Annotated in this window: 49 protein-coding genes, 5 tRNA genes and 1 riboswitch (1 of these 55 running past the window's edge); of the genes, 42 read left to right on the forward strand and 12 right to left on the reverse strand. The window is 64.7% G+C overall.

What is annotated here, in order from left to right; genetic code table 11:
• Positions 1-41 precede the first annotated feature (41 nt).
• Both F0A17_RS00295 and F0A17_RS00300 read right to left on the reverse strand, forming a co-directional pair.
• Positions 42-115, reverse strand: a tRNA-Gly gene (locus F0A17_RS00295).
• Between the two features lie 456 nt (positions 116-571).
• Entirely contained in the window at positions 572-982 is a 411-nt protein-coding gene (locus F0A17_RS00300) for a CBS domain-containing protein (RefSeq protein ID WP_149326366.1), read from the reverse strand.
• 200 nt (positions 983-1,182) lie between these two features.
• Here F0A17_RS00300 and F0A17_RS00305 point away from each other — a divergent pair, with 200 nt between their 5' ends.
• The 15 genes from F0A17_RS00305 (at position 1,183) to F0A17_RS00375 (ending at position 16,044) form a co-directional block, all read left to right on the forward strand.
• Entirely contained in the window at positions 1,183-1,722 is a 540-nt protein-coding gene (locus tag F0A17_RS00305) for a YqaE/Pmp3 family membrane protein (RefSeq protein ID WP_149326367.1), read from the forward strand.
• Positions 1,723-2,234: 512 nt separating this feature from the next.
• Entirely contained in the window at positions 2,235-3,323 is a 1,089-nt protein-coding gene (locus F0A17_RS00310; protein ID WP_149326368.1) for an ABC transporter ATP-binding protein, read from the forward strand.
• Complete coding sequence (locus F0A17_RS00315; RefSeq protein WP_149326369.1) at positions 3,323-4,420, forward strand: ABC transporter ATP-binding protein; 1,098 nt, start codon at positions 3,323-3,325, stop codon at positions 4,418-4,420. The genes F0A17_RS00310 and F0A17_RS00315 overlap by 1 nt, the downstream gene beginning before the upstream one ends.
• Positions 4,417-5,301: a carbohydrate ABC transporter permease gene (locus tag F0A17_RS00320; protein WP_149326370.1), complete on the forward strand. Its 885-nt coding sequence runs from the start codon at positions 4,417-4,419 to the stop codon at positions 5,299-5,301. Before F0A17_RS00315 ends, F0A17_RS00320 begins: the two co-directional genes overlap by 4 nt.
• A gap of 1 nt (position 5,302) precedes the next feature.
• Positions 5,303-6,196 carry a carbohydrate ABC transporter permease gene (locus tag F0A17_RS00325; protein ID WP_223111481.1) on the forward strand — a complete coding sequence of 298 codons (894 nt, stop codon included), beginning with the start codon at positions 5,303-5,305 and terminating at the stop codon, positions 6,194-6,196.
• A 16-nt stretch (positions 6,197-6,212) separates the two neighbouring features.
• Entirely contained in the window at positions 6,213-6,485 is a 273-nt protein-coding gene (locus F0A17_RS00330; protein WP_149326371.1) for a DUF2160 domain-containing protein, read from the forward strand.
• Between the two features lie 62 nt (positions 6,486-6,547).
• Positions 6,548-8,290: an ABC transporter substrate-binding protein gene (locus F0A17_RS00335; protein WP_149326372.1), complete on the forward strand. Its 1,743-nt coding sequence runs from the start codon at positions 6,548-6,550 to the stop codon at positions 8,288-8,290.
• 153 nt (positions 8,291-8,443) lie between these two features.
• Positions 8,444-10,117: a glycerol-3-phosphate dehydrogenase/oxidase gene (locus tag F0A17_RS00340; protein ID WP_149326373.1), complete on the forward strand. Its 1,674-nt coding sequence runs from the start codon at positions 8,444-8,446 to the stop codon at positions 10,115-10,117.
• A gap of 85 nt (positions 10,118-10,202) precedes the next feature.
• Positions 10,203-11,072 (forward strand): carboxylate/amino acid/amine transporter, encoded by an 870-nt coding sequence (locus tag F0A17_RS00345; RefSeq protein WP_149326374.1) that lies wholly within the window; start codon positions 10,203-10,205, stop codon positions 11,070-11,072.
• A 63-nt stretch (positions 11,073-11,135) separates the two neighbouring features.
• A complete protein-coding gene (locus F0A17_RS00350; protein ID WP_149326375.1) occupies positions 11,136-12,029 on the forward strand; it encodes an NAD(+) kinase in 894 nt (297 codons plus the stop codon).
• 16 nt (positions 12,030-12,045) lie between these two features.
• Entirely contained in the window at positions 12,046-13,032 is a 987-nt protein-coding gene (locus tag F0A17_RS00355; RefSeq protein WP_149326935.1) for a metallophosphoesterase, read from the forward strand.
• A 232-nt stretch (positions 13,033-13,264) separates the two neighbouring features.
• A complete protein-coding gene (locus F0A17_RS00360) occupies positions 13,265-14,113 on the forward strand; it encodes a rhomboid family intramembrane serine protease (RefSeq protein WP_149326376.1) in 849 nt (282 codons plus the stop codon).
• Positions 14,114-14,136: 23 nt separating this feature from the next.
• Complete coding sequence (locus tag F0A17_RS00365) at positions 14,137-14,421, forward strand: YeaC family protein (RefSeq protein WP_149326377.1); 285 nt, start codon at positions 14,137-14,139, stop codon at positions 14,419-14,421.
• Positions 14,405-15,283 carry a DUF2797 domain-containing protein gene (locus F0A17_RS00370; protein ID WP_149326378.1) on the forward strand — a complete coding sequence of 293 codons (879 nt, stop codon included), beginning with the start codon at positions 14,405-14,407 and terminating at the stop codon, positions 15,281-15,283. The genes F0A17_RS00365 and F0A17_RS00370 overlap by 17 nt, the downstream gene beginning before the upstream one ends.
• A gap of 74 nt (positions 15,284-15,357) precedes the next feature.
• The gene (locus F0A17_RS00375; protein WP_149326379.1) at positions 15,358-16,044 is read left to right on the forward strand and encodes a glutathione S-transferase family protein; all 687 of its coding nucleotides are present in this window, start codon (positions 15,358-15,360) and stop codon (positions 16,042-16,044) included.
• A gap of 43 nt (positions 16,045-16,087) precedes the next feature.
• Here the strand turns inward: F0A17_RS00375 and F0A17_RS00380 are convergent, their stop codons facing one another.
• Positions 16,088-17,170, reverse strand: a complete 1,083-nt coding sequence (locus F0A17_RS00380; RefSeq protein ID WP_149326380.1) for a PA0069 family radical SAM protein — start codon at positions 17,168-17,170, stop codon at positions 16,088-16,090.
• A 96-nt stretch (positions 17,171-17,266) separates the two neighbouring features.
• Here F0A17_RS00380 and F0A17_RS00385 point away from each other — a divergent pair, with 96 nt between their 5' ends.
• The 14 genes from F0A17_RS00385 to cobO all read left to right on the forward strand — a co-directional run bounded on the left by F0A17_RS00385 (position 17,267) and on the right by cobO (position 31,726).
• Positions 17,267-19,507: a heavy metal translocating P-type ATPase gene (locus tag F0A17_RS00385; protein WP_149326381.1), complete on the forward strand. Its 2,241-nt coding sequence runs from the start codon at positions 17,267-17,269 to the stop codon at positions 19,505-19,507.
• Positions 19,508-19,564: 57 nt separating this feature from the next.
• Positions 19,565-20,620: a nicotinate-nucleotide--dimethylbenzimidazole phosphoribosyltransferase gene (cobT, locus tag F0A17_RS00390; protein WP_149326382.1), complete on the forward strand. Its 1,056-nt coding sequence runs from the start codon at positions 19,565-19,567 to the stop codon at positions 20,618-20,620.
• Complete coding sequence (gene cbiB / locus F0A17_RS00395; RefSeq protein WP_149326383.1) at positions 20,617-21,597, forward strand: adenosylcobinamide-phosphate synthase CbiB; 981 nt, start codon at positions 20,617-20,619, stop codon at positions 21,595-21,597. The genes cobT and cbiB overlap by 4 nt, the downstream gene beginning before the upstream one ends.
• Positions 21,598-21,641: 44 nt before the next feature.
• A complete protein-coding gene (gene cobD, locus F0A17_RS00400) occupies positions 21,642-22,748 on the forward strand; it encodes a threonine-phosphate decarboxylase CobD (protein ID WP_228716764.1) in 1,107 nt (368 codons plus the stop codon).
• On the forward strand, positions 22,745-23,293 hold the full coding sequence (locus F0A17_RS00405; protein ID WP_149326384.1) for a bifunctional adenosylcobinamide kinase/adenosylcobinamide-phosphate guanylyltransferase: 549 nt from the start codon (positions 22,745-22,747) through the stop codon (positions 23,291-23,293). The genes cobD and F0A17_RS00405 overlap by 4 nt, the downstream gene beginning before the upstream one ends.
• The gene (gene cobS, locus F0A17_RS00410) at positions 23,290-24,045 is read left to right on the forward strand and encodes an adenosylcobinamide-GDP ribazoletransferase (RefSeq protein WP_149326385.1); all 756 of its coding nucleotides are present in this window, start codon (positions 23,290-23,292) and stop codon (positions 24,043-24,045) included. Before F0A17_RS00405 ends, cobS begins: the two co-directional genes overlap by 4 nt.
• Positions 24,000-24,638 carry a histidine phosphatase family protein gene (locus F0A17_RS00415; RefSeq protein WP_149326386.1) on the forward strand — a complete coding sequence of 213 codons (639 nt, stop codon included), beginning with the start codon at positions 24,000-24,002 and terminating at the stop codon, positions 24,636-24,638. The genes cobS and F0A17_RS00415 overlap by 46 nt, the downstream gene beginning before the upstream one ends.
• Positions 24,590-25,021: a bifunctional adenosylcobinamide kinase/adenosylcobinamide-phosphate guanylyltransferase gene (locus tag F0A17_RS00420; RefSeq protein ID WP_149326387.1), complete on the forward strand. Its 432-nt coding sequence runs from the start codon at positions 24,590-24,592 to the stop codon at positions 25,019-25,021. The genes F0A17_RS00415 and F0A17_RS00420 overlap by 49 nt, the downstream gene beginning before the upstream one ends.
• 103 nt (positions 25,022-25,124) lie before the next feature.
• Positions 25,125-25,337: riboswitch (cobalamin riboswitch) on the forward strand.
• 123 nt (positions 25,338-25,460) lie between these two features.
• On the forward strand, positions 25,461-27,314 hold the full coding sequence (locus F0A17_RS00425; protein WP_149326388.1) for a TonB-dependent receptor domain-containing protein: 1,854 nt from the start codon (positions 25,461-25,463) through the stop codon (positions 27,312-27,314).
• Between the two features lie 46 nt (positions 27,315-27,360).
• Entirely contained in the window at positions 27,361-28,230 is an 870-nt protein-coding gene (locus tag F0A17_RS00430; protein ID WP_149326938.1) for a cobalamin-binding protein, read from the forward strand.
• On the forward strand, positions 28,211-29,218 hold the full coding sequence (locus F0A17_RS00435; protein ID WP_422670307.1) for a FecCD family ABC transporter permease: 1,008 nt from the start codon (positions 28,211-28,213) through the stop codon (positions 29,216-29,218). Before F0A17_RS00430 ends, F0A17_RS00435 begins: the two co-directional genes overlap by 20 nt.
• Entirely contained in the window at positions 29,218-29,985 is a 768-nt protein-coding gene (locus F0A17_RS00440; RefSeq protein WP_149326389.1) for an ABC transporter ATP-binding protein, read from the forward strand. The genes F0A17_RS00435 and F0A17_RS00440 overlap by 1 nt, the downstream gene beginning before the upstream one ends.
• A gap of 244 nt (positions 29,986-30,229) precedes the next feature.
• Positions 30,230-31,090 carry an MBL fold metallo-hydrolase gene (locus tag F0A17_RS00445; RefSeq protein WP_149326390.1) on the forward strand — a complete coding sequence of 287 codons (861 nt, stop codon included), beginning with the start codon at positions 30,230-30,232 and terminating at the stop codon, positions 31,088-31,090.
• 24 nt (positions 31,091-31,114) lie between these two features.
• Positions 31,115-31,726 (forward strand): cob(I)yrinic acid a,c-diamide adenosyltransferase, encoded by a 612-nt coding sequence (gene cobO, locus F0A17_RS00450; protein ID WP_149326391.1) that lies wholly within the window; start codon positions 31,115-31,117, stop codon positions 31,724-31,726.
• Positions 31,727-31,750: 24 nt separating this feature from the next.
• On the opposite strand, the gene F0A17_RS00455 is transcribed toward cobO, so the two are convergent.
• Complete coding sequence (locus F0A17_RS00455) at positions 31,751-31,969, reverse strand: hypothetical protein (RefSeq protein ID WP_223111482.1); 219 nt, start codon at positions 31,967-31,969, stop codon at positions 31,751-31,753.
• 148 nt (positions 31,970-32,117) lie between these two features.
• Here F0A17_RS00455 and F0A17_RS00460 point away from each other — a divergent pair, with 148 nt between their 5' ends.
• On the forward strand, positions 32,118-33,569 hold the full coding sequence (locus F0A17_RS00460) for a cobyric acid synthase (protein ID WP_149326392.1): 1,452 nt from the start codon (positions 32,118-32,120) through the stop codon (positions 33,567-33,569).
• 26 nt (positions 33,570-33,595) lie between these two features.
• Here F0A17_RS00460 and nadE read toward each other — a convergent pair whose 3' ends face one another.
• Both nadE and F0A17_RS00470 read right to left on the reverse strand, forming a co-directional pair.
• Complete coding sequence (gene nadE / locus F0A17_RS20980; protein WP_149326393.1) at positions 33,596-34,945, reverse strand: ammonia-dependent NAD(+) synthetase; 1,350 nt, start codon at positions 34,943-34,945, stop codon at positions 33,596-33,598.
• 82 nt (positions 34,946-35,027) lie between these two features.
• Entirely contained in the window at positions 35,028-35,798 is a 771-nt protein-coding gene (locus tag F0A17_RS00470) for a glycerophosphodiester phosphodiesterase family protein (RefSeq protein WP_149326394.1), read from the reverse strand.
• A gap of 137 nt (positions 35,799-35,935) precedes the next feature.
• Between F0A17_RS00470 and F0A17_RS00475 the strand changes: the two genes are divergently transcribed.
• Both F0A17_RS00475 and F0A17_RS00480 read left to right on the forward strand, forming a co-directional pair.
• Positions 35,936-36,496 (forward strand): hypothetical protein, encoded by a 561-nt coding sequence (locus F0A17_RS00475; protein WP_149326395.1) that lies wholly within the window; start codon positions 35,936-35,938, stop codon positions 36,494-36,496.
• Between the two features lie 83 nt (positions 36,497-36,579).
• Positions 36,580-37,557 (forward strand): NADPH:quinone reductase, encoded by a 978-nt coding sequence (locus F0A17_RS00480; RefSeq protein ID WP_149326396.1) that lies wholly within the window; start codon positions 36,580-36,582, stop codon positions 37,555-37,557.
• 199 nt (positions 37,558-37,756) lie between these two features.
• On the opposite strand, the gene F0A17_RS00485 is transcribed toward F0A17_RS00480, so the two are convergent.
• Positions 37,757-38,662, reverse strand: a complete 906-nt coding sequence (locus tag F0A17_RS00485; RefSeq protein ID WP_149326397.1) for a MurR/RpiR family transcriptional regulator — start codon at positions 38,660-38,662, stop codon at positions 37,757-37,759.
• Between the two features lie 149 nt (positions 38,663-38,811).
• Here F0A17_RS00485 and F0A17_RS00490 point away from each other — a divergent pair, with 149 nt between their 5' ends.
• The 3 genes from F0A17_RS00490 (at position 38,812) to F0A17_RS00500 (ending at position 42,890) form a co-directional block, all read left to right on the forward strand.
• Positions 38,812-40,140: an aspartate aminotransferase family protein gene (locus F0A17_RS00490; RefSeq protein WP_149326398.1), complete on the forward strand. Its 1,329-nt coding sequence runs from the start codon at positions 38,812-38,814 to the stop codon at positions 40,138-40,140.
• Between the two features lie 10 nt (positions 40,141-40,150).
• Positions 40,151-40,714, forward strand: a complete 564-nt coding sequence (locus tag F0A17_RS00495) for a carboxymuconolactone decarboxylase family protein (protein ID WP_149326399.1) — start codon at positions 40,151-40,153, stop codon at positions 40,712-40,714.
• A gap of 208 nt (positions 40,715-40,922) precedes the next feature.
• Positions 40,923-42,890 (forward strand): SLC13 family permease, encoded by a 1,968-nt coding sequence (locus tag F0A17_RS00500; RefSeq protein WP_149326400.1) that lies wholly within the window; start codon positions 40,923-40,925, stop codon positions 42,888-42,890.
• Positions 42,891-42,956: 66 nt separating this feature from the next.
• On the opposite strand, the gene F0A17_RS00505 is transcribed toward F0A17_RS00500, so the two are convergent.
• From F0A17_RS00505 to betI, 4 genes are all read right to left on the reverse strand, one after another.
• Positions 42,957-45,404 (reverse strand): acyl-CoA dehydrogenase, encoded by a 2,448-nt coding sequence (locus tag F0A17_RS00505; protein WP_149326401.1) that lies wholly within the window; start codon positions 45,402-45,404, stop codon positions 42,957-42,959.
• A gap of 169 nt (positions 45,405-45,573) precedes the next feature.
• Positions 45,574-47,244: a choline dehydrogenase gene (betA, locus tag F0A17_RS00510; protein ID WP_149326402.1), complete on the reverse strand. Its 1,671-nt coding sequence runs from the start codon at positions 47,242-47,244 to the stop codon at positions 45,574-45,576.
• A 219-nt stretch (positions 47,245-47,463) separates the two neighbouring features.
• Entirely contained in the window at positions 47,464-48,933 is a 1,470-nt protein-coding gene (betB, locus tag F0A17_RS00515) for a betaine-aldehyde dehydrogenase (RefSeq protein WP_149326403.1), read from the reverse strand.
• A complete protein-coding gene (gene betI, locus F0A17_RS00520) occupies positions 48,930-49,550 on the reverse strand; it encodes a transcriptional regulator BetI (RefSeq protein WP_187774578.1) in 621 nt (206 codons plus the stop codon). The genes betB and betI overlap by 4 nt, the downstream gene beginning before the upstream one ends.
• A gap of 188 nt (positions 49,551-49,738) precedes the next feature.
• Between betI and F0A17_RS00525 the strand changes: the two genes are divergently transcribed.
• From F0A17_RS00525 to F0A17_RS00550, 6 genes are all read left to right on the forward strand, one after another.
• A tRNA-Met gene (locus tag F0A17_RS00525) sits at positions 49,739-49,815 on the forward strand.
• A 119-nt stretch (positions 49,816-49,934) separates the two neighbouring features.
• Positions 49,935-50,010: transfer RNA gene (locus tag F0A17_RS00530), tRNA-Asn, on the forward strand.
• 31 nt (positions 50,011-50,041) lie between these two features.
• A tRNA-Asn gene (locus tag F0A17_RS00535) sits at positions 50,042-50,117 on the forward strand.
• A gap of 21 nt (positions 50,118-50,138) precedes the next feature.
• Positions 50,139-50,214, forward strand: a tRNA-Asn gene (locus tag F0A17_RS00540).
• 259 nt (positions 50,215-50,473) lie between these two features.
• Complete coding sequence (locus F0A17_RS00545) at positions 50,474-51,532, forward strand: calcium/sodium antiporter (RefSeq protein WP_149326404.1); 1,059 nt, start codon at positions 50,474-50,476, stop codon at positions 51,530-51,532.
• A gap of 11 nt (positions 51,533-51,543) precedes the next feature.
• On the forward strand, positions 51,544-53,487 hold the full coding sequence (locus F0A17_RS00550) for a metallophosphoesterase family protein (RefSeq protein WP_149326405.1): 1,944 nt from the start codon (positions 51,544-51,546) through the stop codon (positions 53,485-53,487).
• Between the two features lie 2 nt (positions 53,488-53,489).
• On the opposite strand, the gene F0A17_RS00555 is transcribed toward F0A17_RS00550, so the two are convergent.
• Positions 53,490-55,565: a carboxy terminal-processing peptidase gene (locus F0A17_RS00555; RefSeq protein WP_149326406.1), complete on the reverse strand. Its 2,076-nt coding sequence runs from the start codon at positions 55,563-55,565 to the stop codon at positions 53,490-53,492.
• 127 nt (positions 55,566-55,692) lie between these two features.
• On the opposite strand from F0A17_RS00555, the gene F0A17_RS00560 reads away from it, so the two are divergent.
• Positions 55,693-56,590, forward strand: partial view of a M18 family aminopeptidase gene (locus F0A17_RS00560; RefSeq protein ID WP_149326407.1) — the 5' portion only. The gene runs 401 nt beyond the window's last position; 898 of the gene's 1,299 nt are visible here — the first part of the coding sequence; the start codon lies at positions 55,693-55,695; its stop codon lies beyond the right edge, outside the window.

Consider the following 56,590-nt stretch of genomic DNA (forward strand, 5'->3'; position numbering starts at 1 on the left):
GCGCGAAGGCCTTGCCAATGCCGGATCGTGCCGATCACGAATGGAGCGGGTGAAGGGAATCGAACCCTCGTCTTAAGCTTGGGAAGCTTCTGCTCTACCATTGAGCTACACCCGCAAGGCGGTTTCGATAGTAGAACCAAGGGCTTGAGCTTTGCAAGCCGGCTCGCGCTTTTTCCTTTCGACTAGGGATAACGCCTTGTTTTTCGGATTTCACTATCCTTTTCTGGCGTGCCGTCAAGCCTTGCGCGAGGGCGGCGTCCGCTGTGTCCAAGGGTGAGCGGCACGCCGCCGTAGCGGCGTGAAAAAAATTCTGAAGGACTGGCGAACTTTTTTGCTTGATGCTGTCTTATCTGATACAGGCAACAGCGCGATGGCAGTCGCTAACACTGTTGTTCTGGCTCGCAGTTTCGATCTTGCCGCCCATGCCCTGCATGTGGCGGCTTCTTTTCGTTTGTCGTAGGGCTGCGGCAGGTCGGCGTTAGGGCGGCGTGCGCCGTTGACGAGAGGGGGACGGTGCTGCACCCGGCACGGCCGGGTGCTATCGGTCGGTATGTCCTAGCCTAGGAGAGACTCATAGATAACGCATGCGCAAAATGGCGGTCAGCACATCCCGTCGTGTGACGATGCCGCAAAGGCGACCCTGTTCGGTAACCGGATAGACCTTGGGCTTGTTGCCACTGAGCATCTCCTGGGCCAGGTCGGTGATGCTCTTGGTCGGAGAAACCGAAAGCACTTCATTGCGCATGAGCTCCCTGACCAGAGGCGCTTCGTCATTGAGATAGGCACTCTGCAGAAGCTTGCCCATCACGTCCTGTTCGGAAATGAAGCCGATCAGCTGATCGTGATGGTCGACGACCGGGACGCCGGGCAGGCGATGCAGTGCCAACCCCTCGGCCAGGGTGATGATTGAGGTGGTGCCGGTCACTCGGTAACAATCGCGGGACATGATCTCTCGAACGATGGTCGGGGCCCTATTGAGCATGGCGCATCTCCTTGTTCGATCGCCTTGGCGGGACAACTCCAGCATAGCCGAGCCGTCAGCGATTCTATGAATGACACTAAACTGGCAGCTAACGCTATGGACTGGCGCCGCCAGTCGGAACCTGATCCAGGCTTGCTGGCTCCAAAGGCAAGGTATGGCATTGTCAGGGTGGCGTTTCGTCTTGAAGCAAAGGAGAACGTATGGATGCGCGCGAGTACTTGGCGAGGAAAGGGCTCGATGGCAAGCGCGATGAAGAGCGCCCCAACACGCTCGAGGAAAAAGCCTGGGAACGCGCTCGCCAGTCGGGCGAACACCGTCCGCATGCCGGCACGCCCTACGATTGGGAGGATTGGGAGCGTTACCACGACGAACTGGCCGAAGATGCCGGGACCATCGAACAAAAAATCGATCGCCAGGCGCATCGCCGCGAATCGGAAAGCGACGAGAATGGGCGGATAGCGGACACGTCGGTTCAGCACTACGAGCCGAGTGCCGACCCCGCTGCCGCCCAGCCGATTGAAGCGCTCCCCACCTCGGAGGTGCCGGCCCATAGGGCGTGGGCAGCGTCGCCGGTGTTGCGTTTCTCTCTCAGAGGGTTGGCTATCCTGATGCCGCCCCTGGCCGTGGGGCTTTCAGGGGGCGCTGGGCGTAACGTCGCCATCAATCTGCTTCTCACTCTGCTGGGTTGGATTCCCGGAATCGTGCATGCCTGGCGATGGCTCGGGCGCGTCCTACGCTGAGCGCCCGGGGCATAACCTCTCTACCTGTCGTGGCCGGCTACCTCGCGATCGGCCACACCGAGCCAAGTCCTCGCTCGTTTCGGAGCGAAACCTATTCGCAAACGAAATCATGCGCGAAGCGAAAGCGCAGCCTGACCAACGAGTCGCTATGCTGAAGCTCGCAGCGGCGATTTGTATGGCGGCGCCCGGCTTATACCAAGGTATAAAACCGAATCCGAACATTGGCGTTGCCCACCGGCGCAGCCTTGGACTAGTCTCGCTATCGAAAACGAACATTTTCTGTATCAAATGATTGCAAACGAACATTGAGGTGTTCCTGTTCGTTGAATCGGTACCGTTATCCTCAGCCACCGATAACAATAATCAGGACGAGGCACATGTCTTACCCACCGTTCGATCCCCTCCAACGTTCGGTCCATTCTGCTCGGCGGCCTGTCGCTGGCCGATTTGGCGGTTCGCCATCGCTGCATGGCGGTCTGCGATGACTCAATAACGATGACAAAGAGTTCAGCATGTCACTGAGACTTGAAAACATCGACCACGTGATCAATGGCACCAGCCATATCGAGGGAATCAACCTCGAGCTGGAGCCCGGCTCCTTCAACGTCCTGCTTGGCCGGACATTGGCCGGCAAGACGACGCTGATGCGTATCATGGCCGGCCTCGAGACGCCGACCCGTGGCCGGGTGCTGATGCATGGCGAGGACGTGACGCGCAAATCGGTACGCAAGCGCAACGTCTCGATGGTGTATCAGCAGTTCATCAACTATCCGAGCCTTACGGTCTACGACAATATCGCATCGCCGCTCAAGCTGGCGGGGGTGCCACGCGAGGAGATTCGCCAGCGAGTCCACGAGACGGCCAGCATGCTGCACATAGAGCCTCTACTCGAACGCTATCCCGCGGAACTCTCCGGTGGGCAGCAGCAGCGTACCGCCATGGGGCGGGCGCTGGTCAAGGATGCCGATCTGATTCTGTTCGACGAGCCGCTGGTCAACCTCGATTACAAGCTGCGCGAGGAATTTCGTGAAGAGCTGCGCGAACTTTTCAAGGCGCGCAATTGCATCGCCGTCTACGCCACCACGGAACCCAACGAGGCGCTAGCGCTGGGGGGGTATACCGCGGTGCTGCACGAAGGGCGGTTGCTGCAGTACGGCCCCACCGAGGACGTCTATCACCGGCCGCGCGACGTCCTCACCGCCGAAATGTTCTCCGAACCGCCGATCAACGTGGTGCCGGCGATGGTATCGGGCTCGGAGGTCACCTTCGACCACGACGTTCATTTTCCGCTCAATCGGGATCTGGCGAGCCTGACGCCGGGCCAGTACCAGTTTGGCGTGCGTGCCTCGCACATCGGGCTAGCGCCTCAGGCACAGGACGACCTGGAACTGAAGATGAAGGTCGATATTGCCGAGATCAGTGGGTCGGAAACCTTTTTGCACGTCCATAACGAACGCTTCCATCTGGTGCTGCACCTGGCCGGTATCCATCCGTTTTCCGTCGATCAGGAGATCAAGGTCTATTTTCCGACCCACAAGATCTATGCCTTCGATCGACATGGTGACGTCGTGCACATTCCCGCACGCCCAGGAGCGCGCTGATGGCCCAGATCACACTCAAGTCGCTGGCCCACAGTTACGCATCCCATCCCGTCGGCCCCGAGGATTACGCCATTCGGGAGATGGATCATGTCTGGCAGCAGGGCGGCGCCTATGCGTTGCTGGGGCCGTCCGGTTGCGGCAAGTCGACGCTGCTCAACATCATCTCGGGCCTGCTCACGCCTTCCGATGGCCAGGTGATGTTCGATGACCAGGTGGTCAACGAGTTGCCACCCGAAGCGCGCAATATCGCCCAGGTGTTCCAGTTCCCGGTGGTCTACGACACCATGACCGTGTACGACAATCTGGCCTTCCCGCTGCGCAACGTGGGGACCCCCGAAACCAAGGTGCGCGAGCGCGTCAGCGAAGTGGCCGCTATCCTCGATCTCGCCTCGCTGCTCAAGCGCAAGGCCCGCAACCTCACCGCCGATGAAAAGCAGAAGGTCTCCATGGGGCGTGGCCTGGTGCGGGACGACGTCTCGGCGATTCTCTTCGACGAACCGCTCACGGTGATCGATCCACAGCTCAAGTGGAAGCTGCGGCGCAAGCTCAAGGAGATCCACGAGCGCTTCAATATCACCATGATTTACGTAACCCATGATCAGCTCGAGGCCTCGACCTTCGCCGACAAGATCGCCGTGATGTACGAGGGCCAGGTGGTGCAGTTCGGCACTCCGCGCGAGCTGTTCGAGACTCCCGCCCATACCTTCGTCGGCTACTTCATCGGCAGCCCCGGCATGAACTTCATCGAGATTGCGCGCACCGACGGGGGCGCGCGAGCCGGTACCGTCGACCTATCTCTACCGCCGGCCATGCTGGATGTTCTCCATCAGACCCGTTCGCGCAATCTCAAGCTGGGCATCCGCCCCGAGTTCGTAGAAATCACGGACGCGCCCGGAGGCGACACCTACGAGGTGAAGATCGAGATGACGCAGGATCTCGGTACCTATCGAATCGTGTCGTTCACCTTTGCCGGCGAGACGCTTCGCGCCCGGGTGGCGGAGGGGCAGCCTCAGCCGGAGCGCATCGCCCACGTCCGTTTTCCCGAAACCCAACTGAACCTGTACATCGATGAGTTCCGCGTGGAGGTGGGGAAATGAACAAGGTCCAGAACAACCGGGCGTGGCTTCTGATCCTCCCCATGCTCCTGCTGGTGGCTTTCTCGGCCATCATTCCACTGATGACGGTGGTCAACTACTCGGTACAGGACGTGTTCGACGCCCATACGCGCTTTTTCACCGGCACCGAGTGGTTCGAGGCCATTCTCAACGATCGTTCTCTGCAGGCGGCGCTGCTGCGCCAGTTCGCTTTCTCCTTCACCATCCTGGCGATCGAGGTGCCGCTGGGCATCGGCATCGCGCTGTTGATGCCCAAGCGTGGCTGGCAAGCCTCCACGGTGTTGATACTGATTACGCTACCGCTGCTGATTCCCTGGAACGTGGTGGGCAGCATCTGGCAGCTCTTCACCCGAGGCGACATCGGGCTGATGGGCGTAGGTATCCGCGAATTGGGTTACGCCTACAACATTACCCGCAACCCCACGGACGCCTGGGCCACGATCATCCTCATGGACGTGTGGCACTGGACGCCGCTGATCGCCCTGTTGTGCTACAGCGGCCTGCGCGCGATTCCTGACGCCTACTATCAGGCGGCGCGCATCGACCGCGCTTCGCGCTGGGCCGTTTTCCGCTACATCCAGTTGCCCAAGCTCACCAACGTACTGGTGATCGGGGTGCTGTTGCGTTTCATGCACTCTTTCATGATCTATGCCGAACCGTTCGTGCTCACCGGCGGCGGGCCAGGCAGCTCCACGACCTTCCTCAGCCAGACGCTGACCACCATGGCCATTGGCCAGCGTGATCTTGGGCCCTCGGCGGCGTTCTCGCTGATCTACTTCCTCGTCATCCTGCTGGTCTGCTGGGTGTTCTACACCGCGATCATGAATAGCCAGAAAGATGCAACGCCCCAGGGAGAGGCCTGACATGACCGGTTCCTTGCCTACCACACCCGCGAGCGTACGCCAGCAGGCGGCCGCGGCAGCCGCCAAGCGTCGCCAGCGGGCGCGTTCGAGCACTACCCGCTGGCGTCGTCGGATACTGTTGGGTCTGTACCTGACTTTCGTGCTGCTGCCGATCTACTGGCTGCTTAACATTTCGTTCCAGACCAACAGCGAGATTCTCGGCAGCTTCTCGTTCTGGCCCCAACAATTCACCCTGGGCAACTACATCGGCATATTCACCGATGCCAACTGGTACATGGGATACGCGAATTCGCTGGCCTACGTGCTCATGAACATGCTGATCAGCATCTCGGTAGCATTGCCCGCCGCCTACGCCTTCAGCCGCTTCACATTCATCGGCGACAAGCACTTGTTCTTCTGGTTGCTCACCAACCTGATGGCGCCCCCGGCGGTGTTTCTGCTGCCCTATTTTCAGCTCTATTACTCGGTGGGGTTGTTCGATACCCACGTTGCCGTGGCGCTGGCCCATTGCCTTTTCAACATTCCGCTGGCGGTATGGATTCTCGAAGGCTTCATGAGCAGCGTGCCCAAGGAGGTCGACGAGACCGCCTACATCGATGGTTACAGCTTCCCGGCTTTCTTCGTGAAGATATTCCTGCCGATGATCCGTTCGGGGATCGGGGTCACGCTGTTCTTCCTGTTCATGTTCTCCTGGGTCGAGTTGCTGCTCTCCCGGACCCTGACCGCGACCAATGCGCAGCCGATTGCCTCGATCATGACGCGAACCTCGACCGCCTCGGGGATCGACTGGGGCACGCTGGCCGCCGCCGGTGTACTGACCATCATCCCGGGCATCGTGGTGGTTTACTTCGTGCGCAACCATATCGCCAAGGGCTTTGCCCTGGGTCGCACCTGAAGGGGAGAAAACCGAAATGGAATGGATGGTCTGGACCGTGCCTACGGCAATTTTCTTCGCCGTTATTGCTGCCATGCTGCTCGGCATGACGGCCTGGGAGCTGGTCTCCCCGACAGTGGAGCGGCGCGGCTTTCTGCCGATCGCCACGACCCGTGGCGATCGGCTCTTCATCGGTTTGCTTTCGGCCGCCTATATCCACCTGGTGACAGTCGGCTTTACCGAGCTCTCGATTTGGTTTGCCCTGGGGATTTCCCTCCTCTGGCTGCTGGTGCTGATGCGCTGGGGCTGAACCAAGGCTGTACGGACGATAACCGTGTCAAGGATGACGACCACACGCAGAACGAGGTCAACATGAAGAACAATAGGATCCAACTGACGGCGCTGGCGGGCAGTCTCCTGCTCACCTCCGGCGCCCTGCATGCCCAGTCAGACGATGCTCGAGCGATCGCCGAACGGTTGATCGACGAGCATTTCCAGAACTCGACGCTCTCCCGCGAGGAGCAGATCGAGGAATTGCTGTGGTTCGCCCAGGCCGCCGAGCCGTTCCGAGGCATGGAGATCAACACCGTCGCCGAGGGGCTCACCACCCACGTCTGGGAGCGTGACGTGCTGGCACCGGCCTTCGAGGAACTGACCGGCATCCGGGTTACCCACAACATCATCGGCGAAGGTGACGTGGTGGATAACATGCAGACCCAGATGCAGACCGGACGCAACATCTACGACGGCTACGTCAACGACTCGGACGCCATCGGCACGCATATCCGCTACGGCACCACCATCAACCTGACCGAGGCGATGGAGAACGAGTGGGCCGACTATACACTGCCGACGCTCGACCTCGACGACTTCATCGGGCTGCAGTACGGCACCGGGCCGGATGGGAACATCTATCAGCTGCCCGACCAGCAGTTCGCCAACCTCTACTGGTTCCGCTACGACTGGTTCCAGCGTGAGGACCTGCAGGAGCAGTTCCGCGAGATCTACGGCTATGATCTCGGCGTCCCTACCAACTGGACCGCCTACGAAGAGATTGCCGAGTTCTTCACCGAGCATGTCGGCGAGATCGACGGCGAACGGATCTATGGCCATATGGACTACGGACGCCGCGATCCGTCGCTGGGCTGGCGCTTCCATGACTCCTGGCTCTCCATGGCCGGGATGGGCAGCCCCGGCGTACCGTTCGGCAACCCGGTGGACGATTGGGGCATTCGCGTCGACGAACAGAGCCGTCCGGTCGGCGCTAGCGTCAGCCGCGGTGGGGCGACCAACTCGCCGGCCTCGGTGTTCGCCGTGACCAAGATGGTCGAGTGGCTGGACAAGTACGCACCGCCCGAGGCGCAGGGCATGACCTTCGGCGAAGCCGGTCCGGTACCCGCCCAGGGCAACATCGCCCAGCAAATTTTCTGGTACACCACCTTCACCGCCGACATGACGGATCCGACCCTGCCCGTCAACCACGAGGATGGTTCGCCCAAGTGGCGCATGGCGCCTTCGCCCACCGGGCCGTACTGGGAGGAGGGCATGAAGGTCGGTTACCAGGACGTGGGTTCCTGGACCTTCTTCGACTCCACTCCCGAGGATCGGCGCACCGCGGCGTGGCTGTTCGCCCAGTTCGCCACCGCCAAGACGGTCTCGCTGGAGAAGCTGATGGCCGGCCTCACGCCGATACGCGAATCCGATATCTTCTCCGACCAGATGACCGAACTGGCGCCCAGGCTGGGCGGACTGGTGGAGTTCTATCGCAGCCCCAACGAGTCCAACTGGACGCCTTCTTCCACCAACGTGCCCGATTATCCGCGCATGGCGCCGCTGTGGTGGCAGAATCTGGCGCCGGCCGTCAGCGGTGAGGTCACGCCCCAGGAGGCACTCGACAATCTGGCCGGTGAACTCGATAACCTCATGGCGCGGCTGGCACGGGCCAACGTGTTCGAATCCTATCCGCCCATGTTGAACGAGGAGCGCGACCCCGAGGAGTGGTTGTCGCAAGAGGGCTCGCCCAAGGCGAAGCTGGATGAGGAGATGCCGCAGGGGACCACCGTTCCTTATGACCAGATGATGGAGGCGTGGATGGCTGCCGGTACACGTCAGTAAGAAGCTGGCGTCGAGCAAGACGTCCGACTCGGTCCAGGCCCGGCACACGTGTGCCGGGCCCATGAAGCGCGTGTCTCCGGTAGCCCTTTCGGGTCAATCCAGACCCCGTGCGGCGCTCGCCGAGCGGGGCTTCTGTCTGCCAAAGGTCCGCACATGGAACTGCGCAGCAGCAACATCGACAGACTCGACAACGAAGCGTTCGACGTCCTCATCGTGGGCGGCGGCATCAATGGCGCGGCCTCGGCGGCCGCGCTGGCCGGGAAGGGCGTACGGGTCGCCCTGATCGAACGAGGTGACTTCGCCGGCAGCACCAGCATGCACTCTTCCAACCTGGTGTGGGGCGGTATCAAATACATGGAGAGCCGCGACTTCGCGCTGGTGCGCAAGCTATGCATGAGCCGCAACCACTTGATCAGGAGTTATCCCGCCACGGTACAGGAGATCCGTTTCCTTACCACTATACCCCGGGGGTTTCGCTATCATCCGCGCTACCTGTGGGCCGGTGCCTGGCTCTACTGGCTAATCGGCAATGGCTTTACCCGCATACCGCGCTTCCTCTCGCCCCAAGCGATCCGTGACAGCGAAGCGATCGTCGATGTCCGCGATGCCATCGGAGGCTTCGAGTATTCCGATGCCTACCTTCACGACAACGATGCCCGCTTCGTCTTCAACTTCGTGCGCGGGGCTCTCGACTATGGCGGCATTGCGGTGAACTACGTCGAGTCGCTGGGAGCTGAGCGCAAAGACGGCTCTTGGTTCACCCGGGCGCGCGACGTGATCGGTGGGGGCGAAATCGAGATCCGCTCGAAGGTGCTGATCAATGCCGCCGGCCCCTGGGTCGATGCGCATAACGGCTTGACCGGTCAGGCCACCGAGCATCGCCATGTCTATTCCAAGGGCATCCATCTGATCGTGCCGCAGCTGACCGACAGCCAACGGGTGCTGGCATTCTTCGCCGACGATGGCCGGCTATTCTTCGTCATTCCCATGGGACCGCGAACCTGCATCGGCACCACCGACACCCGCGTCGATCACCCCGAGGTGACGGCCACCGAAGACGACATTCGCTTCGTGCTGGACAATATCAACAAGCGCCTCGAACTCGACAGCCCGCTGGCCAAGCAGGACATCATCTCCATCCGCTGCGGCGTGCGCCCCCTGGCTGTCAAGGCCGGTGGCGGCGGCGAGCGCGACTTCCTGCAGCTATCGCGCAAGCATGCCATTGATCTCAACCAGCGCGATGCCCATCTGAGCATCTTCGGTGGCAAGCTCACCGACTGCCTCAACGTGGGCGAGGAGATCGTCGCAGCGGATGAGGGCATGGGGATCGAGATACCGTACCCGCAGCATCGCTGGTACGGTGAACCGCCCGATCAGGTGCGCCGGGAACTCCTTCATCAGGCGAAGCTGATGCATCTCGATGACATGACCGCCGCCGATGCCTCCGAGCCGCTTTCGAGCCGATTATGGCGGCGCTATGGTACCCACGCGCTGGAGATGCTCGAGGAGATTCGCGAGGACCCGCGACAGGCCGAGGTGCTGATCGAGGGCACCGAGTACCTGCGCTGCGAATTGCGCCATGCCAAGCGGCGCGAGATGGTCACACGGCTCGAGGACTTCCTGCGCCGTCGCTCGAAGATCGCGCTGGTGGTGCATGAGGACGCTATGCGTCGCTCGCCGGGCCTGCGCGAGGCGTGCACCATCCTATTCGGCGACCAGGCAGATGCCCGACTCGAAGAGTACTTCGCCACCACACGGCACGCGCGAGGGAAGAGTGTCGTCGTTGCGCCTGGTGAAGCGATGGACTCCGCAGCGCCACGGGTTTGAAGCGAGCATCGCCACGCAGTGCATTGAAGCGGGGCCCCTGGCCGGTATAATGCCTCGTCAACTTTGATGAATTGAGAGGTTAACCGTGGGCTATCTCATCGGCGTCACCGCGCTCTGGGCCTTCTCCTTCTCGCTGATCGGCGTTTACCTGGCGGGCCAGGTCGATAGCTACTTCGCGGTGCTGATGCGCGTTTCGCTGGCGGCGCTGGTGTTTCTGCCGTTCCTGCGCCCTTCGCTGCTGGTCGGACGCCAGCGTCTGGCCCTGATGGGGCTGGGGGCGGTGCAATTGGGCATAATGTATGTTTTCTTCTATCAGTCCTTCCTGTTGCTGACGGTACCGGAAGTCCTGCTGTTCACCATCTTCACACCGCTTTACGTGACGCTGCTCGACGACGCGCTCTTCGGTCGCTTCACGCCGTTCTATCTGCTCACCGCCGTCATGGCTGTGCTGGGGGCCGCCGTGATCCGCTATGATGGCGTCGATAGCGGCTTCTGGCTCGGCTTTCTGGTGGTGCAGGGAGCCAACTTCTGCTTCGCTCTGGGGCAGGTGGGCTACCGTCGCCTGTCCGCGTCACTGCCGGCCTCTTTGCCTCGTCATAGCGTCTTCGCCTGGTTCTACCTAGGGGCCTTGGCCGTGGCCCTGCCAGCCTTCATCCTGCTTGGCAGCGCCGCTGCACTGCCGGGCAACGGTGTGCAATGGGGCGTGCTCGCCTGGCTGGGGCTGGTGGCCTCCGGGCTTGGCTATTTCCTATGGAACCTGGGGGCGACCCGTGTCGACGCCGGCGCCCTGGCCATCATGAACAATGCGCTGATCCCGGCTGGCCTGGTGGTCAATTTGGTCATCTGGAACCGCGACGCCGACCTGCCGCGGCTAGTGTTGGGCGGGGCGATCATCGTCGGCTCGTTGGTACTCAACGAATGGTGGCTGCGTCGCCGCCGGCTTGCTGCCGCCTGAGCCGGTTTGCCCGGTTCACGGCCAGCCTCCATAATGAGCGGCCATGATCCGGGGGGCGAGGGCATGCACGAGCAGTACGGCGGGTTCAAGAATATCGGTCTGATCGGTCGCCTGGGCAGTTCCGAGGTAGTCGATACACTGAAGCGACTGATGCGTTTTCTCGATGGAGGGGGCTATCACGTCATCGTCGAGGATCGCACCGCGACCGTGCTGCTCGACCATGGCCACCCCGAAGCCAGCCGGCGCACCCTGGGCGAACTCTGCGATCTGGTAATTGTCGTGGGAGGAGACGGTAGCCTGCTGGGTGCGGCACGCACGTTATGCCATAGTGGTACCTTGGTGCTGGGTGTCAACCGCGGGCGGCTGGGCTTCCTCACCGATATTTCACCGAACGAGCTCGAGGAGCGTGTGGGCGAAGTGCTGACCGGTCGCTTCGAGGTCGAGGAGCGTTTCCTGCTCGATGCCGAGCTCTATCGCGATGGCGCCCAAGTGGGAAGCGGCGACGCCTTGAACGAAGTGGTGTTGCATCCGGGCAAGGCGGTGCGCATGATCGAGTTCGAGCTGTTCATCGACAACCAGTTCGTCTACAGCCAGCGCAGCGATGGGCTGATCATGGCCACACCCACCGGTTCCACCGCCTATGCGCTTTCGGGAGGCGGCTCCATCATGCATCCCAAGCTGGATGTGATCGAGCTGGTGCCCATGTTTCCCCACACCTTGTCCAGCCGGCCCATCGTCATCGATGCGGCCAGTGAGATACGCGTGCATATCGGCGAGACCAATCAGACCTACCCGCATATCAGTTGCGACGGGCAGACGCGTGCCGTGGCCAAGCCCGACGACGTGCTGATCGTGAAGCGCAAGCCTCAGCGGGTGCAACTGGTCCATCCTCTGGGTCATAACTTCTATGAGGTTCTGCGCAGCAAGCTGGGCTGGAGCAACCGGCTGGGGAATTGATGTGAAGCGGGCGGCAGTGGAAGGCTACGATCTGATTGGCGACGTGCATGGTTGTGGGGCGACGTTGGCAGCCCTGCTGGAACGGCTCGGCTACCGCCAGCGTGGAGGCGTGTACCGCCATCCGCGGCGTCGGGCCATCTTCCTCGGCGACCTGATAGATCGCGGCCCGCGGATTCGGCTGGCGGTGACCATTGCCAGACGCATGGTGGAAGAGGGCGAGGCGCATATCGTCATGGGCAACCATGAGTACAACGCTCTGGCCTATTGCCAGCGTGCACCGCACCATCTTGGACGCGAGTGGTTGCGTGAGCACAGTCCACGGCACAATCGCATCATCAAGGAGACACTCGATCAGTACCGCGACCATCCCGTCGAATGGGAAGACACGCTGGCCTGGTTCAGGGAGATCCCGCTGTTTCTGGAGTTTCCGGCGTTTCGCGTGGTGCATGCCTGCTGGGACCAGGGATTGATCGATGCGCTACGCCGCGACTACCCGGATGGCCGCGTCGACGAGGCGTTTCTGCAGCAGTCGGTGGCGCCGAACACACTGGCTTATCGTGTTTTCGACCGTCTGACTCGTGGCGTTCATTTACCGCTGCCCAAGGGAGTGAAAATCCACTCCGGCGACGGCTTTACCCGGCATAGCTTCCGCGCTCACTTCTGGGCGCGTGAGCCGCGCACCTGGGGCGACGTGATCTTTCAGCCCGACAACCTGCCCGACGCTCTGGAAGGGCGCGAGCTGAGCACGGACGAACATGCGCGACTGCCGCATTACGGGCTCGACCAGCCGCCGCTGTTCATTGGCCACTACTGGTGCGAGGGCATTCCGGCCCTGCCGACGGCCAATATCGCCTGCCTGGATTACAGCGCGGTGAAGTTCGGACGCCTCGTGGCCTATCGCTGGAGTGGCGAGCGGCGGCTCGATGCCGACCGCTTCGTCTGGGTGCGGGTTCCCCGGGACGAAGCGTCTCGGCCCAGGCCCTGGGAAATCGAGTTCGATTGAGGCCAGGTGATGACGCTACAAAGTGTTACAACTTTTTTTTCAACGATCCTGAACTTCCTTGCGCTGCGCACATCTGAATAGGTGTTCCCTTGAATGATCCCTTGCTCTTGTCCGGCGGCCCCCCTTCCGCCGGATTTTTTATGCGCGCTCGGCAGCCGTCGGGGGCGTTGGCGTTGAGAAATGCCCGAGCGCAGCGCAAGATGCCCGTTAACCCCTAGTTCAGAGAGGGCTCATGTACCGTATCATGCTGTTTCCTCACGAAGTCGATACGCGTGAGCTGCGCCGCGCGCTATGGGCGCATCGGATCGGGCATCGTTTCACCGACGAGGAGGAGGGGCAGGTGTTATGGCTGGCCGATCCCGCGCAGCACGATGCGATGATGCAGCTCTTGCTTCGCTGGCAGCGCGGTGAGCGGATCATGCCGGAGCGGCGCCGGCGTCCGCGGGATGGCGCTTCGCTAGCCGTTCCCTTCCGCTTGGCACCGGTGACATCGATTGCCATAGCCGTCTCCTTGGCAGTCTTCGCCCTGATGGCGGTGATGGGCGATGTCGTGGTCGCCATGCTGACTATCGTGCCGGTTGCTGTCGTTGGGGGCGGCCTGGCTTTCGGCAATCTGTCCGAGGTGGTCACGTCGGGTCAGGTGTGGCGCCTGCTCTCGCCGGCCTTCCTGCACTTCGGCTGGATGCACCTGATCTTCAATATGATGTGGCTATGGTATTTCGGCCGCCAGGTCGAGGCCCTGCAGGGTAGCGGGCGAATGCTGGTCTTGCTGGTGGTGGCCGGTATCGGCGCCAACCTGGCTCAATATCTCACTGGGACCGTGCTGTTCGGGGGCATGTCCGGGGTCGACTTCGCGCTGCTCGGCTACGTCTGGCTGATGTCCCGCCGCGCGCCCGCGAGCGGCTTCTTCGTCCCACAGATGTTGGTAGTGTTCATGCTCGGCTGGATGGTCTTTACCATGACCGACATGGCCACCGCCGTGGGTTTCGGCAACGTGGCCAACGAGGCCCATTTGGGCGGGTTGGTCGTGGGGTTGCTGTTCGGATGGTATTATTCGAACCGTGCCCGCCATCCTTCCTGAGCCGCCATTTCGAGAGATTCCCAATGAGCGATATGACCTTCGAGCGCATGATCCGGCAGATGACGCCGGCCGTCTACGAGAGCCTCAAGCAGGCGGTGGCGCTGCGCAAGTGGCCCGATGGACGCATGTTGACCGCCGAGCAGACCGAGCTCTGTCTGGAAGCGGTAATCCGCTACGAATGGGAGAGCCGCGTGCCCGAGGAGCAGCGGGTCGGCTACTTGCAGCAGCGTACCTGCGGCAGCGCCAGCAGTGGTAGCGACGTGCCGCCCGAACTGGCAGGCCTGGCTCGGGATGCCACTCGTGACTGAGGATGCCGTAACGGAATTCGACCGGATCGAGATTGCGCCCACCGTGCAGGGTTGCCTGAGCAAGATGACCATCATGCCGGGTGAGCAGGGTGGGCCGGTGAAATACACGCTGCGTGCCGGCGAGCACCGTCTCGATCTCAATGCGCGCCTCGGCCGATCCCTGCGGCTGACCTGGACTGGGGCGATCGCTTGCACCCATTGCGGCCGGGCGACGAAGAAGAGCTTCGCCCAAGGCTACTGCTATCCCTGTTTCAAGAAGCTGGCCCAGTGCGATACCTGCATCGTCAAGCCCGAGACCTGCCACTTCGACGCCGGCACCTGCCGTGAGCCAGAGTGGGCCGAGCGCCATTGCTTCCAGCCTCACGTGATCTATCTGGCCAATTCCTCAGGCCTCAAGGTCGGCATCACGCGGGGGACCCAGGTGCCCACGCGCTGGCTCGATCAGGGTGCGATTCAGGCGCTACCGATCCTGGTGGTGGAGACCCGCCTGCAGTCCGGCCTGGTCGAGGTGTTGTTCAAAGAAGAAGTGGCCGACCGCACCAACTGGCGCGCCATGCTCAAGGGTGAGGTCGAGCCGCTCGACCTGGCAGCGGAGCGCAGCAGGTTGTTGACCCGGCTCGAGGGTGGGCTCGCCCGGCTGCGTGAGCGTTTCGGTGTCGATACCATTCGCGTGCTGAACGAGGCCCCGGTCAGCTTCGATTACCCGGTGCTGGAGTTTCCCCGCAAGATCGTTTCGCACAACTTCGACAAGCAGCCCGAAGTGGCCGGCACGTTGCTGGGCCTCAAGGGGCAGTACCTGATCCTCGATACGGGGGTGATCAACCTGCGCAAGTTTACCGGCTACGAGATCGCCGTATCCTGAGGCTTCAGTGCGTGTCGCAGTGAGGAGTCTTGGCAGACTATGCTGTCATTGCGCTTTCTGAGACGGATCCAGACATGTATCGCCTCCATATTGCCAACAAGAACTACTCTTCCTGGTCGTTACGCCCCTGGGTGCTGATGCGCCAGCTGGATATCCCCTTCGAGGAGTGCCTGACCCCCTTCGAGTCCGACTCGAACTGGAGCTCCTTTCGTACTTTCTCCCCCTCCGGGCTGGTGCCCTGTCTGGAAGATGGCGAGCGCGTCGTATGGGAGTCACTGGCGATCGTCGAATACCTGGCCGAGCGTCACGCCGGCATTTGGCCCACCGATGACGAGGCGCGAGCCTGGGCGCGCTGCGCCGGCAGCGAGATGCATGCCGGCTTCTCTCCGCTGCGCAGCCTGTGCCCGATGAACTGTGGGGTCAGGGTGCGGTTGCACGCGATACCGGACGCCCTGGCGCACAACCTGGCCCGCCTCGACGAACTCTGGCAGCAGGGCCTTGAGCGCTTCGGCGGTCCTTTCCTGGCGGGGGAGACGTTCACTGCGGTGGACGCCTTCTTCGCCCCGGTGGCGTTCCGCGTGCAGAGCTTCGGGCTCGAACTCGGTGCACCCTCGATAGCATACGTCGAACGGCTACTGGCGCTACCCGCCATGCAGCAGTGGTGCCAGGCGGCGCTGGACGAACCGTGGCGCGAGGCGGGACACGAGGCCGAAGTGCAGGAGAGCGGCACCGTCATCGAGGACCTGCGGCGCCTTTCCTGACACGCCCTCGGGCTGCTTCCCTTCCGCAGGGACCGCCCCCGGTTCAGGCGAACAGGTCGCCCTGAGCCCGGGGCGGCCGGAACGCCGTGGTGTCGAGCTGGCGCGCTTCGCGCTTTCCCGGGTCGTTGAGCCCCAGGCGCCGGCAGGCCTTGTCGAATCGCTGGGCGATGAGCTGAGCGAAGATACCCTCGCCGCGCATGCGCTTGCCGAAGTGGCTGTCGTAATCGGCGCCGCTGCGACACTGGCGCACCAGGCTCATTACTTTGCCGGCCCGCTCCGGGTAGTGTGCCTGCAGCCAATCCTCGAACAGCGGTGCCACCTCGCGTGGCAGGCGCAGCAGCGTCCATCCGGCTGATTCCGCCCCGGCGTCGCGGGCCGCCTCGAGCAGGCGCTCCAGCTCGTGGTCGGTTAAGCCCGGGATGACCGGCGCGACCATGACACCCACCGGTATACCGGCTTTTTTCAGCTGCTCGATGGTACGCAGGCGCGCGGCAGGCGAGGCGGTGCGCGGCTCCAGGCTACGCTTGAGCTCGGTATCCAGGCTGGTGAGGCTGATCGATACCCTGGCCAGGCGTTGTCGGGCCAACTCGGTGAGCAGGTCCAGGTCGCGCAGAATCAGGGCGCTCTTGGTAATGAGGGAAACCGGATGGCGGCACTCGAGCAGGAAGGCGAGTATCTCTCGGGTGCTGCCGCGCTCCGCTTCCAGCGGCTGGTAGCAGTCGGTGTTGCCGGAAAGCGCGATGGGCCGGCATACGTAGCTGCGCTTGCAGAACTCCTCGCGTAGCCGATCGACCAGGCCGCTACGGGCGATCAGACGGGTCTCGAAGTCGATGCCCGGCGACAGGTCCCAGTAAGCGTGGCTGGGCCGTGCATAACAGTAGATGCAGCCATGCTCACAGCCGCGGTAAGGGTTGAGCGAGCGGTCGAAAGCGAGATCGGGCGAGTCGTTCCAGGAGAGTGCACTGCGTGCCTGCTCGTCGCTGACGATCGTGGCCAGCCGCGTTGGCATCTCCTCTTGCCACCAGCCATCGTCCTCCGTTTGGCTATGAGTAGGAGCGAAGCGGTTGTCGGGGTTGTAGGTAGCGCCACGGCCCTTGCGTAGCTGCTTCTGGTCGAATCCAGGCATGGGGCGGGTCCATTTGCTGTGCTTTTATACAGTATATGGCGTCATCTGCGTATCGCCAATGCTGATTGATTCCTCAATGACGATTACGCTTCAGGCATGACATCAACTTCCCATCGCGACTCTTCGCGCACCGGCGAGGCGCTCTACTCAGTTCAGGGACTGTGGTGTACCAGCTGCGCACTGGCCGTTGAGGCCCAATTGATGCGGCTGCCCGGGATTGGCGCCGCCAGCGTGCATTACCCCAGCGCCACCTTGCTGGTGGAAGGTGAGCCGGAGGCCCTCGACGAGCCCCGACTGGCGGCTGCCGTACGCCGTCTCGGCTATCGCCTCGGGCCGCCCGAGGCGGTAGCCGATGCCGAAGCGCGGCTCGACGCCGAAAGTCGCTATCTCACCCTGCGGCTGCTGACGGCCGTCGCCTTCGGCATGTGGGCCATGATCGCCTCGCTGCTGATCTACGCGGGCGCCATGCCCAGCCCCCGCCTCGATCTGGTCATGGCCTGGGTGTCAGGGGCCTTTGCCCTGCCTGTGGTCAGCTACGTGGCGTTGCCGTTTTACCGTGCGGGTTGGCGTACGCTGCGGGCATGGCGGCCGGGTATGGACGCCCTGGTGTCGCTGGGGGCCCTAACGGCCGTAGGCGTGTCGCTGTGGCTGCTCGCGCTGGGTTCGCCGGAAGTCTATTTCGATACAGCGGTCATGCTGGTCTCGCTGCTGTTGGTCGGCCGACTTGTGGAAACCTTGTGTCGACATCGGGGGCTGCGCGCGCTGAAGGCGCTGCACGAGCCACCCGCCGAAGTTCAGCGCTGGGAACAGGGGGGGTGGCGCACGTGCCCCCTGGAGGTGGTGGCGGTGGGTGACCGGGTGCGCGTCGAGGGCGGTGAAGCGCTGCCGCTGGATGGCACCCTGTGCGACGACGAAGCCCTGCTCGACCTTTCGCCGCTGACCGGAGAGAGCGCACCGCGCCGTTGCTTGCCGGGCGACCCCGTAGCGGCGGGTTGCCGCAACCGTGGTGCGGCGCTAATCCTGGAGGTCACTGCGGCTGCTGGCGAATGCCGCCTGGACCGTCTGCGCGAGCAGATGTGGTGGCAGCAGGCCCGCAAGGGCGAATTGCAGCGCCTGGCCGACCGCTTCGCCGGCTGGCTCAGCCCCGTGGCCGTGGTGCTGGCACTGTTGACTCTTGCCGCGACCTGGCTGGTTGGAATGCCGGCTGAAGAAGCGTGGGTGAGGGCGCTGTCAGTGCTGGTGGTGGCCTGTCCCTGTGCCGTGGGCCTGGCGATTCCCCTGGCGAGCCTGGCGGGAAGCGGGCAGGGGCTGGAGCGTGGCGTGATCGTTCGCGACCCGAGCGTCTTCGAGGCGCTGGCGGGAATTCGCAGTGCGGCGTTCGACAAGACCGGTACCCTGACCCGCGGTGAGCCGGAGGTGCATGCCGTGCAATCCGTCACCGGCTTCGGCGAAGCGGATACCCTGGCACTGGTGGCGAGTGCCGCTCAGGGTAGCGACCATCCTCTGGCGCGGGCCGTGCTCAGGTATGCCAGGAACGCTGGCCAGCACAAGGCCCCGGAGGTGATCGATAGCGAGGAGTTCGGCGGGCGTGGACGGCGTGTGCGCCTGGCAGACGGTCGCCGGCTGCTGCTGGGTAGCCGCGCCTGGCTGGGCGAGCAGGGCATCGACGTCGATGGCCAGGAAGATTCGGCCGAAAGTGAAGTCCTGCTGGCCTGCGACGGGAGCTGGATCGGGCATTTCCGCCTGAGCGAGGCGGCACTGCCCGGCACCGCCGCGATCCTGGCCAGGCTGCGCCGGCAGGGGCTCGTGCTGGCCCTGATCAGTGGCGACAGGGCCCGGGCGGTGCGTCGGCTGGGTGAGGCGGTCGGGCTACGCCCCGCAGAGTGCTACGCCGGACGCAGCCCGGAGGCCAAGGCACAGCTGCTCGCGGCCATGCCGCAGCCATCGCTCTACGTCGGCGATGGGCTCAACGACATGTTGGGGCTGGCGACCGCCAGCGTGGGCGTGGCACCGCTGGGTGCCAGTTCGACGGTACAGGAGGGAGCCAGCGTGGCGCTGATGAGGCCGGGTGTGTCGGGTGTCGAGAACGCTCTGGACCTGGCAAGGCGTACCCGTCGCGTAATGCGTCAGAACCTGCTGCTCTCTGGAATTTACAACCTGCTGGCGCTGGGCCTGGCGGTGGCCATGCCGATTCCCCCCCTGGTGGCGGTATTGGCAATGGCAGCCAGTTCGTTCAGCGTGGTGGCGAATTCGGCACGGCTGGCGTGGGGCAAAGACGAAACGCGTGAGGCTCGCGAGGACGGCCAACTGACGGAGGCACTCGGAACGACGCCGTGACAGACGGGGCCAGACTGCTAAGATGGCGGCTGCCCCACGCCCTATCAGGATACGCTCATGCTTGACGATACCCTGGCCGCCATCGTACCGGTCGATGACGCTCTCGCTACCGCCGTGCAGGCACGCCTCGACAACCTCACCAAGCCCCCCGGCAGTCTGGGGCGTCTCGAGGCACTGGCCAAGTCGTTGGCCGGCATGAGCGGCAGCGTTGGGCCGGCGGTGAGCCCGCCCGGGGTGATCGTCTTCGCCGCCGACCATGGCGTGGCCGAAGAGGGCGTGTCGGCCTTTCCCCAGGAGGTTACTGCGCAGATGGTGGCCAATTTCGCCGCCGGCGGTGCCGCCATCAATGTCTTTGCCCGCCAGATCGGCGCGTGGCTCGAGGTCGTCGACGTGGGCGTGAAGAGCGCTGTCGCGGGCGACGGTGTGGTCATCGACAAGGTGCGCCCCGGCACCGCCAACTTCGCCCGCGAGGACGCCATGCGCCTGGCCGAGGCCGAACGCGCCATCGAGGTAGGCATACGCGCCGTTGCACGCAGCCACGCTGCCGGCTGCCGCTGTCTGATCGTCGGCGAGATGGGCATCGCCAACACCACCCCCAGCAGCGCCTTGCTGGCGGCGCTGAGCGGGCAGCCGGCGAGTCGCCTGGTGGGCCAGGGCACGGGTATCGCCCCCGAGCGGCTGGCCCACAAGGCCGAGGTGATCGAAGGTGCATTGGCGGCCCGCGGCGTGGATCCTTCTCGGCCGCTCGAACTGTTGGCCAAGCTCGGCGGGCTGGAGATTGCCGCCATGGTCGGTGCCTACCTGAGTGCGGCGGCCCGGCGCATGCCGATCCTGGTCGATGGCTTCATTGCCACCGTGGCGGCGCTGGTGGCCTGCCGGCTTGCGCCCGCGTTGCGCGGCTACCTGATCTTCGGCCATCGCTCCTGTGAGCCCGGGCACGACGTAGCGCTCGAGCTGCTCGATGCCGAGCCGCTGCTCGATTTGCAACTGCGGCTAGGTGAGGGGACCGGGGCCGCTCTGGCGTTTCCGCTGCTGGAGGCGGCATGCCGCATGCTGAGCGAAATGGCCACCTTCGATTCGGCCGGCGTGGCCCCCGGTGGTAAGGCTGAATGAGCGTCGAGCCCCTGAGCCCCCTGCTTGCTGGGCTGCTTTTCGCCGCCATCCTGCTGGATCTGCTCATCGGCGACCCGCACTGGCTTCCGCACCCGGTGGTCGCCATGGGGCGGTTGATCGGCGCGCTGGAATGCCGCTGGAACCGAGGCTCGCCGCGCGCCCGGCGGCTCAAGGGGTTCCTGTTGACTGGCTGCGTGGTGACGGTGGTTTTCTCGGCAACCTGGGCACTGTTGGCATTGCTCGCCTGGTGGCATCCTTGGTTGGGCCTCGTGGGCGAGCTGCTGCTGCTGGCCAGCGCTCTTGCCATCAGCGGGCTGCGGGATGCCGCGCTGGCCGTGGCAAAACCCTTGGCACAGGGTGATCTCGACGCGGCACGCCGGGCCGTTGCGATGATCGTGGGTCGCGACACCGACACCCTCGATGAGGCCGGCGTTACCCGCGCCACGGTGGAGACCGTGGCCGAAAATACAGTCGACGGCATCACCGCGCCGCTGTTCTGGGCGCTGCTCGGCGGGGCGCCGCTGGCATTGGCCTATAAGGCGGCGAATACCCTCGATTCCATGGTCGGTCATCGCAGCGAGCGCTATGCCGACTTCGGCTACGCCTCGGCCAAGTTCGACGACCTGGTCAACTGGGTGCCGGCGCGCTTGACTGCGCTGACCATGTGGCTGGCTGCCCTGGCATTGCCGGCGGCGCGCACCCGGGGTGCTCCGACCGGTACCTGGCACGATGCGCCGTGCCACCCCAGCCCCAACGCCGGCTGGCCCGAGGCGATGATGGCGCACCTGCTCGGCGTGCAGCTCGGCGGCGACAATCATTACGCTGGGCAGGTATCGGAGCGGGCGCGGATGGGCGAGCCTCGCGAGCCGCTACGAGTCGTCCATATCCAGCGTGCCGTGAGCCATATGCACGGCGCCTGGAGTGTCTTTTTCCTGCTGATGGCGGGGCTCACTCTGGCGTGGAGAGCCTGGGTATGAACGATGCGATGCGCCGTACCGTAAGCCGTACTATGAGCAGGACCATGAGCGATGCGAACGAGAACCTGAGCGACTGGCCGAGCCACGGCGGCCGCCCGGAGCAGCTATTGCCGCGCTTTGGCCTGGCGGCCAAGCGTTGCGTCATCGACTTCAGCGCCAATCTCAACCCGCTGGGGCCGCCCTCGTGGCTGCCGGAGCGCCTCGCCGCCAGCCTGGCGGAACTCGCCGTCTATCCCGACCCGGACTACACGGCTGCCAGGCAGGCCATTGCCCGAACCGAAGGGCTCGCTCCCGGGCAGATACGGCTGACCAACGGCGGGGCCGAGGCGATCTTCCTGGCAGCGGCGCTGCTGGCCAAGCGCGGCGCATGCAGGGCCGTCGTCGTTCAGCCGACCTTCTGCGAATACGAGCGAGCCTGCCGCCACTACGGCATCGCCGTACGGCATCTTGGGCTGGAGGGGGAGAGCTTCGAGTTGAACGGGTCGCGTGCCCTCGATGCCATGCGTGAGGCCGATGCGGTGTTCCTGTGTCGGCCCAACAACCCGACGGGTACGCTCATCGCGTTCGATCTGATCGAGCGCATGCTGGCGGTGGGGCAGCGGCGCGGCACTACCCTGGTGGTGGACGAGGCCTTCATCGATTTCGTCACCCCCGACGAGCGGCTGACGCCGCTGTTGGCCCGCTACGCCAACCTGCTGCTACTGCGCTCGATGACCAAGCTCTACGCCATACCCGGCCTGCGGCTCGGCTACGTGATGGGTGAGGGCTCTGTGGTCGAGCAAATCGCTAGGCTTCAGCTGCCGTGGAGCGTCAACGCCCCGGCGGCGGCGCTGGCCGAGCCATTGCTCGAGGATAGCGACTACCTGCAGCGCACCCAGGGCTGGCTCGCTGCCGAGCGTCCCTGGCTGCAGGGCGAACTCGAGTCGCAGGGCCTACGAGTCGTGCCTTCGCGGGCCAATTTCCTGCTGTTCCAGGATCGCCGGAGCGGGACGATGCCGGCGCTGCTGGAGCATCTGGCTCGCTGTGGCATCCTGGCGCGCCATACCCACGGCTTCATGGGCCTCGATGGCGCCTGGCTGCGGGTGGCGGTGCGTTCACGTCAGGAAAATGCCGAACTGATCGAGGCCGTGGTCCGTTGGAGAACGCCGTGATCGCCTTCGTCAGCGGCGGGGCGCGTTCCGGCAAGAGTACCCATGCCGAGGCCTTGGCGCGGCGCTGGCAGACCGAGCGGGGTGGAGCACGCTATTACTTGGCAACAGCAAGGGGCGGCGATGACGCGGAAATGCAGGCTCGCATCGAGCGGCACCGACGCTCTCGCGGTGAGGGTTGGATTACGCTCGAGGAGCCGTTCGATTTGCTGGCCGCCCTCGACCGTGTAGCGCCTGGCAGCACGCTGCTGCTCGATTGCCTGACGCTGTGGGCCAGCCAACTGCTGTATGCCAGCCCGCTCAGTGAAGCGCAGGGCATCGCCATGGTCGAACGGATGCTGAGCGAGGCCAGGCGGCGCGATGTCGCGCTGGTGATCGTCTCCAACGACGTCAATGAAGGCATGCCCCCCGAGGATGCCGAAGTGTGGCGCTATCTTGCCTTCCTGCAGCGAGTCCATCGCCTGGTGGCGCATGAAGCGGACGAAGTGGTGCAGGTCGTGGCCGGCCTGCCGCAGGTATGGAAAGGTCGGGGAGGGGAGGGGGCATGAGAGATGCCGTCTACGGTCTGGCGTTGGCGCTGCAATTCCTGACCCGTTTGCCGCTGCCGCTCGCCTGCCCCTGGACGCCGGCCACCCGGCGTTGGGCGATACGCTGCTATCCGCTGGTGGGCATGCTGCTCGGTGGCCTGCTAGCCGCTGTGGCCGCGTTGCTCGAAGGCACTCTGCCTGCACCGTTGCTGGCGCTGATACTGCTCACGCTGTGGGTGGCACTCTCCGGGGGGCTGCACCTGGACGGCCTGATGGACGTGGCCGATGCCCTGGGCAGCAACGCGCCGCTGGAGACGCGCTGGGAGATCATGAAGGACCCCCACGTGGGCAGCTTCGGCATCCTGGCGCTGTTTTTCCTGCTGCTGTGGAAGGCCGCGCTGCTGTTCACTTTGCTGGAAGCCGGGGTGAGCTTGGTCATGTTGGTGGCGGTGCTCGCCTTGGGGCGTCTGGCAGCGGTCACGCTGCTGGTGCTGGCGCCGGCGGCCCACGCGGAAGGCATGGCGGCGAGCTGGAAGCGCGATCTCGCATCGCTCGATCTCTGGCTTGCGGCACTGCCGCTGCTGCCGCTGGCCGCGCTGGTGCCGGGCGGAGTGTGGCTGTGCCTTGCCCTGGCGCCGTTTCTTGCGCTCTATGCTTGGGGCATGCTGCGCGCCTTCAAGGGCATCAACGGCGATATCGTCGGAACCGCAATCGAGGGAGGAGAGCTATGGCTGCTGGTCGCCTGGAGCTGGTGGTGGTTCGTCATGGGCTGACACAGTGGAATCGCGAATGCCGCTACCAGGGGCAGCGCGACGTCCCGCTGCTGCTGCCGGATGCCTTGCCGGGCCTCGACCGGCTACGCGAGGCGCTGGAAGCGCAGGCCTTCGATGCCGTGCACTGCAGCGATTTGATCCGCTGCCGGCAGACCCTGGCGCATGTGATCGAAGGGCGCGAGCGGGCCTGGCCGACGCACTTCGATTCGCGCTTGCGCGAACTCGACTTCGGCGATTACGAGGGGCGAACCTACGAAGAGCTCAAGGACCTTGAGGCCTATCGTGTCTGGATCGACAGCGCGGGCGAGCAGGCCCCGCCAGGAGGGGAGTCCACCGCCGAGCTGCGCCAGCGGCTCGAGGCCTGGTTTGCCGAACTGTTGGCCGGCTGCTCTCCGCATGGCCAGCACCGCGCCCTGGTCGTCACCCACGGCGGCGTGATTCGCGAGCTGCGCCGGCGCTTCGAGGCCATCGGCTTCTGGGAAGGCGGCGTCAGCCAAGCCGAAGGGCGCCGATTCCTCTTCACTCATGACGGGGAGCCTTGGCAATGCAGCTCTTCCTCGGCGGTACCTGCGCCGGCAAGCGCGGTGTCGTAAGGCAGCGCTTCGATTCCCCCTGCTGGCACTCGGCCTACCATGACTGTCGGCTCGAGACATGGCGCATGGCTGCCGCCTCGTCGCAGTGTCTGGTGCTGGAAGGGTGGGAGCGCTGGATCGCCGCTCGGCTCACTGCAGAGCTCGACGACGACAGGCTGCGCGACATCATGGCCATCGAGCTCGACGCGCTACGAGCCTGGGAAGCCGAGCAGGGCGGTGAGGCCGTGCTGATCCTGCTCGAGATGGGGCGAGGTATCGTGCCGTTCGCCCCCGAGGCGCGGCGTCTGCGCGACCTCAACGGTTGGCTCGCCCAGGATGCCGCGTCGCGCTGCGAGCGGGTATGGTACGTCCGGAACGGCTTGTGCAGGTCGCTAAGTTATTGATCTGTTTAAAACTGAGCGCAACGATACGTTGACGCCCAGCATGGGGATTGCTAGTTTATGCCCACTCTCAGGTGCCTCATTCAAGGAACTGCCGTGCAATGCCTTGCTGCATTGTCGCTGCGGTGATCTACGAGGTTAAACGGGAAGTCGGTGATTCCACGTGGAAGAACCCGACGCTGCCCCCGCAACGGTGATCGAGTCTGGGTCCGTCATACGCCACTGTGCCTGGCATGGGAAGGCGACGTTCCCGAAGCGGCTGCTGTCAGCCATCGCTTCGCTCGTAAGCCCGGAGACCGGCCGAGAGACCATGCCGGGTTGCGGTGGGCGACCGGAGGCAGGGCAGAAGCCGCTGTTACCCTCTCCCTTCCTCGATCCCTTCAAGCCGACCCGGTTTCGTATAGAGACCGTGCGGGTAGGCACGGCGAGCAAGGGAATCAGAATGAAAACCAAGCATTACTCAGCCGCGCAGGGGCTGGCCCTCTTCGGCCTGGCAGCCCTTCCCCTGGCCATTCAGGCCCAGACCACGGCCAGCGAGAACGTCGATACCGTCGCCCTCAACCCGCTGGTAGTCACCGCCACCCTGGCGCCGCGCACCGCCGAGGAAACCCTCTCTTCCGTTACCGTTCTCGACGAGGCCACCCTGCGCCGCCAGGACCCCGCCAGCATTACCGATCTGCTGCGCGGCCAGCCGGGGGTGGATGTCACCACTAACGGTAGTTTCGGCAAGAACAGCAGCGTTTATCTGCGTGGTACCGGAAACGAGTCGACACTGCTGATGATCGACGGCATTCGCCTGCGCTCGGCGACGGCGGGTGGCGCGGCCTGGCAGTTCCTCGACCCGCGCATGTTCCAACGCGCCGAGATCGTGCGCGGTCCGCGCGGCAGCCTGTACGGCGCCGATGCCGTGGGCGGCGTGGTGCAGCTCCTTACCCACGAGGCTCAGGAGGGCGACCCGCAACCGACGATTTCTCTTGGCGGCGGCTCCTTCGATACTAAGCGGGTGAGCACCACGCTTTCCGGTACCAACGGTGGCACGCGCTACAGCTTCGCCGCCAGTCATTTCGCTACCGATGGCGAGCCTGTGCGCCGCGGTGGCGAAGACATGGGGTATGACAATACGTCAGTGTTGGCTCGTATTGCCCATACTTTCGAAAATGATGCGGAAGTAGGCGTGCTGGCCTTGCGTGCCCGTGGCAACACGGAGTTCGATCGCTTCGGGGCGCCGTCCGATACGGACTTCGTCCAACAAGTCGCAGGTATCTATGGGGAAATCCCCTTCACCGACACTTGGCGTAGCCGTCTCACACTGAGTGAATCCCGCGATGAGCAGGATACGAGCTACACCACCGGCACCAGCCTTTTCGACACGCGTAGCCGGGCGGCTCGCTGGGACAATACCCTGGATTTCGGCCCCCATCAGCTGGTGGTAGGCTCCGAATACATGCATGATGCCATCGAGGCGACCGACGAATTCGTCGAGGAAAGCCGCGACAATGTCGCCGTGTATGCCCAGGCGCTGCTCGACTTCAGTCCCTTCTCCATCCAGACGAGTTTGCGTCACGATGACAACGAAGCCTTTGGCCGGGAACTGACCGGGGGCATCGCACTGGGGTTCGAGCTCGATGCTCGACATACGCTCCGCGCCAGTTACGGCACTGCCTTCCGTGCCCCCACGTTCAATGATCTCTACTACCGGGACGAGTGGGGCAGCGAGGGCAATCCGGACGTCGATGCCGAAACTTCCCGCACTTTCGAGCTGGGTGCCAGAGGCCAGTATCGCAGCGGCTTCTGGGATCTGGCCGTTTACCAGAGCGATATCGATGATCTCATCGCCTGGACGCCCGACCCTGCCGACCCGTTTCGCTGGACCCCAATGAACGTCAACGAGGCCCGTATTCGAGGTATCGAGCTCGCTACCGGTATCGAACTCCAGCACTGGACCTTGCAGACGGCCCTGACCTGGATCGATCCGGAAAATCGAAGCGGTGCCAATGCGGGCAATCGTATCCAGCGCCGAGCCAGTCAGAGCGCACGTTTCGACGTGGATCGCGAGCTGGGCGAGTGGTCGCTGGGCGGCTCCTGGATCGTTCAGGGGCATCGCTACGATGATGCCGCGAACGAAGATCGAATCGGCGGCTTCGGGCTGCTCAACCTGCGTGCCGGCTGGCAGTTCGCCCCGCTGTGGTCGGCCCGCCTGACGGTGGAGAACGCCCTGGACAAGGAGTACGAGACTTCCCGTGACTACCTCAACGCCGGCCGTGCGGCCTTCGTCAGTGTCCACTTCGGCCGGTAAGGGTCGATTCGGCGGGGCCCTTGGCCCCGCTGCATTTTCCTGCGCCTTGCTGGCGCTGACCCTGTCGGGGCCGGTGGCCGGCGAGGCGCATGCCGATGCGATCTGCGCCATCGACGATCACGACCGCGAGGTGTGTCTCGACCAGCCTGCCGAGCGCATTGCGGCGCTCTCGCCCGGTGCCACCGAGCTGGTCTACGCCGCCGGGGCGGGGGAGAAGGTGGTCGCGGTGGTGGCCTTCAGCGATTATCCGCCCGAGGCCAGGGACGTGCCGTCGGTGGGCAGCCACACCCGCATGGATCTGGAAACCCTGGTGACGCGGACCCCTGACCTGGTGATCGGTTGGGTGACCGGCAATCCGCCCGAGCAGCTCGAGACCATCGAGGCGCTGGGCGTGCCGGTGTTCTATATCGAACCGCGGGACTTCGAGGGCGTTTCCAGCGCCATTGAACGGCTGGCGCTGCTGGCGGGTACCCGCGAGGAGGGTGACCAGGTCGCTGCCGAGTTTCGCCAGGGCATGGCGGCGCTGGCCGAGCGCTATGCCGATGCCGAGCCGGTGCCGGTATTCTATCAGGTGTGGGACGAGCCGCTGATGACCGTCAATGATGAACACCTGATCGGCAAGGTACTGACCCTTTGTGGCGGCATCAACGTCTTCGGCGAGCTGTCGCGGCTGGTGCCGCGCATCGGCGACGAGGCGGTGCTGGAAGCCGATCCTGAGGCGATACTGGCCGGTGGCATGGGCGAGGAGAATCGCGACTGGCTCACCCACTGGCAGCAGTATCCGGAACTGACGGCGGTGCGTCGCGACAACCTCTATTTCGTGCCGCCGTCGTTGATCCAGCGTCCTACGCCGAGGCTGCTGGAAGGCAGCCGGCTCTTCTGCGAGAGGCTCGACGATGCCCGCGAGCAGCGCTGAGGTGTTGGCGATGCCGGGCCGACGTTCGCTGTGGCCACCGTTAGCGGCGTTCGCGCTGCTGGGCCTGGCGGCGCTGCTGCTGTCGGTCACGTTGGGCAGTGCCTCGCTCTCGCCCGGTGACGTGTGGGCAGTGATGCGAGGCGAGGGCAGTCCCCTGGCGCGCACGTTGATCCTGGAGCTGCGCGTTCCTCGCGCCCTGTCGGCCTTCGCCACTGGCGGGCTGCTGGCTATGGCGGGGGCGCTGATGCAGGTGCTACTGCGCAATCCGCTGGCCGATCCCTACGTGCTGGGTCTCTCCGGTGGCGCCTCGGTGGGGGCGCTGGCGGCGATGCTTGCCGGGTTGGGCGGGGCGGTGATCAGCGGCTCGGCTTTCGCCGGGGCTTTCCTCTCGACGCTGCTGGTTTTTGGCCTGGCCCACGGCACCGGCAGCTGGACGCCATCCCGCCTGCTGCTCACCGGCGTGGTGGTGGCCGCCGGCTGGGGCGCGGTGATCACGCTGATGCTGGCAATAAGCCCCGCCGAACGCCTGCCCGGCATGCTCTACTGGCTGATGGGAGATCTCTCCTATGCGCGCTCCCCCTGGCCGCCGCTGGCGCTGCTGCTGCTCATCTGTCTGCTGCTGGCCCCGCTAGGACGCAGCCTCAATGTGCTGGCCCGCGGGCCGTTGCAAGCCGCAGCGCTGGGCATCAACGTGCGCCCGCTGGAGTGGACGATCTATCTTACCGCCAGCGTGCTCACCGCGATGGCGGTGACTACCGCCGGCAGCATCGGCTTCGTCGGTCTGGTGGTGCCGCACATGCTGCGCCTGGTACTGGGCAACGACCAGCGCCTGATCTTGCCGGCCTGTGCTCTGGCCGGCGGCATCCTGCTGGTGCTGGCCGATACCTTGGCGCGTACCCTGATCGCGCCGGAACAGCTGCCGGTGGGGGTGATCACGGCGCTGCTCGGCGTGCCCACCTTCCTTTTCCTGCTGTACCGGAGCCGCTGATGAATCGCCTCGAGATCAGCGAGCTGGTGGTCGACGTGCCGGGGCGCCGCGACGGTCGCCCGCTGTCGCTCAGCGTCGAACCGGGGCAGGTATGGGGCGTGCTGGGACCCAATGGCGCGGGGAAGACCACGTTGCTGCATACGCTGGCCGGGCTGCGAGCGCCGCGTGCCGGTGAGATCAGGCTCGATGGCAGGCCCTTGGCGACGCTCAAGCGCCGCCAGGTGGCCCAGCATCTCGGCCTGGTCTTCCAGGAGCGCCAGGACGGTTTCCCGGCCACGGTATTGGAGACGGCGCTGATTGGCCGTCACCCCTATCTTTCGCCATGGCGCATGGAGGGAGGTGAGGACTTGCGTCTAGCCCAGGCGGCGCTCGAACGCCTCGACGTGGCCCACTTGGCGGATCGTCTGGTGAGCACGCTTTCCGGCGGCGAACGCCAGCGTGTCGCCATCGCCACGGTGCTGACCCAGGCGCCGGCGCTATGGCTCGCCGACGAACCGACCAACCATCTGGATCTGCACCACCAGACCGAGGTGATGGCGCTGTTGGCTGAACAGGCCGCCGAAGGCAGGGCGGTGATGATGTGCCTGCACGACCTCAATCTGGCGTCGCGCTGGTGCGACCACTTGCTGCTGCTCTATCCCGATGGCGAGGCGTGCTGGGGGCCAAGCGACGCCTTGCTGGTGCCCGCCGCCCTGGAGCGGCTCTACGGCCAGCGCCTGGCCACGGCGGAGATCGGCGGTGCTCCCGTTTTCGTTCCCGTGAGGTGACATGATTGCCACGACGATTCGCGGCGAAGCCCATGCCTCCCCCAGGTTGCCGCGCCGGGCTCCGGCTACATTCCCTCGGCATCATTGACGGTGGCGGACCCCCTCGGGGCGGCGGGTTATGACATGCGGGTACGCAAGCTCGCCGCTCGGCCGACTAGACTCCCTGACAGACAGGCAGCATGGGGGTGGGGCATTACGCCACGCCGGTTTGTCTCAAGGAAGTCGAAACCAGGGAGGTCTCATCATGACGCGTGACACGCTGAGCAACGTGCATGTTCCCATGACGTCCACCAAGAGCGGTACGCTCTACGATATTCTGCCGGACGTCATGGGCCTGACCGTCAAGATCGTCAATGTCTATTTCGTCGGCGATCCCGAGAGCAACGAGGACTGGGTCTTGGTAGACGCCGGGCTGCCTCACGAGAAGAACACCCTCCTCGAGGCGGCCGTGCGCCGTTTCGGCAACGAGGCCCGCCCCCGGGCGATCCTGCTCACTCACGGCCATTTCGATCATGTGGGCTCCGCGGTGGAGCTGGCCGAGCATTGGGATGTGCCGGTTTACGCCCACCCGCTCGAGATGCCCTACCTGGTCGGTGAGGCGCGCTACCCCGCCCCCGACAGTGAAGTGGAAGGCGGCATGGTGGCCAGCATGTCGCGTTTCTTTCCCACCCAGCCCATCGACCTGCGCCCGCGAGTACAGGCACTTCCGGAGGACGGCAACGTACCCGCCATGCCGGGCTGGCGCTGGGTGCCGACGCCCGGTCACAGTTCCGGCCATGTCTCCTTCTTCCGCGAAACGGACCGGGCCCTGATCGTCGGCGATGCCTTCGTCACCGTGCGCCAGGACGAGCTGTACCAGGTCCTGACCCAGCGTCAGGAACTCAGCGGTCCGCCACGCTACTTCACGCCCGACTGGGATACCGCTCGCGACTCCGTGAGGCGCCTGGCCGAACTTGGACCCGAAACCGCGATGACCGGCCACGGCGTTCCCATGAAAGGCGAGGCGATGCGTCGCGACCTGAGCGAACTGGCCGCCAACTTCGATCGCGTGGCGCGGCCGGCCTATGGCCGCAGCGTCGATAACGATCCCGACAAGGGGGTCTGAACCGTTACCGAGGAGAGCATGCCGATGCAAGACAATGCCAAGAAGCCCCAACGCCACGCCGAACGCATGGCACGCAAGCAGCGCGTCATGCAGGCGCGCATCGCCCGCGCCGACAAGGAGCAGGGCGTGCTGCTGGTACTCACCGGTCCGGGCAAGGGGAAGAGCAGTTCCGGCTTCGGCATGCTCGCCCGGGCGCTCGGCCACGGCATGAAGGTGGGCGTGGTCCAATTTATCAAGGGGCGGCGGGAAACCGGCGAGGAAGCCTTCTTCCGTCGTCAGCCGGGTGTCTCCTATCACGTGATGGGAGAGGGCTTTACCTGGGATACCCAGAATCGTGAGCGCGACATCCAGGCTGCCGAGGCGGCCTGGGAGGTGGCGCTCGGCATGATCCGGGACCCCAGCTTCAACCTGGTGCTGCTCGATGAACTCAACATCGCCCTGCGCTACGAGTACCTCGACCTCGACCGCGTGCTCGATGACCTCGAAGCCCGTCCCGACATGCAGCACGTCGTCGTGACCGGCCGCTACGCCCCCCAGCCGCTGATTGATCTGGCCGATACCGTCACCGAGATGAGGGTCGTCAAGCACGCCTTCAAGGAACAGGGTATCAAGGCGCAGAAAGGGGTCGAGCTTTGACGACACGCTTCGACCGTGGCCACATCATGGCGAATCGCTCGTTATCGCTTCATGTTGCCTACGATACGTTTCGTAATCGGGAGGGAGGTGATCGAGACACTCCTCCCGTTGCGCGCCGGGCAATTGGTTGCATTCGTTCAGGTGGTTCTGCTTGATGCCTTCGTAAACGGCGCGTGTGGTGCAGGAGGCCAGCACCAGCGCTACCAGGCCCAGCAGAATCAGTACCCTGTTGCGTTGTTTCATTTACCGTTACCGTCCTTGTCGGCATGTGGGGCGGCATCTGCCCCGAACGGGCTCCCGTGCCGCTTTGGTATGAGTGCTGTGCCCGAGTGACGCTCGGCGAGCCCGTTGCGCAGGGCTCGCACTGATGAAGGATAGACAGACGACTCTTATGACGACACTGATGATCCAGGGCACCACCTCGGATGCCGGCAAGAGCACAATCGTGGCAGGATTGTGCCGGCTGCTGGCACGGCGTGGGGTGTCGGTGGCGCCGTTCAAGCCGCAGAACATGGCGCTCAACAGCGCGGTAACGGTGGATGGCGGCGAGATCGGCCGCTCCACGGCGCTGCAGGCGCTGGCGGCCGGTATCGAGCCGCATAGCGACATGAATCCGGTGCTGCTCAAGCCCGAGAGTGACCGCGGCGCACAGGTGATTCTGCGCGGGCAGGTGCACGGCCATATGCATGCCATGGACTACCACGCCTACAAGCGCACCGCGCGGGAGAGCGTGCTGGCGGCGTGGCAGGCGCTTTCGTCACGCTTCGACGTGATCGTCGCCGAGGGTGCCGGCAGCCCGGCGGAAATCAACCTGCGAGCCAACGACATCGCCAACATGGGTTTCGCCGAGATGATCGACTGTCCGGTATTGCTCGTGGGAGACATCGACCGTGGCGGCGTCTTCGCCCAGTTGGTGGGCACCCTCGAGCTGCTCAGCGCGAGCGAGCGCTCGCGTACCCGGGGCTTCATCATCAATCGCTTTCGCGGCGACATCGCGCTGCTCGAGCCGGGGCTCGACTGGCTCACCACCCGTACCGGCAAGCCCGTGTTCGGCACGCTACCCTATGTTCAGGGTTTGCTGCTGGATGCCGAGGACAGCGTGGGGCTCACCGGCCACGCGGAAGAGGAGGCTACGCTCAGGGTGGTGGTGCCGGTGCTGCCTCGCATCAGTAACCACAACGACTTCGACCCGCTGCGCCTGGATCCGCAGGTTGAACTGGACTTCATCGGGCCGGGACAGGCGATACCCCTCGCGGACCTGATCGTACTGCCGGGCAGCAAAAGCACTCGTAGCGATCTCGATTGGCTACGCGCCCAGGGTTGGGAGGCGGCGATCCGGCGTCATCTACGCTACGGTGGTCATGTGCTGGGAATATGCGGTGGTTTCCAGATGCTCGGCCGCGCAATTCACGATCCCGATGGCCTCGAGAGCCCTCCCGGCTCGACCCCGGGCCTGGGGCTGCTCGAGTTCGAGACGCACATGGTCGCAGGCAAGCAACTGCGCAATGTCAGTGGGCACTTGCTACCCGGCCAGACGCCGGTCTCCGGCTACGAAATCCATAACGGCGTCAGTTCAGGGCCCGCTCTCGAGCGCCCCTTATGCGTATTGAACGGACGTCCGGATGGGGCGGTCAGCGCCGATGGCCAGGTCTTGGGCACGTATTTGCACGGCCTGTTCGACCGCCCCGAGGCGTGCGAGGTGCTGCTGGCCCGCTGTGGTCTCAAGGGCCGCGGTGCGGGGGTGGACTACCGGGCGCATCGCCAGCGTGAACTTGACCGACTGGCCGATTGCCTGGAGGCGCACCTGGATATATCCGCCATCGAAAGCCTGCTGGGAGGTTAACCGGCGAGGGCCGGCACGCGTCGCCATCAAGTGAATGCGCCAGGCGCGATGGGCAGACTGCGCTTGTGCCCGGTGCGGCGATAGGTGGTGACGATAGTATCGTAAGCGCGGCCGGGGATGGGCCGGCCCTCGAGGAAGTCGTCGATTTCATCGTAGGTGACGCCCAGCGCTTCCTCGTCGAGCTTCAGCGGCGCGAGCGACTCCAGATCGGCCGTGGGTGCCTTGTCGACCAGCTCGGCGGGGGCGCCTAACTGGCGCCCGAGCTGGCGAACCTGGCGCTTGGTCAGGCCGGTCAGCGGTGCGACGTCGCAGGCACCGTCACCGTACTTGGTGAAGAACCCCATCAGCGCTTCGGCGGCCTGGTCGGTACCGATGACCAGACCGCCGCGGGTACCGGCCACGGCGTACTGGGTCACCATGCGCTGGCGCGCCTTGATATTACCCAACACGAAATCGCGTTGGCCTGCATCCTGGAACGCCAGTCCGCCGGTTTCCAGCGCTTCCAGCAAGGCGTCGCTGCCGCTTTGCACGTTGACCTCGAGTACCTCGTCGGGCCGAATGAAGGCCAGAGCCCGGTTGGCATCGTCGGCATCCTTCTGGGTGCCGTAGGGCAGGCGCATGGCGGCGAACGTCGCCTGTTTGCCCCGCTCCCGAGCCTGCTCGACGGCGAGCTGTGCCAGTCGTCCCGCCACGGTGGAATCGACCCCGCCGCTGATTCCCAGCACCAGCGTCTTCTGCCCGCTTTCGCACAGGGCGCGGCAGAGGAAGCCGCAACGGCGCTCGATTTCACGCTGCGGGTCGATAACCGGCTTGACCATCAGCTGCACGCCAATGGCTCGCTGCACGGCCCGGCGCGAGCGCTCGTCCTCTTCGTCGTTCGCTTCGGCTCCACGGCACAACCGGTGATAGTGGGGCAGTCGCTCCAGGGCATAGTGCGATGCGGCCAGGCGAACCTCGTTGCGTTCGCCGTCGAAGCGGCGGGTCTCGCAAAAGTGATGGTGATGCCCCTCATGACGAAAGGCCCAGGCAAAACATACCGTGCCGACGGGCGTGCCGTCGTCGCCGGGGTTGGGCCCGGCGATGCCGGTGTTGGCCAAGGCCACGTCAGCGTCATTGTTGTTCAGTGCCCCGGCGGCCATTTCGCAGGCGACCGCCTCGCTGGTCAGTCCTTGGGCGTCGATGGTATCGAAGCTCACGCCCAGGTAGCGGTGCTTGGAGGGCGGCGAGTAAACCGCGAGCCCGCAATCGATGCTCTGGCCGCTGCCGGGCACGCGAGCCAGCTCCGAGGCGATCAGTCCTGCAGTGCAGGACTCGGCGGTGGCCAGCTTGAGGTCGTTGTCGATGAGGTAATTCGTGATCCTGTCGAGCAGTTCCATTCCTTTCTCCTTGCTGCGCTTCCTTACGTTCCACTCCACTCAAGCTAGACCATCGTGTCTTGGTCTGTCCTACGTTGTATGTTCAGTCCACGGTCGGCGGCGGTGCGATAGCCGCGAACAGGGTGGGATCGTCGCTGATGGCACTGTCCACACCCCAGGCCCAGCGAGTGGCGAAGGCGGCCGGATCGTTCGGGGTGTAGCACAGCAGGCGATAGCCGGCGGCCTTGATCTCGCCGGCGCGCCGGGCGGTCAGTCGCGTCCAGTCGGTATGGATGCTGAAGGCCTCGAGTGCCTCGCAAGGGTGCTGCCACTTCTGCGGCACGCTCTCAGCCAGCAGGCCGATCGGCAACAGGGAGGCGTCGGCGATGGCGCGGGCTTGGCGCAGGGCTAGCGGATCGAAGGAGGAGACAACCATCCGCTCCGGTGGCAGCGCCTCGAGCAGGCGCGGGACGACCACTTCGGCCAGCTCGGTCCCGCTTCGGTTGCGCTCCACCTTCAGCTCCATGTTCACGCCCATGTCGAGGCGGTCCAGCAGTTCCAGCATGTCGTTCAGCGTGGCCATGCGTTCGCCACGGAAGGCGTCACCGAACCAGCCGCCGACATCGAGCCGGCGCGCAGCCGCCAGATCCAGCGTGGCCAGCCGCCCTTTCCCGTCCGAGCAGCGACTGAGAGTGGCGTCGTGCCAGATCACCGGCGTGCCGTCGCCGAGCAGTTGCACATCGAGCTCGACCCACTGGCAGCCCGCTTCATGGGCGGCACGCACGGCGGCCAGGGTGTTCTCGGGGGCGCGGGCGGAAAGGCCGCGATGGGCGATCAGCCTGGGCAGCGCAATGGCAGGGTAGGGTGAGGACATGCTAAGAGCTCCGGTCGTGAGCGGGACAGGTTAACGGGTCGACATGACAGGATAGCGATTCACCCGGCAGCTGCACGAGTGGAAACGTTCGTGATTATGCTAGGCTTGCAGGCTTTGACGAGGCAACGAGGCAAGGCATGAAGGTGATGACCCCCGAGCGTGACGAGCAGCGCGATGCCTGGCTCGCGCGCCTGTGCGCCGACATCTATGGTAGGGAGGCGGGGCTGTCGCCACTGGTTACGTTCACCGGCACGCGCCAGGTGCTGTTCGCCCAGGAAGCGGCCCGGCTATGGGCACTGGTGGATGATCAGGGCCGCCCCGGCGCGCTGGCCCTGTTGGCGCTCGATGCGTCCGGCACGGGAATGACATTGTGGCTTCACGCTTCGCCGGGCGGCGACCGTGAGAGCCAGCGGCGGCTGATCCGCGAGCTGGCCCAGAAGGCGCCGTTGCGCGTCGACGCGGCCGACAGGGACGATGAGGAGTTCTTCCGCCGCTGTGGCATTACCCGCTGGTTCGCCGCTCCCGGCGGCCGACGCATCGGATTGTCGCGGCGTCATCCCGCACGGGGCGTGAACGAGCTGGAGCCGGCGCTCGAATACGACGACGAGGCGATCCTGCGTCGCTTCAAGCATGATGCCCATTTCTTCGACCAGGAGAAGGCCCGTTTCGTTGAGCGGCTGGCAGCTTTCCCCGGGTGAAACGACTCGCATGCCCTTGACCGGGGCAGCATTCGGGGGTTGGATGAAGCCCATCTACCGTTAGCCGACAAAGGACACGTTTCATGGCCAAGCGCATCCAGTTTGCCCGCACCGGCGGTCCCGAAGTACTCGAATTCGTCGATGTCACTCCGGTCGATCCGGCATCCGGCGAAGTTCGTGTCAAGAACGAGGCCGTCGGGCTCAACTTCATCGACATCTACTTTCGCACCGGCCTTTATGCCGTTCCAGGGCTACCGTCCGGGTTGGGGACCGAGGGCGCCGGCGTAGTCGATGCCGTGGGCGACGGCGTCAATCACCTGAAGGAGGGCGACCGGGTCGCCTATGCCCAGGGCCCGCTCGGTGCCTATGGCGACTATCATGTGCTGCCGGCAGAGAAAGTGGTGGTATTGCCGGATGCCATCGCCACGGAAACCGCCGCCGCCAGCATGCTCAAGGGTCTGACCGTGCAATACCTGCTGCGCCAGACCGCCCCGCTCCAGGGTGGCGAGACGATCCTGTGGCATGCCGCCGCCGGCGGCGTGGGGTCCATTGCCTGCCAGTGGGCCAAGGCGCTGGGCGTGAGGTTGATCGGCACCGTCAGCTCCGCCGAGAAGGCGGAGCTGGCGAAAGCCAACGGCGCCTGGGAGACCATCGACTACACCCGGGAGGACGTGGTCGAGCGGGTTCGTGAATTGACCGATGGTGCGATGTGTGACGTGGTCTACGATTCAGTGGGCAGGGACACCTGGGTCACCTCGCTGGACTGCCTCAAGCCACGTTCGCTGATGGTCAGCTTCGGCAATGCCTCGGGCCCGGTCGAAGGGGTCAATCTCGGCATCCTCAACCAGAAGGGCTCGCTATTCGTGACCCGTCCCAGCCTCAACGGCTATGCCGATAGCCGCGAGCGGTTGGAGCAGATGTGCCGCGACCTGTTCGACATGCTGGGCAGCGGCAAGGTCAAGGTCGACATCGGCCAACGCTTCGCCCTGGCCGATGCCGGCAAGGCGCAGGACGCCCTGGCTGGCCGCCAGACCACCGGCTCGACCATTCTGCTGCCATAGGCCCGAACGAAGCTCGGCTCGTGCGACGCCCGCCTCAATGAGGCGGGCATCGTCATTTCCGCTTAAGACGCTTGGCAGTGCTAGCGTTCGCCTGCGGCGATCTCGATGGCGGGCTGCGGCAGGATGGCGTCGCTGGATCGGTTGAGAGCGTTCTGCCCACTCGAGGGCCTCGGCTCGCCCTTTTGGGCGACCATCCTGCTCACAGGGAGGCGCCGAGCTCGGCGATCATCGTCTCGCGGTGCTTGAGTGCCGCCAGCCCAGCCTTGCCCAAAACACTGGCCACTTCACTCAGCAGTCCTTGGGCGAGCAGCATGAAGGCACACATGCTGTTGCTGTAGAACAGACTATGATTGGGCACCGGGAAGCTATGTCGCGCGACCCGGGCCAGGGGAGAGCGCTCCGAATCGGTCAGGGCGATGACCTCGACCCCGTGACGGGCGGCGACCTCGGCCGTGGCCAGCACGCTCGGGGTGTAGGGGAAGCAGCTTGCCACTATCAGCACGTCGCCGGGGTCGAGCTGGGCCAGGGCATCGGCGACGCCTTGCCGGCCCGCGTCGAGTGGGGCGACGTCGGGGCGCAACATCCCCAGGCCATAGGCCATGAACAGCGCCAGGGAGTGGAACTGGCGCATGCCGTGTACGCGTACCCGATGGGCCGTCGCCAGCAGCGTCACCGTCTGCTCGAAGGCCGTCGGATCGATCCGCTCCAACAGGCTCGCCATGTTGGCGCTCTCTTGCCGACCCAACCGGCTCAGCCGGGCCAGCCCCTGCGTGTCGCTGCTCGCCTCGAGGAGGCGGGAGGCCTGGTCGCTGTAGAAGCTCTGGCCTTCGGTGACTTCGCGGCGGAAGACATCCTGCAACTGGCCGAATCCCCCATAGCCCAGACGCTGGGCCAGGCGCGAGAGCGTCGACGCATTGACGCCCAGCCGCTCCGCCAGCTCGCTGATGGAGGAGACCGCGGCCTGCTGCGGTGCCTCGACGAGCAGCGCGAGCACGTGCCGCGAGCGTTTGCCCAGCCGGATGCCGGCCTCGCCGGCTTCGATGGCCTTGAGCCGTTGCCTGAGGCCGCTCAGCGTCTCCGGAGGGGGCGTGGAGGTGTCCGTCATGGCGTCGCTTCACTTCATCTCGTGGCGTCGGGGAGGAGCATTGTAGCCTCCTTGCGCTGCTGGAGGCGTCGAATGAGGGATATGCAAATTCTGATTGCAAATTTAAATATAGCATCTATATTTTGCGTATTGTCAATCCGGAGGATCCCATGAGCCACGTTTTCCACCGCAGCCTGACGCAGGATTACCCCACGGCCACCAAGGGCGAAGGCCCTTACCTGATCGACGATCAGGGGCGGCGTTATCTGGATGCCTGCGGTGGCGCCGCGGTCTCCTGCCTGGGGCATAGCGAAGCCGCCGTCATCGAGGCCATCCGCGAGCAGGTGGGCAAGGTGGCCTACGCTCACACCGCCTTCTTCACCACCGAGCCGATGGAAGCCCTGGCCGATTTTCTGGTCGAGCGCGCACCTGCGGGGCTCGAGTCGGTCTACTTCGTCTCGGGCGGCTCCGAGGCAATGGAGGCGGCCCTGAAGCTGGCGCGCCAGTACTTCATCGAGATCGGTCAGCCGCAGCGCAGGCACCTGATCGCGCGTCGCCAGAGCTACCACGGCAATACGCTGGGGGCGCTCGCCACCGGCGGCAACGCCTGGCGGCGTCAGCAGTTCGAGCCGCTGCTGATCGACGTGAGTCATGTCAGCCCCTGCTATGCCTACCGCGGTCTGCAGGAGGGCGAGAGCCCCGAGGCCTATGCGGCACGCCTGGCCGACGAGCTCGAGGCCGAGATCCTGCGTCTCGGAGCGGAGAACGTGATGGCCTTCGTCGCCGAGCCGGTGGTGGGGGCCACCCTAGGTGCGGTCCCCGCGGTACCGGGGTACTTCAAGCGGGTGCGTGAGGTGTGCGATCGCCATGGCGTGCTGCTGATCCTCGACGAGGTGATGTGTGGCATGGGGCGCACCGGCACTCTGTTCGCCGCCGAGCAGGAGGGCGTCACCGCCGACCTGATCACCATCGCCAAGGGGCTTGGGGCCGGCTATCAGCCGATCGGCGCCACCCTGGTCAGCGGGCGTATCCGCGACGCCATCGCCAATGGCTCGGGCTTCTTCCAGCATGGGCATACCTATATCGGCCATGCGACGGCCTGTGCCGCGGCCTTGGCGGTGCAGACGATCCTCCAGGAGCGCGACCTGCTGCCCCGGGTGCGTGAGCTGGGCGAAGGACTTGAACGGCGCCTGACCGAGCGCCTCGGCGAGCATCCCCATATTGGCGACATTCGTGGCCGCGGGCTCTTCCTGGGCCTGGAGCTGGTGGCGGACCGGACCACCAAGGCGGCGTTCGAACCCGAGCGCAAGGTACATGCACGCGTCAAGCAGGCCGCCATGCAGGCGGGGCTGATGTGCTACCCGATGGGCGGCACCATCGACGGACGCCAGGGTGATCACATCCTGCTGGCGCCGCCCTTCATCCTCGCGGAGAGCCATCTGGACGAGATCGTCGACAAGCTCGATATCGCCCTGCGCAGCGCGCTGGGTAGCCGATAAGGAGATAGGTATGGCCATCGAATCCCGCCTGACCCCACTCGACGAGACGCGTCTGGACGCCGAACAGCGCCGCGTGCTGGAGGCGATCCTCAGCGGCCCTCGCGGCAACCTGGACGGCCCCTTCCTGGCCTGGATCCATAGCCCGGGCCTGGCCGATCATGCCCAGCGACTGGGCGCCTTCTGCCGCTACGGCACGCGGCTGGAGCTGCGCCTGACCGAACTGGCGATCCTGGTCACCGCCGCCTGGTGGCGGTCCCAGGCCGAATGGCAGATTCACGAGCCCATCGCCCGCGAGGCAGGCATCGCCGATGACGTGATCGAGGCGTTGCGCACGGGAGAAGAGCCGATTTTCGAGCGGGATGACGAGCGCCTGGTCTATCGCCTGGGCAGCACGCTCTATGCTACCCGACGCGTCGACGCGGCACTCTATGCCGACGCCGTCGAAGCCTTCGGTGAACCTGCGGTGGTCGAGCTGGTAGGGGTGTTCGGCTACTACGCCTTGGTGGCCATGACCCTGAACGTCTTCGCGGTGCGCCGCGACACGGAGGTCCCCCTGCCGTTCGCCGAGCCGTGAGACCGGTGCCGGCCATGCTCGAGAAGATGCCGAAATAAGCTCCTCCTTTTGCGACGTGAACCCGGCCGGGGCCGGGTTCTTGCGCTCTGGCAAAGTCACGGCCTGGCACCGATTAGCGAATCACAACGCATCGAAAAGTCTGGATTTTCGTGCCCGTCACTGGTGTGCTTGGGGCTTTGCATCGTCGACTTGGGAGCCACGGAACGGTATGGCCGATCACACACTGATGTTCATCGTACTGGGCCTGACGCTGGCGGCTTTCGTCTGGGGGCGGTTTCGCTTCGATCTGGTGGCGCTCGGCGCGCTGCTGGCGTCGATCATGCTGGGGCTGGTGCCAGGCGACGAGGCCTTCTTCGGCTTCGGTCACCCGGCGGTGGTCACGGTGGCGGCAGTACTGGTACTCAGTCGCGGCTTCGAGCGCTCCGGTGTCGTCGACGTCATCGCCGAACAGGTGCTGAGAGTGGGCGATCGGCTCCTCCTGCAGCTGGTAGCGCTGACCGGCACCGTGGTGGTGTTGTCTGGCTTCATGAATAACGTCGGTGCCCTGGCGCTGCTGCTGCCGGTCGCCATGCGTCTGGCCCGAGAGCACGATGCCTCGCCCTCTCTGTTGCTCATGCCGTTGGCTTTCGGTTCGCTGCTCGGCGGACTGATGACATTGATCGGCACGCCGCCCAATATCATCATTTCCAGCTATCGCGGCAGCCTGGCCGACGACAACTTCGGCATGTTCGCCTTCTTCCCGGTAGGTGCCGCCGTGGCCCTGGCGGGGCTCGTCTTCATCGTGCTGTTTGGCTGGCGCCTGGTGCCGAAACGTGCGGATAAGGCCTCCACCGCGGAAATGTTCGATACCGCCAATTACTTGGTCGAGATGCGAGTCGGCGAGGATTCCAAGGCAGTGGGTTGGACACTGCGCGAGTTGCAGCGGGAGCTGGAGGAGACCGTGCCGGTGCTGGCCGTGGTACGCGGTGAGCAGCGCCGTGCCGGCCACGCCTTTCTCGGTGTGCTCAAGGAGGATGACGTTCTGTTGGTCGAGGCCGGTCCCGAGGAAATGAAGCTGCTCGAGGACAAGGCGGGGCTCTACCTGGGAGTCGGACCGAAGGAGCAGGAAGACCAGGAGAACGAGGCCCAGGCGGACAAACCTTCACCGGATGCCATCCATGGCGCCAACGAGGCCGAGAACGATGAGCCGGTGGCGTGCGGGAATGACGGAGCGCTACCCGAAGCGAACTCATCGAAGCAGGGCAACGTGGCGGAGCAGAGCAGGAACAAGGGGAGGGACAGCCGCAAGAAGGAGGCCACCAGGAGAGCGGCCGATACCGAGGGCCTGGAACTGATCGAGGCCGTGGTGCGCAACGATTCCATGATGATCAATCGCACCGTGACCCAACTGCGCCTACAGAACCAGTATGGTCTGCACCTGGTGGCCGTGGCGCGCGATGGCGGGCGGCTCAAGCAACGCCTGCGCGATATCCGCTTTCGTCCCGGTGACGTACTGCTGCTGCAGGGTGGCGAGAGCAACCTCAGCGAGAGCCTGGCCACGTTGGGCTGTCTGCCGCTGGCGCGGCGCAACCTGCCCATGGGGCAGCCGCGAATGCTGCTGGTGTCGATCGCCGTCTTTGCCGTGGCCATACTCGCCATGCTGTTGGATCTGCTGCCCGCCGCGGTGGCGCTCACCGCGGCGGCCCTGGTCTCGCTGCTGGTCGGAGTGCTGCCATTGCGCGAGGCCTACCAGGCCATCGACGGTCCCGTCATCGTGCTGCTCGGTGCCATGATCCCGGTGGGCCAGGCGCTGGAGACCAGCGGTGGCGCGGCGCTGTTGGCCGACAGCCTGCTGGCGGCCGGCGAGCACTGGCCGATAGTGGTGCTGCTGGTCGGCCTGTTTGCGATATCGATGCTGCTCTCCAACGTGATCAACAACGCCGCGGCGGCCCTGCTGATGGCCCCCATCGCCGCCAGCCTGGCGGAGGGCTTCGATGCCTCGGTCGATCCCTTCCTGATGGTGGTGGCGGTGAGTGCCTCCTGCGCTTTTCTGACACCGATAGGCCATCAGTCCAACACGCTGGTAATGGGGCCGGGCGGTTACCGTTTCGGCGACTACTGGAAGCTTGGCCTGCCGTTGTCATTGCTGGTCATGGCGGTGGGGCTACCGATGATATTGCTGGTGTGGCCGCTCTGACATCCAGGGCAAGACGCAACGAAAAAACCGGCCAGCTGGCCGGGTTTTTTCCATGCGAACCGGAGCTCACGCTGCGTCGTGACGCAACACTTTCGACTTGTCCATGGCGAAGGCGTCGTACTCGAAGTCGTCGACGCTGAGCAGTTCGAGCACCTCGGCCTCGAAGCGGCGCATGAACTCGGCATCCTCCTCGCTGACCAGGCCTTTTTCCAGTGCGGCTTCCAGGCGTACTTCGGGATGCAGCGCCTGCCTGGGCAGCTCGCCCTTGGCATAGGCCTTGTTGACTGTGCGATAGAGCGCTTCGGCGCGGTCGTACTCGGTCAGCAGAGCGTTATAGCGGGCCAGCGGGTTGTCCTGGGCGCCGTCGTTGGCGGTCCAGGCACCGTCCAGAAGCTTGGTGCGCAGCGCGGTATCGCGCGACACGGCTTGGGCGATTTCGCGAGTCAGGCGGTCGGCGGGGCGCTTCCAGCGCCGGCCCAGCGGCATTACCACGGCTCGCAGAACGCCGGCGAGCGCTCGGTTGGGCAGGTTGTCGAACAGCTCGTCGAAGGCTTGCTCGGCGCGCTGCAGCAAGTGGGTACAGCTGTAGTGCAGCAGGGCCGCTTCGCCCTCGACCCTGTCGCCTTCCTGCCACTCCTTGAGCACCATCGAGGCCAGATAGAGGTTGGAGAGCACGTCGCCCAGGCGCGCCGAGATCATCTCGCGCTGCTTGAGCGACGCCCCGAGGCTGGCCATGGCGGCGTCGGCACACAAGCTGAAGCCGGCCGACAGGCGCGATATGTCGCGGGCGTAGGGGGCCGCTATCGCGTCGAAGGGCACGCTCGGCTTGCCAATGCCGAGTCCCATGGTGAAGGCGCGCGCGGCGTTGCCGCAGATCAGCGCGGCGTGGCCGAAGAAGGCGTGATCGAAGGCCTTGAGATCGTTGTTGTCCGAAGCGGCCAGCTCCTTCAAAACGAACGGGTGGCAGCGGATGGCGCCCTGACCGAAGATCATCAGGTTGCGGGTCATGATGTTGGCACCCTCGACCGTGATCGCCACCGGATTGGCGCTGTAGCCGATGCCCAGGTAGTTGCGCGGCCCCAGGGTCACCGCCTTGCCGCCGTGGATGTCCATGCCGTCGGAGAGCACGATGCGCTGGAACTCGGTGAGCTGGCTCTTGAGGATCGCCGAGGGTACCGCCGGCTTCTCGCCGCGATCGATGGTATTGGCGGTCTGGTAGACCGCCGCCTTGGCGATGTAGCCCAGCGCCGCCATGCGTGCCAGGGGCTCCTGGACACCCTCCATTTCCGCGACCGGCACGTTGAACTGCCGGCGGATACGAGCGAAGCCGCCGGTCCAGCCCAGCGCATAGCGCGAGGTTCCGCTGGCACCCGAGGGCAGGGTGATGCAGCGGCCGATGGAGAGACACTCCACCAGCATGCGCCAGCCCTGGCCGATCATCTCGGTGCCGCCGATGATGGTATCCAGCGGCACGAAGACGTCCTTGCCACGGATCGGACCATTGAGGAAAGGGCTGCCAATAGGGTGATGGCGGCGGCCGATCTCCATGCCCTGGGTATGGCGGGGTACCAGTGCCAGGGTGATGCCGCGATCCTCCTCCTCGCCCAGCAGGCGGTCGGGGTCGAACAGGCGGAAGGCCAGCCCCACTACCGTGGCGATGGGAGCCAGGGTGATCCAGCGCTTCTCGAAATTGAGGCGCAGACCGAGCACCTCCTCGCCGTCGATCATCTGCTTGCACACCACACCGGTATCCGGCAGCGAGGTGGCGTCGGAGCCCGCGCGCGGGCCGGTAAGGCCGAAGCAGGGAATTTCGCGGCCATCGGCCAGGCGCGGCAGATAATGGTCCTTTTGCGCCTGGGTACCATACTTGAGCAGCAGCTCGCCCGGGCCCAGGGAGTTGGGCACGCCTACGGTGACCATCAGCATCTCGCTGATCGATAGCTTTTGCAGCACTAGCGACTGGGCCTTGGCCGAGAAGCCCAGGCCGCCGTACTCCTGGGGAATGATCATGCCGAAGAAGCCTTCCTTCTTCAGGTACTGCCACAGCTCCTCGGGCAGGTCGGCGCGCTCCTTGGCAATCTCCCAGGCGTTGCACATGCCTGCCGCCACCGAGCATTGGTGATCGAGAAAGGCGCGCTCCTCGTCGCTCAGGCCGTCGTCGTGATAGGCGAGCAGTCGGCTCCAGTCCGGTCGGCCGGAGAACAGGTCACCGTCCCAGGCTACGGTACCGGCTTCCAGGGCAGTGCGCTCGGTGTCGGATACCTTGGGTGAGACGCGCTTGAACATGGCGAACAGGCGCGGCGTGAGCCAGCGGATACGCAGGGTCGGCAGCCCTGCCGCAGCCACCGCCGCCGCACCGATCCACAGCAGCAGCCCGAGCACGGGGGAGCCCAGCAGCAAACCCACCAGGCCAAGCCCGCCGAGCATGACCAGCGCCGGTACGGCACCGGCCTCGCGTCGCATTATCGCCAGCAGGCCGATGACCGTGAGGATGAGCAGAATCAGGGTGAGCATGCCTTGTCTCCGTTTGCACCAAGCGTTTCGAACGGTTGTTTGAATCAACAGCCTAGCCCATCTGGCCATGACTGGCCAGCCCTTGCAGGCGGGCGGACTGAAGCAAACGCCCCGCCGAGGCGGGGCGCTGCGACGAGGCGAATATCGATCAGGCCAGGCGGCGCTGCGGCTAACGCCGGGCAGGCTCGTTCCCCGCAACGTAGTAGGCTACGTCGGCGGGAGGCAGGGACTCACGACCGCGAATGCGGTCGGCAAGCTTCTCGGCCAGCATGATGGTCGGCGCGTTGAGGTTGCCGGTGGGAATCACGGGGAACAGCGAAGCGTCGACCACGCGCAGTCCCTCCAGGCCGTGCACCCTGCCTTCGCCGTCGACCACCGCCATGTCGTCCTCACCCATTCGACAGCTACCGCAGGGATGGTACGCCGTCTCGGCGTGCTCTCTGACGAAGGCGTCGAGCTCGGCGTCGGACCCTACCTCGGGCCCCGGCGAGAGCTCGCGACCACGGTAGGCGTCCATCGCCGGCTGGGCGATGATCTCGCGAGTCAGACGAATGGCGTCGCGGAACTCCTGCCAGTCCTTGTCGGTGGACATGTAGTTGAACAGGATGCTCGGCGCCGCGGCCGGGTCGCGGGAAGTGAGGCGGATGCGCCCGCGGCTTTCGGAGCGCATCGAGCCCACGTGGGCCTGGAAGCCGTGCGCCTGCACCGCGCTCTTGCCGTTGTAGCTGATGGCGATGGGCAGGAAGTGGTACTGCAGGTTGGGCCAGGGTTCCTCGTCGTTGGTGCGAATGAAGGCGCATGACTCGAACTGGTTGCTGGCACCGATCCCGGTGCCGCGAAATAGCCACTCGGCGCCGATCTTTGGCTGGTTGAACCACTTCAGCGCCGGGTAGAGAGTGATCGGCTGCTTGCATTCGTACTGGATGTACATCTCCAGATGGTCCTGCAGATTCTCGCCGACCCCGGGCAAGTCGTGGACGATGGGAACATCGTATTCGCGCAGGTGGTCAGGGTTGCCCACCCCCGAGCGCAGCAGGATCTGCGGCGAGGCGATGGCTCCGGCGCACAGCAGGACCTCACGGCGCGCACGAACCCGCTGCGTCCGGCCGCGGCGCAGATAACGCACGCCGATGGCACGCTGGCCTTCGAACTCCACGACGTCCGTGGTGGCATGGGTCTCGATGGTCAAGTTGTCGCGCTGCTTCGCCTGGTCGAGGTAGCCGCGCGCGGTGGAGGCACGCCGCCCTTTGGGCGTGACGAAACGATCCATGGGACCGAAGCCCTCCTGACGGTAGCCGTTGACGTCCTCGGTCTCGGCGTAGCCGGCCTGCACCCCTGCGTCGACGAAGGCGCGGTAGAGCGGGTTGTTGCCCGGCTTTGGCGTGGTCACGCTGACCGGACCGTCGTCGCCATGGTAGGCGTCGGGGCCGATATCGCGGCATTCGGACTTCTTGAAATAAGGCAGGCAGTCGACGTAGCGCCAGTCCGAGAGGCCGGCCATACTGGCCCAGTTGTCGTAATCCAGCGCATTGCCGCGGATATAGCACATGCCGTTGATCAGCGACGAGCCGCCGAGCCCCTTGCCGCGGCCGCATTCCATGCGGCGGCCGTTCATGTGCGGCTCGGGGTCGGTCTCGAAGGCCCAGTTGTAGCGCTTGCCCTGCAGTGGATAGGCCAGGGCGGCGGGCATCTGGGTGCGGAAGTCGAAGCGGTAGTCGGGGCCGCCTGCCTCGAGCAGCAGCACGCTGACCGACGAATCCTCGGTGAGGCGGGTAGCCAGCACGTTGCCGGCGGAACCGGCACCGATGATGACGTAGTCGAATTCACGAATCTGGGACATAACGATTTCCCCAAAGCTGAAACGGAGGTGGGGCTTCGGACTGGCGCCGCCTAGCCCACGGCGAATCCGTGGACAGGTCTACGAGGGGACGCTGTGAATCCCTCCCTGGACGCTACCGATGCCATTCATGGCATCGGCCCCCCTTTACGACCTGCCCCCGGCGCCGCTCATCTTGCTGACCGCAGCACATCTCACTGTCCGTTGCTCATGGTCCGTGGCTTAGAACACCGACTCGAAGGGGCCCATCTCCACCTGCACCGACTTGGTCTGGGTGTAGTGGGCCAGGGTCTCGATGCCGTTCTCGCGGCCCACGCCGGACTGCTTGTAGCCCCCCACCGGCATCTCCGCCGGCGACTCGCCCCAGGTGTTGATCCAGCAGATGCCGGCTTCGAGGCGGTGAATGGTGCGATGTGCCCGGCTCAGGCTCTCGGTGAACAGCCCCGCGGCAAGGCCGTAGTGGGTGTCGTTGGCGCGGCGGATCAGCTCTTCCTCGCCGTCGAAGGCAAGGATCGAGATTACCGGCCCGAAGATCTCCTCGCGCACGATGCGCATGTCGTCGGTGCAGTCGGTGAATACCGTGGCGGGTGCCCAGGCGCCGTTGGCGAAATCTCCCTCGGCGAAGGGGGCGCCTCCGATCAGCAGGCGCGCGCCATCCTGCTTGCCGGCCTCGATGTAGGAGAGCACCTTGGCCTGATGCTCGAAGCTGACCAGCGGACCGAAATTGACGCTCGGATCGAGCGGGTCGCCGGCGCGGATGCGTGCCACGCGCTCGACGATCTTCTCCTCGAAAGCGCTCTTTACCGGATGCTCGACGAAGACGCGTGTACCGTTGGTGCAGATCTGACCGCTGGAATAGAAGTTGGCCATCATCGCGGCGTCGGCGGCACGCTCCAGGTCGGCGTCGGCAAACACGATCAGCGGTGATTTGCCGCCCAACTCCATGGTCACGTCCTTGAGGGTCGAGCCGGCGGCGGCGGCCATCACTTTCTTGCCGGTACCCACTTCGCCAGTGAAGGTCACTTTGTCGATGCCCTCGTGGGCAGTGAGCATCTGCCCGACCCGGGCGTCGCCGTGGACGACGTTGAACACGCCGTGGGGTAGCCCGGCCTCGGTGAATATCTCGGCCAGTTTCATGGCGGACAGCGGCGTTACCTCGCTGGGCTTGAACACCATGGCGTTGCCGGCGGCCAGCGCAGGTGCGGCTTTCCAGCAGGCGATCTGAATCGGATAGTTCCAGGCGCCGATGGCACCGATGACACCCAGCGGCTCGCGGCGGGTATAAACGAATGACGATTCGCGCAGGGGAATCTGCGACCCTTCGATGGCCGGAGCCAGGCCGGCGTAGTACTCGAGAACGTCCGCCCCGGTGACGATGTCCACCGCGATGGTCTCGCTGATCGGTTTGCCGGTGTTACGCGTCTCGAGTTCGGCGATCTCGTCGTTGCGTTCTCTTAGCAGTGCCACGGCGCGATTCAGGATGCGACCGCGCTCCATGCCGGTCATGGCCGCCCAGCGGCGTTGGCCGGCGCGGGCCGATGCCACCGCGCGATCGACGTCAGCCTGGCTGGCTTGGCCGACGTGGGCGAGCACGCTGCCGTCGTAGGGGTTGACGACCTCGAAGGTCTCGCCGGAGGTGGCCTCGACTCGGCCGCCGGCGATAAAGAGCGTTTCGGTAACGAGCGATGTCATACGAACTCCTCGGGAAAAGCCTGCGTTGTGTCATGGGCGGCCAGCAGTTGGTCCAGGTAGGCTTGCGCCAAGCGACGTGCGCGTTCGGTGTCCAGGCCCTCCGGTGTCAGCGTCCCGCGCAGCCACAAGCCGTCGATCATGGCCGCCAGCCCTCGGGCAGCGTCACGCGCTTTTTCCCGCGGCATTAGGCGATGGAACTGACTGCAGAGATTGGAGTAGAGCCGTCGGTCATTGACCTGCTGTAGTCGCTGCAGCTGAGGCTTGTGCATGCTGCTGGACCAGAACGCGAGCCAGGTCTTGGCCGCCGGGCCCGAGACCTGGCTGCGATCGAAGTTGCCGTCGATGATGGCCTGCAGGTGTTCACGGGGAGAACCGCTGCCCAAGGCGCGGCGGCGCGCCGCCACCGCCTCGCCCAGATCGCTGAGGATCTGGCGCATGGTGGCCTCGAGCAGGCCATCCTTGCCGCCGAAGTAGTGGCTGATGATCCCGGCGGAGACGCCGGCGTGACGGGCAATTCGCATCACCGTGGCATCGGCGAGGCCGACCTCGTCGATGGCCTTCATCGTGGCCTGAATAAGCTGGTGGCGACGAATCGGCTCCATTCCTATCTTGGGCACCGCTTGACTCCTGTGATACTTGGCGCTGCCGGCTTGAGCGCAGTGTTCTCAGCATGACATTTTTTTATTGAACGTTCAATCAAGAAAGGCGCCGGTGCCATCCCGGCTTGCCAGGGGGAGGGGGTTCATGCATAATTCTGCCGCGTCGGCCGGCCCCGGGTGGCCGACGCTAACGAATTGGTGCGTATGGCTACGTAGCTCAGCCGGTTAGAGCACATCACTCATAATGATGGGGTCCCCTGTTCGAATCAGGGCGTAGCCACCAGCTTTACCGAGACGCCCGTGCAGCGATGTTGCACGGGCGTCTTGTCTTCCGATGGCGGCGGAATCCGCCCTTGACCTTGCGTAAGCGATCCGTATACTACGCACCGTGTTCAGGGCCATTCCCCGATAGCTCAGTTGGTAGAGCAAATGACTGTTAATCATTGGGTCGCAGGTTCGAGTCCTGCTCGGGGAGCCAATGAACACAAGCTGACCGTGACGTTCGTCATTCCTCGATAGCTCAGTTGGTAGAGCAAGTGACTGTTAATCACTGGGTCGCAGGTTCGAGTCCTGCTCGAGGAGCCATCAGCTTTCTGTCGTAATCGTTCCCGGATAGCTCAGTCGGTAGAGCAAGTGACTGTTAATCACTGGGTCGCAGGTTCGAGTCCTGCTCCGGGAGCCATCTCCTGTCCGGGCTCATGGTGCCGGCCGGCGCGGGCGCGCACGACTCCTGATTCTCCTCGTTTCCGGCAGGCGCGAATTTTGTCGACGCCCTCTCGGCGCTTGTTGCTCGGCGTAGCCGGACGGCACCGTCACCAGCGGTGCAGAGCGGATGCTTGGTTCCAGGGCACAAGTAGTCTTTGCCATAGAGCTCGCGTATAACGAAAGGAGATCTCCACCTCGGTGGAAAAGGAGCGGATCGAACCAGGGGGCGGTAAAGAATGACGGTCTATCTCATGGGCCTGGTCGGGTTGGCACTGCTCATCGCCGGTGCTGAGGGGCTGGTGAAGGGCGCCTCGCGTCTGGCGGGTCGGTTGGGAATCTCGTCGTTGATCATTGGCCTGACCGTGGTGGCCTTCGGGACCAGTTCGCCCGAACTCACGGTCAGTCTTCAGGCGGCTCTCGACGACCAGGCAGGCATTGCCGTCGGTAACGTCGTGGGCAGCAATATCTTCAACGTGCTCTTCATTCTCGGCATCTCGGCGCTGATTGCTCCGCTGCGGGTGGCGCAACAGTTGGTCAGGTTCGACATTCCTCTCATGGTGCTGATTACGCTCATCGTGCTCGTGCTGGCATTCGACCGCCAGATCGGTAGGCTCGATGGGCTGGGGTTGGTGGTCGGGCTCGTCGTCTATACGGCGTTCCTGTTTCTTCAGGGGCGTCGGCAGAGCGCGGTCGGCGATTCCGTCGAAGCGCCGATCGCTGCCAGCCATTGGGGGATCGATCTGCTGCGGGTGGCGGGGGGGCTGGGCCTGATGGTGGTGGGCTCGCGCTGGTTCGTCGACGGCGCGGTGGCGCTCGCCGCGCATCTCGGCGTGAGCGACCAGGTCATCGGACTGACCATCATCGCGGCCGGCACGTCGCTGCCCGAGGTACTGACCTCGATCATCGCCGTTCTGCGTGGCGAGCGCGATATCGCCGTGGGCAACGTGGTGGGCAGCAATATCTTCAATCTGCTCGGCGTTCTGGGGCTGACGGCGCTGCTGGCACCCTCGGCGATCGATGTGTCGGCGGCCATGGTGGCCTTCGACATGCCGGTCATGCTGGCCGTGGCGCTGGTCTGCCTGCCGATCTGCTTTACCGGGCGCACGATCAACCGCTGGGAGGGTGCGCTGCTGATAGGCTACTACGTGGCCTACACGCTCTATCTGGTCCTGGCCGCCACGCGGCATGATGCCCTGACCGGGTTCGCCGACGCCATGTTGTACGTCGTCATGCCGATCACCGCGCTGACGTTGGCCGTCTTTTCCTGGCGAGACTGGCGCAGCGAGCGGCGCTAAGCGAGGGGGTGATGTCAGGCAACCTCGCCTTGTCTCTGCCGGATGTGCTCTGCGGTCCGCTGGTGCGCCGGGTCACGATCGACCGCCTGACGCTCTGGCTGGTGGGCTCCCGCCCACTCGAACTGGTTCTCCTGCTGCATCCGCAAGGACGCCCCGCGCGCCGATTAAGGCTTGGCGAGGGGCGTCTGACGCGGGTGCCGGTAGGGCGGAATGCCTGGCTGCATTTCATCGATGTCAAGCTGACCACGCCGCTGCCGAGCGGGGTGCCTGTCGGCTATGACCTACAGATTGCCGAAGGCGGGCGGGGACGCGGAATCGGCGAGTGGGCCCCGCATCTCCTGCATTCAGGAGCGAAGCGTCCGAGCTTCGTGATCGCGTCGCGCCATCATCGCCTGCTGCATGGCTCCTGCCGCAAGCCCCACTATGACGCCCCGGATGGGTTGGTGCGCGCCGATGCCTGGCTGGCCGAGCGCTACGAGCAACCCGAAGAGTGGCCGGCCTGGTTGTTGATGACCGGTGACCAGGTGTATGCCGATGATGTGGCCGGCCCCATGCTGACCACCATTCACGTCTTGATCCAACGCCTGGGGCTGTTCGACGAGACGCTCGAGGGCGCCACCGTCGACGATAGTCAGGCGCTCTATGCCAACGAGGCGAGCCTGTACCGGCGCGAGTCGCTGCTGCCTGATGTGGAAAGCACGGCGGCGTTGCGCAAACGCTTCTTCGGCGGGGCGCGCAAACCGGTCTTCACCTCGGCCAACGCCCAGAACCACCTGATGACCTTCGCCGAGGTCATGGCGATGTACCTACTGGTCTGGTCGCCGGTGCCCTGGCGATTGATCGAGGAGGAGGACTTGGCACGACCGGCGCCCGAGCATGCCGAGATCTACGCCTCGCAGCGTGCCACTCTCGAGCGCTTCGTCGCGGGGTTGCCCGGCTGCTCGCGACTGATGGCGCATCTGCCGACATTGATGATCTTCGATGATCATGATGTCACTGACGATTGGAACCTGACGGCGGACTGGGAGCAGACGGCTTACGGCCATCCGCTGTCGCGGCGCATCATCGGCAATGCCCTGATGGGGTACTTGCTCTGTCAGGGATGGGGAAACGATCCTGATCGCGTCGCCCCCTTGCTGGCCTCGTGCCGTGATTTGCTGGAGCAGACACGGCGCAGTAAAGGCTGGCTACCGCGCGAGGAGCACGATACCTGCCTGGAACGTCTGCGACATTTCCAGGGGTGGGAGTATCGCTTGCCGGGACCGCCGCTGCTCGTGGTGCTCGATACCCGTACTCGGCGTTGGCGCAGCGAACGCCGCCCAGGCCGCCCATCGGGATTGATGGATTGGGAGGCATTGACGGAATTGCAGCAATATCTCCTCGACGCACCGGCCGCGATTATCGTCTCACCCGCCCCCATGTTCGGCGTGAAACTGATCGAGGGCATTCAGAAGCTCTTCACTCTGGCAGGCAAGCCGTTGCTGGTGGATGCGGAGAACTGGATGGCACACCGCGGCACGGCGAGCGTGATGCTCAATATCTTTCGCCATGCTCGTACGCCGGGTAACTACGTGATTCTCTCCGGTGATGTGCATTATTCGTTCGCTTACGATATTCGCATCCGACAGCGGCGGCATGGCCCGCGATTATGGCAGGTTACCTCGAGCGGCGTGAAGAATGCCTTTCCCGCAACGCTGTTGGACTGGTTCGATCGGCTCAATCGCTGGCTCTATGCACCGCGTTCGCCGCTCAACTGGTTGACCCAGCGTCGACGGCTGGAGATACGGCCACGCGATCCCGAGCGTGCCAGTGCCGGCGAACGGTTATGGAACGGCAGCGGTATCGGGCTGGTCGACTTTGACGAGAGCGGGCGTCCGATCGATATTCGTCAACTGGATGCCCGCGGTTTCGATGTCCGGTTTCCCGATTCGCGCAGGGAAGGCGGGCTGGGGTAACCTCAGGAGCGGCCCGCCAGACGACGCTCGGTCAGCTCAGCGTAATCGGCAAGGATGGCGGCGGCTTCGGTGACCTGGACGCGATCCACCGCCTCGTCTTCCTCCCCATCCTCTTGGGCGACCTCTTCCTCGCGCGCCTTTACCAGCTCGTCGAGCGGTTCCAGGCCCAAGGCTTTGCGCCGCCGATTCTCGATGGCGAGTTGCTCGGCGTCGAGCGCTTCGACTTCGCGCTGGCGCTGCTCCCGGTCCAGGCTCACGCTGGTCTGCTCCTCGCGCATGCGACGGGTCAGCTCGACGCGCTCCTGCAGGTAAAGGAAGTTGGGGTGGGAGTCGGCCCGCTCGCGATGGCGTGAGCGAAGGGTCTCGAGGTACTCCCATGGCTCGCCGTAGTGACGATATTGCACTGCCTGGACGGTGTCCCATTCGAGCGCATTGTCCAAGCTGCTTTCGCCGATCCGCTCCGGGTCGAACAAATCGGGGAACAGAATATCCGGCTCTACGCCGCGATGCTGGGTGCTCGCGCCCGAGATACGATAGAACTTCGCCCGGGTCAGCTTGATCTGGCCGTGGCTCAGGTCGTTGAGGGTCTGCACGGTGCCCTTGCCGAAGGTGGCGCTGCCCAGCACCAGGCCGCGGCCATAATCCTGAATGGCGCCGGCGAAGATCTCGGAGGCCGAAGCGGACAGCCGGTTGACCAGCACTGCCAGCGGACCGTCGTAGAGAGTGCCGGTCTCGGTATCGCCATAGAGACTGATGCGTCCACGCGCATCGCGCACCTGCACGGTGGGGCCGCGATCGATGAACAGGCCGAGCAGGGAATTGGCCTCCTGCAAGGCGCCTCCGCCGTTGTTGCGCAGATCGAGCATGATGCCGTCGATACCCTCCTGCTTGAGTCGCTCGACCTCGCGCGCCACGTCGCGGGTGGTACTGCGGAACTCTTCTGCGCCGGCCTGCCAGGCGTCGAAGTCGACATAGAACGCCGGGATGGTGATGACGCCGATGCGTTTGATGCCATCGTCGCGCTCGACCTCGATGATCTCGCCCTTGGCCGCCTGCTCCTCTAGATCGACGGTATCGCGGGTGATCTCGACCTCGTGGGAGCGCGTCATGTCGACGGCCTCGGCGGGGACCACCTCGAGGCGCACCACGGTGCCTTTGGGGCCGCGAATCAGATCGACCACTTCATCCAGGCGCATGCCCACCACGTTGGCGATTTCCTCCTCGTCGCCCTGGCCCACGCCGATGATACGATCGGCGGGCTCGAGCACACCGGCGCGATCGGCGGGGCCGCCGGGTACCAGACTGGTGACCTTCACGTATTCGCCGTCGGACTGCAGCATGGCCCCGATGCCTTCCAGCGACAGGCGCATCTGGATGTCGAACGACTCACCCTGACGCGGGGAAAGGTACTCGGTATGTGGATCGATGCTGCCGGTCACGGCCGCCATGAATAGGCCGAACACATCCTCGGCGTTGGTCTGGCGCAGCCGTGCGAGCTGGCCCTCATAGCGCTGCCGCAGGTTGGACTCGATCTGCTCCTCGTCCTGTCCACTGATGTCCAGGGTGAGCGCGGCGTTCTTCAATCGCTTGTGCCAGAGCGTATCGAGTTCGGCTTCGCTGCTGGCCCAAGGCACCTCGCTGCGGTCCAATTCCAGGCGCATATCGGTCTCGTAGGTGAACTCGAGGCCTTCGTCGAGGGCGGCGAGCAACCACTCGAAGCGCGACTCGGCGCGCTCGTGATAGCGCTGGTAGAGCCGGTAGGCGGGGGCGACTTCGCCCTCCATCAGCATGTCGTCGATGCGCTCCTCGAGGTGGCGAAACTCTTCGACATCGCTTTCGAGCAGAAAGGCGCGCTGGCCGTCGAGCACGTCGAGGTAGCGCTCGAAGGCCTGACGTGACCAGCCGTCATCGAGGGCGATATCTGCATAATGGCCATAGCGCAGCGATTCGGCCACCTCCATCGCTGCTTGGCGTTGGGCGTCGCCGGGCTGAATCTCCGCCAGCGCCAGCTGGCTGCCCACCAACAGCAGCGCCAGCATCAGGCTGACTGAGCGCCGAACAACGACTAACAGGCTCATCAATGAAGCACTCCCGGTTTCGTGTACACTTCCTTCCCTAGGACAAGCGCATCGCTTGCGAGTTGCCAAGGCCGACACCGCATTGTAGCAGCTATCGCGTCAACCACGACCCTTCAAGAGGATCCACATGTCCCGGGAAGCTCGTCTCGAGCGCCTGCTCGATTTCCTGCATCGCTCACCCACGCCCTGGCATGCCGTCGAGGCCATGGCGGAACGGTTCGACGCCGCCGGTTTCCGGCGGCTGGACGAGGGCGAGCCCTGGCAACTCGCCCCCGGCGAGCGGGTCTACACGACCCGCAACGACTCGTCGATCGTCGCACTGCAGCTTCCTCGCGAGCGGCTTCACGCGCTGCGCATGATAGGCGCCCATACCGATAGTCCGGGGTTGCGACTCAAGCCCAACGCCGCCCAGGCCTCGGCGGGCTGGCTGCAGCTCGGTATCGAAGTCTACGGCGGTGCGTTGCTCGCCCCCTGGTTCGATCGCGACCTCGGCCTGGCGGGACGGGTCCACCTGCGCCATGCCGACGGCCGTCTCGAGGGTATGCTGTTGCACGTCGACCGGCCGGTGGCGATCGTGCCCAGCCTGGCGATCCATCTCGATCGCGAAGTCAATCAGGGCCGCCCGATCAATCCCCAGACGCAGATGGCGCCGGTCTTCCTGCAGGGCGGCGACAAGGCCGACCTGCAGCGGCTGCTGCTGGGCTGGCTGGAGGCGCAGCATGGCATCATCGGGGCCGAGATCCTCGATTTCGAGCTGGCGTTCCACGACGTTCAGCCGCCGTCGCTGGTCGGCGTCGAGGGTGAACTGGTGGCCAGCGCGCGCCTGGACAATCTGCTCTCTTGCTTCATCGGCCTGGAGGCGCTGCTGGAGAGCGACGGCAGCCAGGGGGCGTTGCTTGTCGCCAACGACCACGAGGAGGTCGGCAGTGCCAGCACCAGCGGCGCCCAGGGGCCGTTTCTCGGCGATGTGCTTCGCCGTATCAACGCTCAGCTCGGCGAGCCCGGCGACGAAGGCTTCATCCGGT

The sequence above is a fragment of the Billgrantia pellis genome (assembly GCF_008297955.1).
GTDB classification, from domain to species: Bacteria; Pseudomonadota; Gammaproteobacteria; order Pseudomonadales; family Halomonadaceae; genus Halomonas; species Halomonas pellis.

What these genes read in the sequence shown, in the direction of transcription:
- F0A17_RS00300 (WP_149326366.1), bottom strand. Translation starts at nt 982, where the DNA reads ATGCTCAATAGGGCCCCGACCATCGTTCGAGAGATCATGTCCCGCGAT.
- F0A17_RS00305 (WP_149326367.1), top strand. Translation starts at nt 1,183, where the DNA reads ATGGATGCGCGCGAGTACTTGGCGAGGAAAGGGCTCGATGGCAAGCGC.
- F0A17_RS00310 (WP_149326368.1), top strand. Translation starts at nt 2,235, where the DNA reads ATGTCACTGAGACTTGAAAACATCGACCACGTGATCAATGGCACCAGC.
- F0A17_RS00315 (WP_149326369.1), top strand. Translation starts at nt 3,323, where the DNA reads ATGGCCCAGATCACACTCAAGTCGCTGGCCCACAGTTACGCATCCCAT.
- F0A17_RS00320 (WP_149326370.1), top strand. Translation starts at nt 4,417, where the DNA reads ATGAACAAGGTCCAGAACAACCGGGCGTGGCTTCTGATCCTCCCCATG.
- F0A17_RS00325 (WP_223111481.1), top strand. Translation starts at nt 5,303, where the DNA reads ATGACCGGTTCCTTGCCTACCACACCCGCGAGCGTACGCCAGCAGGCG.
- F0A17_RS00330 (WP_149326371.1), top strand. Translation starts at nt 6,213, where the DNA reads ATGGAATGGATGGTCTGGACCGTGCCTACGGCAATTTTCTTCGCCGTT.
- F0A17_RS00335 (WP_149326372.1), top strand. Translation starts at nt 6,548, where the DNA reads ATGAAGAACAATAGGATCCAACTGACGGCGCTGGCGGGCAGTCTCCTG.
- F0A17_RS00340 (WP_149326373.1), top strand. Translation starts at nt 8,444, where the DNA reads ATGGAACTGCGCAGCAGCAACATCGACAGACTCGACAACGAAGCGTTC.
- F0A17_RS00350 (WP_149326375.1), top strand. Translation starts at nt 11,136, where the DNA reads ATGCACGAGCAGTACGGCGGGTTCAAGAATATCGGTCTGATCGGTCGC.
- F0A17_RS00360 (WP_149326376.1), top strand. Translation starts at nt 13,265, where the DNA reads ATGTACCGTATCATGCTGTTTCCTCACGAAGTCGATACGCGTGAGCTG.
- F0A17_RS00365 (WP_149326377.1), top strand. Translation starts at nt 14,137, where the DNA reads ATGAGCGATATGACCTTCGAGCGCATGATCCGGCAGATGACGCCGGCC.
- F0A17_RS00370 (WP_149326378.1), top strand. Translation starts at nt 14,405, where the DNA reads ATGCCACTCGTGACTGAGGATGCCGTAACGGAATTCGACCGGATCGAG.
- F0A17_RS00375 (WP_149326379.1), top strand. Translation starts at nt 15,358, where the DNA reads ATGTATCGCCTCCATATTGCCAACAAGAACTACTCTTCCTGGTCGTTA.
- F0A17_RS00380 (WP_149326380.1), bottom strand. Translation starts at nt 17,170, where the DNA reads ATGCCTGGATTCGACCAGAAGCAGCTACGCAAGGGCCGTGGCGCTACC.
- F0A17_RS00385 (WP_149326381.1), top strand. Translation starts at nt 17,267, where the DNA reads ATGACATCAACTTCCCATCGCGACTCTTCGCGCACCGGCGAGGCGCTC.
- cobT (WP_149326382.1), top strand. Translation starts at nt 19,565, where the DNA reads ATGCTTGACGATACCCTGGCCGCCATCGTACCGGTCGATGACGCTCTC.
- cbiB (WP_149326383.1), top strand. Translation starts at nt 20,617, where the DNA reads ATGAGCGTCGAGCCCCTGAGCCCCCTGCTTGCTGGGCTGCTTTTCGCC.
- cobD (WP_228716764.1), top strand. Translation starts at nt 21,642, where the DNA reads ATGAGCGATGCGAACGAGAACCTGAGCGACTGGCCGAGCCACGGCGGC.
- cobS (WP_149326385.1), top strand. Translation starts at nt 23,290, where the DNA reads ATGAGAGATGCCGTCTACGGTCTGGCGTTGGCGCTGCAATTCCTGACC.
- F0A17_RS00415 (WP_149326386.1), top strand. Translation starts at nt 24,000, where the DNA reads ATGGCTGCTGGTCGCCTGGAGCTGGTGGTGGTTCGTCATGGGCTGACA.
- F0A17_RS00420 (WP_149326387.1), top strand. Translation starts at nt 24,590, where the DNA reads ATGCAGCTCTTCCTCGGCGGTACCTGCGCCGGCAAGCGCGGTGTCGTA.
- F0A17_RS00425 (WP_149326388.1), top strand. Translation starts at nt 25,461, where the DNA reads ATGAAAACCAAGCATTACTCAGCCGCGCAGGGGCTGGCCCTCTTCGGC.
- F0A17_RS00435 (WP_422670307.1), top strand. Translation starts at nt 28,211, where the DNA reads ATGCCCGCGAGCAGCGCTGAGGTGTTGGCGATGCCGGGCCGACGTTCG.
- F0A17_RS00440 (WP_149326389.1), top strand. Translation starts at nt 29,218, where the DNA reads ATGAATCGCCTCGAGATCAGCGAGCTGGTGGTCGACGTGCCGGGGCGC.
- F0A17_RS00445 (WP_149326390.1), top strand. Translation starts at nt 30,230, where the DNA reads ATGACGCGTGACACGCTGAGCAACGTGCATGTTCCCATGACGTCCACC.
- cobO (WP_149326391.1), top strand. Translation starts at nt 31,115, where the DNA reads ATGCAAGACAATGCCAAGAAGCCCCAACGCCACGCCGAACGCATGGCA.
- F0A17_RS00455 (WP_223111482.1), bottom strand. Translation starts at nt 31,969, where the DNA reads ATGAAACAACGCAACAGGGTACTGATTCTGCTGGGCCTGGTAGCGCTG.
- F0A17_RS00460 (WP_149326392.1), top strand. Translation starts at nt 32,118, where the DNA reads ATGACGACACTGATGATCCAGGGCACCACCTCGGATGCCGGCAAGAGC.
- nadE (WP_149326393.1), bottom strand. Translation starts at nt 34,945, where the DNA reads ATGGAACTGCTCGACAGGATCACGAATTACCTCATCGACAACGACCTC.
- F0A17_RS00470 (WP_149326394.1), bottom strand. Translation starts at nt 35,798, where the DNA reads ATGTCCTCACCCTACCCTGCCATTGCGCTGCCCAGGCTGATCGCCCAT.
- F0A17_RS00475 (WP_149326395.1), top strand. Translation starts at nt 35,936, where the DNA reads ATGAAGGTGATGACCCCCGAGCGTGACGAGCAGCGCGATGCCTGGCTC.
- F0A17_RS00480 (WP_149326396.1), top strand. Translation starts at nt 36,580, where the DNA reads ATGGCCAAGCGCATCCAGTTTGCCCGCACCGGCGGTCCCGAAGTACTC.
- F0A17_RS00485 (WP_149326397.1), bottom strand. Translation starts at nt 38,662, where the DNA reads ATGACGGACACCTCCACGCCCCCTCCGGAGACGCTGAGCGGCCTCAGG.
- F0A17_RS00490 (WP_149326398.1), top strand. Translation starts at nt 38,812, where the DNA reads ATGAGCCACGTTTTCCACCGCAGCCTGACGCAGGATTACCCCACGGCC.
- F0A17_RS00495 (WP_149326399.1), top strand. Translation starts at nt 40,151, where the DNA reads ATGGCCATCGAATCCCGCCTGACCCCACTCGACGAGACGCGTCTGGAC.
- F0A17_RS00500 (WP_149326400.1), top strand. Translation starts at nt 40,923, where the DNA reads ATGGCCGATCACACACTGATGTTCATCGTACTGGGCCTGACGCTGGCG.
- F0A17_RS00505 (WP_149326401.1), bottom strand. Translation starts at nt 45,404, where the DNA reads ATGCTCACCCTGATTCTGCTCATCCTCACGGTCATCGGCCTGCTGGCG.
- betA (WP_149326402.1), bottom strand. Translation starts at nt 47,244, where the DNA reads ATGTCCCAGATTCGTGAATTCGACTACGTCATCATCGGTGCCGGTTCC.
- betB (WP_149326403.1), bottom strand. Translation starts at nt 48,933, where the DNA reads ATGACATCGCTCGTTACCGAAACGCTCTTTATCGCCGGCGGCCGAGTC.
- F0A17_RS00545 (WP_149326404.1), top strand. Translation starts at nt 50,474, where the DNA reads ATGACGGTCTATCTCATGGGCCTGGTCGGGTTGGCACTGCTCATCGCC.
- F0A17_RS00550 (WP_149326405.1), top strand. Translation starts at nt 51,544, where the DNA reads ATGTCAGGCAACCTCGCCTTGTCTCTGCCGGATGTGCTCTGCGGTCCG.
- F0A17_RS00555 (WP_149326406.1), bottom strand. Translation starts at nt 55,565, where the DNA reads ATGAGCCTGTTAGTCGTTGTTCGGCGCTCAGTCAGCCTGATGCTGGCG.